This is a genomic window from Endozoicomonas sp. Z74 (genome assembly GCF_057680865.1).
Genome location: NZ_JBLYZI010000009.1, coordinates 1 through 57,671, shown reverse-complemented (window position 1 = coordinate 57,671; position 57,671 = coordinate 1). Strand labels below are relative to the sequence as shown.

The following is a 57,671-nucleotide window of genomic DNA, read 5'->3' as shown; positions in this document are numbered from 1 at the left end:
ATCTGTCCAATACCTGCGATCACACCGGCACAGGGAACGGTTTCGTTATAGACCTCTTCAGCAGCGAACTGGCCGATCTCCAGAAAAGGGGAGCCCGGATCCAGCAGCATGGCAATGCGATCCCGGGGGAGCAGTTTTCCTTTGTCCGTATGTTTTTGCCGGGCCTTTTGTGAGCCTCCGGACTTTATTCGTTCGGATCGTTTGTTCAGCCGGTCGACCAGAGCTTTCATCTTACGCCGATTGTCGTTGAACTCCGGGCTGTCTACCGATACCTGCGTGGTAAGTGCAACCATGTTCAGTCTCCTAGGGCCGGGTTTCCTCAAACAGCTCCCTGCCAATCAACATTCTGCGGATTTCAGAAGTACCGGCACCGATTTCATAGAGTTTGGCGTCCCTGAGCAGGCGACCGGTGGGGTAATCATTGATATAGCCATTGCCCCCCAGGATCTGTATGGCGTCCAGGGCCAGAGCGGTGGCTTTTTCGGCGCAGTAAAGAATCACTCCGGCAGCGTCTTTGCGGGTGGTCTCACCCCGGTCACAGGCGGCAGCTACCGTGTACAGGTAGGCCTTGCAGGCGTTCATCTGGCTGTACATGTCAGCGATTTTTCCCTGAATCAGCTGGAACTCGCCAATGGACTGACCAAACTGCCTGCGGTCGTGAATATAAGGCAGCACCACATCCATGCAGGCCTGCATGATTCCGGTGGGACCTCCGGAGAGAACCACCCGCTCGTAGTCCAGCCCGCTCATCAAAACCCCCACGCCGCCGTTAAGTTCTCCCAGAATGTTCTCTTCAGGAACTTCGCAGTTCTCAAACACCAGCTCACAGGTGTTGGAACCCCGCATCCCCAGTTTGTCCAGCTTCTGGGCCCTGGAAAAGCCGGGGAAGTCCTTTTCCACGATAAAGGCGGTGATGCCCCGGGATTTCTTTTCCGGCTCTGTTTTGGCGTAGATGACATAGGTGCTGGCATCAGGCCCATTGGTAATCCACATTTTGTTGCCGTTGAGAAGGTATCGGTCACCCTTTTTTTCTGCCCGCAGTTTCATGCTCACCACGTCAGAGCCTGCGCCAGGCTCACTCATGGCCAGGGCGCCCACCTGGTGACCGCTGATCAGCTCTGGCAGGTATTTTTCTTTCTGGGCTGTGGTACCCATCCGGTATATCTGGTTGACGCAGAGGTTGGAATGGGCTCCGTAGCTCAGCCCCACTGACGCTGAGGCCCTGCTGATCTCCTCCATGGCAACAACATGGGCCAGATAGCCCATTGATGAGCCACCCAGTGACTCATCAACGGTGATGCCAAGCAGCCCCATATCCCCCATTTTTTTCCACAGATCCATGGGGAAGGCATTGCTCTGGTCAATGTCATGTGCTCTAGGGGCAATCTCTTTCTGGGCAAACTGGCGGGTCTGGTCCCTGAGCATGTTATGGGTTTCGCCAAGGTTAAAATTAAGGCCTGCCTGGAAGTTCATTGGGCGTCCTCTGTTTTTGTTTTTTTCTATTCTGAAAGTACTGTTTTTATTCGGCTCAAGGCCGTTTATGCGCTCAAGGCCGTTTAGTTTTGCAGAGCGGCAATACACCGTTTTCGGGCTTCCTCAAGCTCCTGTTTCATGGCCTGGATATCCTGCAGCTGTTGATCAATGCGCTCGCTGGATTTTTCTATAGTGCTGAGCATGGTCTTCAGCTGTCGCTTGTTTCGGCTTTCAGGATCATAGAGCTCAATCAGCTCTCTTGATTCAGCGAGACTGAAACCCAGTCGTTTTCCCCGGATGATCAGTTTCAGGCGAACATAATCACTTTTGTTATAGATGCGCTTCTGCCCTTTTCTAACGGGGCTCAATAGCCCCAGGTCTTCGTAAAACCGGATAGCTCTGGGAGTAATATTGAACTCCCGGGAGAGTTCTGAAATGGTAAAGGCCTGTTCCGTCATATTCTCCCTCCCTGGCGTTAACAGAAGCCGGTTATCGGCTGAGAATAAAATCAGTATAAGTGACCTTTACGTAAACGTAAACTTGTTGGCAGGCCCTATTCTATTCGCTTCATGGAAAGCGTTTGAGCAGGACCTTCTATTGAAGGCTTCTCTGTTGTGGACTGGAGCGATTTGTATGGGGTTCAGGAGGACCTGGTTTACCGGGGGTAACGGGCAGTTGTTGACTGTGGGTGGCACCAAAATCATCAATGTATTTAATGGTTATGTGGCGGGTGGCTGCCGGGCTGGAAAGGGTCACCTCCGAGTAGGGGGCAAAAGTGCCCAGCCGGTCATGATCATTGAGCTTTTTTTGTTGATCATTGATGACCTCAACGATGGCGAAATAAAAAGGCGTTGTGTTTTTGAACCGGATGTCTTTGCCATCCTGAGTCACCTGAATCTTTTTTTCAGCCTCTTTTCTTTCCGGCAGTTTTTCGGGCCGGTACAACACTTTGATTTTTGTGGTCTGAGCCAGAATAAGCTGGGCAGTCTGGCTGGTCGATTTTGGCGGGATCTCCTGGACGCTGAGGGTATAAAGCAACTCCTGGGTAATGGCCTGTGGAGAATCAGTGGCCATCAGCCGTAAGACGATGCGATTGTCTGCCGCTATTTTGAACACCGATGGTGTGATAGCGATCAGAGGTCCTGGAAGTTCTGCTTCTTTTTCAATCCAGGCCTGACCCGCATACATTGCGGAATGCCGGTTATAGATGGTAATAGGGGCCGCCGGTCTGGATTCGTTGTAGATAATGCGGGTCTGGCTCAGAACAAAGGATGCCCCGACGGGGAAGGACGCTGTGAGCCATACAATGGCTAACCCGGCAATGGAATAAATGGTCATGCTATGCCCCTGGGGTGGTGGAGACAGACGAGGGTTGAGCCTCTCTTATATAGACAAGAACACCATAGGCGGCGAGTACGGGTAGCTATTAATCAGAAGTCTCACATACCATCTGACCCAGATTGATCAGTTTTGATGAGTCGATGTTGAGTGTTCTGATGGCCGGGAAACAGGCCTTTTTCATATAAACCAGCGTATGGCTCTTCTCATTCTCTTTGGCTTTTTTAGAGGTTTTCAGACTAAGCAGAACATAGCCGTCCATCCCCACGTAAAATCCGTTGCCATTTAGTTGAACGATGCTGCCCAGGGGCAGGGGAGTGCCTTGTTTATCCACCAGCCTGACAATCATCTGGACCACATGCTCCAGCCTGAATTCTGCCAGCGTCAGGCTTCCCTTTGAGGGCATCAGCTTGAGTGAGGGGTGATCAACCTGAACGTTAATAGGAAGCTGCTCCTGGTTAAGGGTGACCTGTTGCTGACCATAATCACTTCTTGCGTGAATCACTGTATAGCCAGAGGGCTTAACCGCTTGCCCATTGACGGTGATGCCGGGATGCGGTTCAACCTTGACCAGAGTCCTTGTTTCACTGCTGTTTCCTGTCAGATAGAAATTGTCCAGGGTGGTGATCACTCCACCGGTTATTGAGCCTGTCATACTGGAGCTGTGCTCAGAAGTGTAGCCGGAGCTGGTCAGGTTAAATGATGGAGTATGGTGAGACAAAGAGGCCTGTCCTGTAAGGGTATTATTGCTCCGTCTGGAAAGAGTGGTCTGGAAGCTGGTCTGTGAGTCAATGTTTCCGGCTAAACCTGTCTCCAGCAGGCCGTTACCGCCCTGATGGGCAAACCGTGTGTAAATGTTGTTGGCCCAGTAGGCATCGATTGGCAGGCTGATTCTCAGGGAAAGGCTCTGGTCCACGCTCTGGTTCAAGTGGCTTCTTTCCTGAATCTGCCGGGAAAAACTGATGTTAAAGTGAGCGGGACCCACTTTTCCCGAGTATCCAAGGTACCAGACTTCAGAGTGCACCCCTGGGCACCAGCTACTGGTCTGGCCATAATTCACTGAGAACTGGCTGCTGAACCAGGGGGCTCTGATGCCTGCGCCGATATTCCACCGGAGTTTATCACCGGGCCGGTGCTTTTGATGGTGTCGACTGTTTTCCATAAACTCTTGAAACGAATAGTAGCTCCCTGATGGATCATGAAAAGCATCAGCCCTGAGGTCGAAGTGATTGCTTAATGCATACAGGTATTGGAGCATCAGGCTGTGGCCTGCAACTGAATGCCCGGTGTGATATTGGCTTCGAGAGTGGGAAATGGCAGCGGAAAGTGCGCCTGCTTTTCCGGCAGAGAAGGCTGAGCCGAGGGTAAGTGTGTGGTAGTTTTCAGAAAACGTCGTGGTAAGAAAGGGGGTTCCCAGATTGAAGCCATATCGCAGGTAGCCACTGGCGAAAGTATCACCAAGGTCGTCAAACCGGTAACGGTATCTGCCCAGGCTCAGGTCATAATCCAGGGTTCCCGGCGTCAGCATGCCATTAATACTGGTGTTGTTAAAGTAAAATCGGCTTTGTGTTCCATCCGCTTCATTAATCACTACCTCAAGAATGCCGTTGCCAAGACCGGTGATATCGGATATTTCAAATTCTCCTGCAGCAACCACTTTTGAGGTCAGCAGGCTGTTGCCTGCGTACACTTCAACCAGGGCATTGGTTTTAGCAAAGCCATGGATAACCGGAGAATAATCGCGCTGGTATTTATTTAACAGGTATTTTTGTCTTCTGAGAGAGATGCCCGAGAATGGAAAATCATCCACCATGGGGTTGAGGGTGTGATAATCACCAAAGTAAACTTCACTGTTCAGGCTGTACACTGGGAAATAGGCCCAAAGTGTCTGCAGCTCAAAGCGGTGACTGGGTTGCCAGGACTGCCGGCTTCGTATTTTCAGGCGGTCGAGATTAACGCCTGCTGTTGAGAAACCGGAAATGCTGTCTTTGGAAGCGCTATGGCGACTGTAATGAACGCCCGATAGCGTATAGTTGAACAGAAGGTGGTTTAAGCCTTCGTCGAAGCTCCTGGTTTTCTGACTGCTTTCATGGGAAGGTGCCAGGTGAATGGTTTCAACCCAGAGTGTGATTGTGGACCGGCTGTGGTTCAGCTCAGGAGTGATAAATTGATGATCGTTCCTTCTACTGGCAATACAAGGGTCAAAGTTTCTTGAAGCCTTGGTAAAGCAGTGCTGAAGTGTCTGTTCCAGCTCGTTGCTGAGGCAGAGTTTTCCTGACTGAACCCGGTACAGGTGTTCTCCCAGAAAACGATCATTCAGCCAGCTTTTCAATAGGTAAGATTCACCCTCAATTAAGTTGAACTCATTCAGGGAGGAGAGTATTTCTTTCAGCTTTTCTTTATTGGTCGTATTTTGGATAACACCAAGTTCAAAATCATCTGATGCGGAAAGTGCTGAGGTTATGCCCACCACTATGAATATTGGAATCCATTGTAAAGAAAAATAGAGGGGCATAGAGGTATTTTGATTTTTCAGATTTTCTCTCGCGCTATTGCCTACTGATAAAAAACTTCAAAGGGAACAATAAAGCGAAAATGACCGTGTTTTGTTACGTTGTGTGCTTTTGAGTCAATAATGGCTTCGTAATTGATTTGTTGAAATCCTGATTTCAATGTTTCATCTTCAGGTGTGTCAAACACAATAGGTCGTCCATTTCGTTGAATGGCTAATGTCAGGTTTGTTTTGTCAGAAAATAGTGTGGTCTGGTTTCTTTTATGATGATTTCGACTGAAAAAAGTAATCGATGCCCTTGAGTTTTCTGTATTACATTCCATATCCAGAGAAAAAGGGCGGGTGTTAGGAAGCTCAAAAACAGAAATAGTACCAAAGCTTATCTGTTTGAAACGGGTAATTAAGTGACAGGTGGTTGCAGAAGCCTCTATTGAAAATAGCTGGTTGACTTGATGTGCCGTTGAGGTTTTTATCAGAGTGTTGTTTATTAGAGTCGCTATTTTCACAGGTACGGGATCCGGGAAAGAGATCAACTGTTTTCCCGATTTGCTATTTCCATACTGGGTGATTTCCAGCTGCTGCCCTGAATAGGTGCCAACACGCTGTAGGCACGGTGCTTCTGGTCTGCAGTCTAAATTGAATTCACCGATTTTCAGCGCGTTTTTGTCCTGGCCAATCGTTTGGGGAGGGCCTCGAAAAGCAAAATTGGAAGAGTTTGTCTTCCATAAATTATTTCCAAGGTAATGGCGCCCGCTGTCAATATAGATAATAATGGATACCGGACGTATTTCCCTATTAAAGTGGCATTCATATTCCAAGTTAGGGTTGATAAGGCCAATAACGGTTCCATCTGGGGTATAGTTACCGGTCGAGATGGTCTTATGATAGCGAAGTTCAAGGTTATATATGTTGCACTCGTGGGCTGCTGAGTACTTTCCAAGCGCTGGAGAAAGAAGTATAAGAATTTTTAGTCGATGTATCATACTTCGTCCTGATATTTTCAGGGTGCTTTTGGCCATAAAAAGAGGTTATCTATTTATAATAAATGCTGTAATTGGCAACTATCCTGAAATCTCCGGCATTAACTGTGCTCTCGGTTGCAACTAAACTGGATTTAATCTTTATCTTGTTGCCATCCAGATTAGTGGGCCATACTTTTACAGCACTAGTTCCAATTATACTTGTCCCATCTGAGAGCGTAAGGTTGACGCCAACGTTTGTTGCGCTGGAATGGTCTATTAGAGTATTGGCGAAAGACGTATGTTTTGTACCACTTATGCTGATTGAGGGAGTGTGGTTGGTGCTGTCAATGCAGCTGCACACCAAACGTATTTCTTGTTCTGTATCAGCAATCTTTTCTCCTGGTACAATCGGTTTCTCCTCAGTAGAAGATGGGATGGGAATATCAGGGTAGGATATGGTTGCTACTTCTCCCGTTATTACTTTTCCTCCAACTTCTACAGAAAAGTCGCAGGTAGGCGCAAGGACTTTACCGGAAAACACAAGTTCTCCCGAATGGGTATCGTCAGGTGCGTCGTGGATGTCTGAAATTGCATATAATTCTGCTGCTCCAATGCCAAGGGCTGTAGCGATAATAACAACAATCAGTTTATTAACAGTTAATCTAATCGGTTTCATTTTAATCGCCTCCAGCAGTAAACAGAAGCCGTATTGTTTATCTGCTCTTTCAATTGCTCAGGAGAGGATACAGATGAAAATACTGGAACTGGCACGAAACAAATTCAATCTTGCTCCTTAGAACACCTCCTTCCACCGCTGGCTAATGAGAGGTTGAGCTTGTACTTAGGGGTAGTTTTTTTTGTAATCGCTTCTCTCTCCCTAATCTGAATTGATACAAGAGATTATATACCCTGAAGTGGAGTCAGGTGTTTTTTTTTGCGGGCATGTTTAACCTGTATATGGCATAAAGTCGCTATAAAAGGCTATCAATCCATCGTCTTGTAATATGTGGTTTCAGGGGGAGTTTACAAAAGTGACTTTCTAGGGCTGGGAAGGGCAGGTGGTCAGGCCTGCCCTGTTCCGCAAAAGGCTACTTGAGGTTGATGGTCAGGTTAGGCAGGTCACTGTGTTGAAAGGCTTCTTCATCGTAGTTCCAGCGGGAAGTGACGGTTTTGGTTTCAGTGTAGAAGCGGACTGCCTGTTTCCCGTAGGCATGCAGGTCTCCCATAAACGAGCCTTTCCAACCGGTGAAGGAGAAGAACGGCAGGGGCACTGGGATAGGAATATTGATACCCACCTGTCCCACTTCTATTTCCCGTTGATATTTCCGGGCTGCGGCACCGGAGCCGGTGAAAATAGAGGTGCCATTGCCATAGGGGCTGGCATTAATCAGCTCAATGGCTTCTGCAAGAGTGTCGACGGTGATGCAGCACAGCACCGGGCCGAAAATTTCTTCCTGGTAGATGGCCATATCCGTGGTGACGTCGGTGAACAGGGTTGGACCGACCCAGTTGCCATCGGGTAACCCTTCTACGGTGCAGTCACTGCCGTCCAGAAGACAGGTGGCGCCTTCTTCCTTGCCCCTGGAGATCAGGCCAAGGATCCGCTCTTTGGCAGGTGCCGAAATAACGGGACCATAACCGGCTTTCGGATCATCCCAGGCACCGGGGTTCACTCCTTCAAGCTGATCTTTCAGCTCATTGATCCACTGTTTGCTCTCACCCACAAAGACAGCGACGCTGATGGCCATGCAGCGTTGACCTGCGGCGCCCACAGAAGCTCCGACGAGGCCATTCAGTACCCGGTCTTTATCGGCATCCGGCATGATCACCATGTGGTTCTTGGCTCCTGCCATGCACTGGGCCCGTTTCATGTTTTCTGTGGCGGTTTTGTAGATGTATTTGCCCACAGGAACCGAGCCAACAAACGACACAGCTTTGGTGTCCGGATGATTCAGCAGATAGTCCACCTGCTCTTTACCACCATGAACAATCTGCAGAACCCCTTTGGGAGCACCGGCTTCAACAAACAGTTCGATCAGGCGCATAACGGTGAGTGGCACCTGTTCAGAAGGCTTGAGAATGAAGGTATTACCCGCGGCAATGGCCAATGGGTACATCCACAGGGGAATCATGGCCGGGAAGTTGAAGGGGCTGATACCCACACAGACCCCAAGCGGCTGGGTATAGCTGTAGGTGTCAATATTGTTGGCAACATTCTCGACGGTTTCCCCCATCATGGAGGACGGGATGTTGGCAGCCTGTTCCACCACCTCTATGCCACGCCATACATCGCCCTTGGCATCTGCAAAGGTTTTGCCTGTATCCCGGGAAACCAGCTCTCCCAGAGCATCATGGTGCTCTTTCAGCAGGGCGGTGTAGCGCATCATCAGGCGGGCTCTGTCAGAAACCGGGACATTGCGCCATGTCTTGAAAGCGGCCTTGGCACTTTCTACGGCTTTTTCCATCTCCGCTTCTGTGGTGAATGGCAGCTCGGCAAGCAGTTCCTGGCTGGCCGGGTTGGTTACCGGGATGGATTGGGAGCCGGCACTCTCAATGAACTCACCGTCAATGAACAGAGGAATTTTCTTTGGCATTGGACTACCTGTCTTTTGTTGTTTTTTTGTGCGTTGTTCTTTGCGTTTTTCTTTTGCTGCTACTGGTCAGGTGGACGCCCGTATGCTAGCACAGCAATGCTAAAGGTTTCGAGCAACGATCTGCACCCCACCTCGACTTCTTATACCCGTTTTTCCGGGCGGAATTACAGAAAATTAATGAGAGGTTACTATTGTTCAGCCAAAGATGTTGTTCGACTGTTGTTTGGTGGTTGTAAATAACGAAAATATGTGTAAGTCAGTGGTTATTCCTGTCTTGCGGTTTTTCCTGAGTGACCAGCCCCAGTGAAAGCATCAGCTGCTTTCCTGTCAATGAGTCACTGAGGGTGTTGGTCCCAAGAGCAACTCGTGTGACAGCCGTGTGCATGGCTGCTCCCATGAGCATGAGAGAAGTCAGTTCAGGTACCACTGTAGAAGGAATCCGGTTCTGGGCCTGGTATTCTGCCAGCTTTTTGGTAAGAAGTTGCCTTGGTTTGAAAAAGCCGCTGGCCTGGTCATTGGAAAAACGAAGGGAGTTGCCTGTCAGGGAGGGGGCTGTGATGGGGAGGACTTTCTCAAAATAGGCGACGGCGGAAGTGAAAATGGACAGCAGCCACTGATCGAAAGGAGCATTATTGTCAGAAATCCTGTCAACCAGGATTCCCTGTTCCGGGATGGCCTCGCTGATCAGGGCCTGGAGCAGGCCTGCCTTGTCGCCAAAATTATTGAAAAGACTGGCCTCGGTAACGCCTGCCTGAGTGGCAACAGCCCGGGTAGTCAGGCCCAGAGCGCCGTCTTTTTCCAGCAGAACCCTGGCGGCTTCCAGTATCCGGTTCCGTACTCGGGGTCTTCCCATCCGGGTGGTTTTCCTTATGCCTTGTTATTTCGCCAGAAGTCTGTTGTTAGAGACTTCTGGTGGCGGTTGATAATGTCACTAAAGTGCGCCCTTCTCAAGAGAGGTTGCGGACTGGTTGTGCTGGGCACTTAACCGGTTTTCAACTTCGTCCCAGACGGCAATGATCCCTTTCAGCGTGCCTATATAGGCTGTTCCATCGCCTCCAATGGTAATGGGCGCCCAGTTGTTGTCAAACTCCATACCCGATCCAGTACGAATTTTAAACCGGGTTTTCCCGGTACGGGCATCCAGTGCCATCAGAAACCAGGCAACGTCTTCTGTATCAGGCTGTTGCTCAAAAGTGTAGAAATACACCAGCCCATTGTCAGCGGACAGCTTGGGAACCACGGAAGGGGCTTTTTCATCAGAAGTCCAGACGATATCGCACCCCGACTCATCCTGGCGAATATCAATACGGCTGATGCCTCCTGTCACCTGGCCCCAGTGTTTCTGTTCAATGGCATTGTGGTAGCCATGGTTATTTTCAATGATGATGGAACGTCCCCAACCCACCATGGAGTTGTCTGTTGCTGAGGCACCCCTGGCAAACAGTGGGACAGAGCAGATCAGACGGTTGCCGTTAAAGGTGGGTTCGCGCCGGTATACCAGAAGGTTTATACGTTCATCGGCGTTATCGGTGACGGTCAGGTAACGCTTTCCCAGCAGCGTGGGCGTTGTGCCTGAGCCCTGGTTGATTGAGCCGACTTTCTTTTTCGAGCCACGGTCGTAAGATTCACGCCAGAGCACTCTGGGGGTGCCGTCTTTATCAGCGGCCATGGCATAAGTGGCATGGTCAGAGACGATATAGGCCGCCTGGTTATCCATGGCAAGGCCATTCTGGATCTCCTCGCCTTCAATATGCAGGCTGCGGACAGTGTCATTTGCGGGGTTCAGGGTTCCAACCCGGCCAAAACGGGTGACCCACCAGATCAGCCCTGAATGGTCAGGCAGTACTGCTGTAATCGGATCACACTCCCCTTGCGGGAACCAGTTGTTCCAGTTCATACAGTCATTGGGGGCTACTTCTCTCAGATCCCATTGGCGATCTAGATAGAACTCCCACTCATTGTCGTTATTCTTGCGATGGGCCAGACGGATAATCCGCTGTTGGCTGTCGGCCAGAACAACACGATCCTTGTTGTCCAGATAGTAGTAAGCGCCTCCGGAAGTGTCAGTCATGATAATGGAGGGATCGAGTTTGATCAGAGCCTGAAAGGTGGTAGGGCGATTAGGCAGTTTGTATCTGGCCAGAAGTTCCAGGGAGCGTGGTTGCAACAGGTGCATTTCGAATCCGGCCAGTGAGGCGCAGAGAGCGACCAGGCGGCCTTCGGTGGTGAACGTTACCGTGGAGCACATCCCTCCCGGCATTTTTGATCCGTTTCTGCTCAGGATTTTGGGGGTTACTCCCATGGGACCCGCTTCCTGGTGGACATCTGAGTTATACCCACCGCCATGGGTTGCACTTTTCCCTGGCGCTGCCATGAATGGGTGATTCTCTAACGAAATGGCCAGTGGGCGAGCTGTTGCTGGCTGGCCAATAAAGGCCGGGATGTTCAGTGCACCGCTTTTGAGAGGCTCCGGCTCCATTGAAGGGGTGCATCCAGTGAGCAAAAGGATGGCTGACATTTTCAATAACAGGAGGATGATAAGGCGTGGCATGAAAGCTCCCTGAGAACGCTTGTTGTTTTATTTATAGCGCTACTATAAATAAAAGGTGCCTCTATGCCAAGCGTGGTTTTTTCAGAGGCTGTCAGGGTTACCCGTTTGCCACTGCTCACAGGCTTCCAGGGCCAGTAACGCCGTTTTTCTCTCCTGCCCCCAGCGGTATTGTCCGAATTCACCGCTTTCACGGATCACCCGGTGGCAGGGGATAAGTACTGCGATCTGATTTCTGGCAATGGCACTGCCCGCGGCTCTTGAGGCTTTTGGCTGTCCGGCCAGTCTTGCCAGGTCTCCGTAGGAAGCCACCGCTCCTGCAGGAATGGTGAGCAGTGCTTCCCATACCTTTACTTGGAAGTTGGTGCCTTTCAGCAGCAGGTTCAGGGGTTGAGTAGAAGGTGTCAACTGTGTCAAATGCCGGGCCAGAGGCTGAATATGGGCATCGCTTCTGAACAGTTGTGCCAGGGGCCACTCCTGATGCAGGTAGCGTTCTGCTTTCACTTCCTCACCGGCTTGAATAAAGTGAAGGTGGCAGATGCCTCTTTCCGTGGTGGCAGCGATCATTCTGCCTAGAGGGGTCTCTGCAAAACCGTATTGAATTTCAAGCCCCTTTCCCTGCTGTTTGATTTCTCCGGGTGTCATTGCTTCGCAGCAGACCATCAGGTCGTGCAGTCTTCCGGGGCTGGACAGCCCTGCAGAAAGGGCTGCATCCAGGACGCTTCTGGACTGGGTAAGCCACTTTTTAGCATGCTCTTTGGTCAGCACCTGCATAAAACGTTTGGGCGTAATACCTGCCCACTGGGCAAACAGGCGCTGGGTATGGAACGGGCTCAGGTGAAGGTGTTGTGACAGTTGCTCAAGGGAGGGTTGAGCTTTCTGATGATCCTGCAGGTAGCGGATGGCCCTGGCTACGGTTTCATAGTGCTGCTGATGGTCTGGCATCGCTGTTGTTTACCCGGAAGATTGGTATGGCTGTCATTATTCTGTGGTTGCCAGATGGATATTTCCACCCGGTTCTTGCTTTTGCCGCTGCTCCATCACGGCAACTCCCACTGGTCAGGGAAATGGGGGGATTTAGAATAACGGCCTTTTTCAGAAACTGTTTTGGGAGTCAGTGGGTGGAATGTCGTCTGGGTTGTGGAGCTTGCTGCATTGCTCCTTCTATTTCAACACCTATTCCGGGCATGCCTGAGGGTAAAGCGGCAGGAGTCCGCTGTGTTCAACTGGATGATGATAACCTTTGCCGACTTTTTGGCCACTCATCACGGCCAGAGGTTTGTGAGCGTTTTAAACCGGACAGCGCGATATGTGGTGATACTGACGGTCTGGCCATGATCCATTTGAAGGAGCTGGAATTGCTGACGGGGCCTTCAAGAAGGCTTTGATCCATTGCCTTAAGGCTAAGTCATGTTATAAAGCCTGGTCGCCGAGTCTGGGGTATGGGTCTTTATCTGAGCTGACCTCAGAATCTTTATTGCGGAGAATAATCAGTTTTTTGATTATGTGGGCTTCTTGCTCATTTCCCTGCCCATGGGAGGGGTCTGAATTTTCCGGGTTTTCTGTCAATAAGGATTCAGTTCTGATGGCGGTAAAATAGCTCCTGCTTATAGAAGGGTTTATGAGACTGTCAAATGCCCCGTTGGCTGTACCCAGAATGATGACTTCATGGATATGGTCGTGGCTGAGGCCTGCTTCATGGGTATCGTTATAGTGTGCTGGTGGTAGAGATATTGCGTGTTCTTGCTCTTCTGTTGTCCAGACTGGGGATGAATAACTCCATGGTCTGAATGAAGAACCACCGGGTTCAGCAAGGTTGATGGTTACTAAGGCTGTCAGTTCTTGTTGGTGTTGGGCTGTGGCCAGGAGGGGAAGGACTGGTGCATTCTGAGCTTCTTCACAAAGTCCTTCTTGAGTGTGGTTAGGCCTGATGCAGTTCATCTCATGTGCCGAGGCGGCCAAGAAAAAGAAAATGGCTGGTATGAAGAGAAGGTTGTGCAGTTTCAATGGCTATTTGCTCACTCAACAAAATGATTCGTGAATTATAGACATTTCAGTTGAATCAACCGCCTGGATTGGGAAGAAATAAGGAAAAGCCCCTTTTGACGTCGAGGCTATAACGTTTATGGGGTTTAAACTGAATAGGTGTTTGCAGCCGCTTTCACGGCTTCACCGGGTTTAAATGAGTGCCCCTGATTCAACAGGGCGGATTCCAGTGCTGACAGGCAGTTAAGGACATTGCTTTTACTGGCTCCGTAACCCATCAGGCCAATACGCCAGACCTTCCCGGCAAATTCTCCCAGACCGGCTCCGATTTCCAGGTTGTAGTCCGCCAGAAGCTGATTGCGCACGGCAGCATCGTCAACGCCTTCCGGTACGATAACCGTGTTCAGTTGAGTCAGCCGTTCTGACTCTGGTACCAGCATTTCCAGTCCCATGGCCCCAAGGCCTGCGACCAGCGCCTTATGGTGCTGCTGGTGGCGTTGCCAGCTGTTTTCAAGACCTTCTTCCTGAAGCAGGCAAAGGGATTCGTGCAGGGCATACAGCTGGTTGACAGGGGCGGTATGGTGGTAAGCCCTTTTGCCTTCCCCTCCCCAATAGCCCATGACCAGATTCATATCCAGAAACCAGCTTTTAACCGGTGTTGTCCTGGCTTTTATCTTTTCAATGGCGGCTTCGCTGAAACTGACGGGAGACAACCCCGGTACACAGGACAGACATTTCTGTGAGCCGGAGTAAACGGCATCAATGCCCCATTCATCTAGACGCAGCTCTGAACCAGCCAGTGAGGTTACGGTGTCCACCAGGGTAAGACAGTCGTATTTTCTGGCCAGTTCGCACAGGGTTCTGGCATCTGAACGGGCTCCGGTTGAGGTTTCGGCATGGACAAATGCCAGTATCCGGGCATCAGGGTGACGCTTTAATGCCGACTCTACGGCTTCGGGGTCCACTGCCCGTCCCCAGGCCGACTCAACAAGGATGGCTGTCCCTCCCAGACGCTCGACATTTTGTTGCATCCGCCCGCCAAACACGCCGTTGATGCAGACAATGACTTTGTCTCCCTCTTCGACCAGGTTTGTGAAACAGGCTTCCATGCCCGCAGAGCCAGGGGCAGAAACGGGCAGGGTGAGTCGGTTGCCGGTTTGGAAAGCGTATTGAAGCAGCGTCTTGAGTTCATCCATCATTCTTATGAACTCAGGATCCAGGTGACCAATGGTTGGGCGTGCCAGAGCTTCAGAGATCCTGGGATGAACGTCGGAAGGACCCGGTCCCATCAGGCTTCTTTTTGGAGGGTGAAAGGGTGTAATCGTCATGTTGTACCGTCTTTTTTATCATCGTTGACTGGGCTCTGGCTCCTGATCCTGAATGATGGCCTGCCATCAGGTGGAAGCAAACCCTCTGAAGGAGAGCCCGGGAACATCGGGAAAAGGGGGATGACCATGGCTGTTGACCTTTGTCAAAACAATGCAAAGGTTTTCAAGAGCCGATACCATTTCACAGAAAAATGGTTAAAACAGCAACTGTTTCGTGATTGAAGGGGGAGCTGGCTTCTGGCATCCAAACCACTATGCGCGGAAAATGCCGCTCAAAGCGTACCCTGAAAATAGCGGTATTTTCAGGGTAAAAGAATGCCCGTCAGAAAGAGGGTTATCCGGCGCTTTTTAATTCCACTTCCGGCAGGGGGTATTCATCTACGATGACTTTACCGGAGGATGGCATGATCTCCGCCTTGCCTTTAACGACGGTTTTACCGTCCTGATTAACGACATTGGTTGAAACCGTTGCCCGTTTGCGTTTCTCGTTGATATCCAGCACTTCCAGCTCAACCGTTACGGTGTCGCCCACTTTCACCGGGCGCATGAATTTCAGTTCCTGGCCCAGGTAGATGCCTCCGGGACCAGGCAGTCGGGTGGCCAGTGCGCAGGAGATTAATGATGCCGTCCACATTCCATGAGCAATGCGACCTTCAAACTGGGTGGTAGCGGCAAATGCTTCATCCAGGTGTACAGGATTAGTGTCACCGGATACCTTGGCAAACAGCAGAAGGTCTTCTTCAGTCAACGTTCGGGAGAGGCTGTCCTTTGCGCCAACGGTCAGCTCTTCAAAAGGGATGTTTTCCAGTTTACGCATAATGCATTGCTCAGTTGTTGGAAAAGAGTTGTTGGAGATGAAAGTCCATTAGGGGCTGCATCAGGCAGAGGCAGCCAGGGCTGTAGCTGCTGACGGCCTTAGCCTGCCTGAGTGCTTCCGGGCTAAGAGTGTATATGATTTTCCAGCCACTGTATCAGCTGCTCAAACACTTGCTTACGATTTGTTTCATTAAATAACTCATGGCGGGCCCCGGGGTAGAGCATCAGGCTGACATCCCGGTTTCCTGAGGCTTTAAGAGCTTCAGTCAGTTTAAGGAGCCCGCGGGGGGCGCTGACCGGGTCTTGATCTCCCCCCATCACCTGTATTGGCAGGTTGTTGTCTATGTGGGAGAGAGCCGTGGGTGAGCAGATCGAGGTCAGTCCCTCAAAAATGTCGGCCCAGAGCCGGTTGGTGCACCGAAAGCCACACAAAGGGTCGTTGGCGTAGGCATCTACTGCTTCAGGGTCTCTGCTCAGCCAGTCAAATTCGGTTCGATTGGGTTTGAACCTTCGGTTATAGCCACCGAAAGTCAGCTCATGAATCAGTGGGCTGGTGCCTGTTTTTCCCTGTCGACGGATTTCGATACTGGCAACCAGCCTGGCCAGGGCCAGTAATGGGCGTGCTACATAGTTCGATCCTGAAAGAATGGCTCCCTTTATAGCAGGCTGGTTTTCCATCAGATAAGCCTGAAGAATGTAGCTGCCCATGCTGTGGCCAAGCAGGAAGCAGGGCATTCCCGGGTTATCGGACAAAACAGAATCCACTGCAGCTTTCTGATCATTGACCACTGTCTTCCACCCGGCCTTGTCAGTGAAGTGGCCTTTGACAGGGCTTTCTCCGTGGCCACGGTGGTCATGGGCATAGACCTTGAACCCTTCAGCGTTAAATTGTCTCGCCAGTTGCTGGTAACGGCCCCCATACTCTGCCATACCATGACTGATGTGGATCACTGCTCTTGCCGGTTTTTCCGGGAACCAGGCATGAAGGGGGATCCTGTGTACAGGGGATGACGGGGTGAGACTTTCGAGGTGAAGGGTCTGGTCGGCGTAAGACATAGCGCTTTTCTGAACACGTTTGTTGATGGTTGATTATTGTGTTGAGCGGGTTGTTCGGTGGACAGTCCGCTGGATAGAGTGGTTGTACGGTATTTTCCGCAAGTCGTCTATCAGCCACGTCGGAAAACTGGTAGTCTGGCAAATTTTTAATGCGATAAAACAGCATCTTACCAGATCTTTCAGTGACGTATTTTCAATACAGGATGCCCGCTGCTTAATAGTTAAGACAGTGAAAGAAAAAGATTTTGCACCATCCTCACCCATGAATAACGGGGAAGCAAAATGTTTTTCACGGCAACTGCCTGTAGCGAAAAATGACTGAGTCTGGATGCATGGCAGCTCACCTCCCAGAGGGTGGTGTATGGCAAGACAAGGTTGAACAGTTTGCTATCCCGTTTTTATTCAATTCAGCTTCATCAAGGATGCAGGAGGCTTGTGTCATGACTACCGGTTTCTGGAAAGACAAGTACCCGGAAGGGATTCCTGCCACCATTGATATGGGGCAGTACCGGTCCATCATTGATGTTCTGGAGTACAGCACCCGCAAGTTTGCCCACCGGCCTGCATTCAGCAATATGGGGCACGAACTCAGTTATGAACGCCTTTATGAACTGAGTGGCCAGTTCTGCAGTTACCTCCAGCACCATACGGATCTTCGTCCTGGTGATCGGATAGCGATCATGCTGCCCAATGTCATGCAGTTTCCGGTGGTGGTGTTTGGGGCCCTGCGTGCCGGCTTGATTGTAGTGAATACTAACCCGCTGTACACCGAACGGGAAATGGAACACCAGTTCAAGGATTCCGGAGCAAAAGGTCTGGTGGTGCTGGCCAATATGGCTCACATGGCTGAAAAGGTCCTGCCCAAGACTGCCATCCGGCATGTGGTGGTCACTGAAGTGGGGGATATGTTTCCAGTGGTCAAGCGGTTGCTGGTGAATGCCGTGGTAAAGCATGTCAAGAAAATGGTTCCCGCTTATACGGTGCCGTCTGCCGTTGGTTTTACCCGGGCCATGAGGCTGGGTGCGCAGCGGCACTGCACGGACATTCGTCGTGAAAATGATGATGTCGCCATTCTCCAGTACACTGGAGGAACGACGGGTGTCGCTAAAGGTGCGATGCTGACCCATCGTAATATTCTCAGCAACATGTTCCAGATCAAGGCGCTGGTGGGAGGTAATCTTCAGGAAGGAAGAGAGCTGCTGATCGCTCCTTTGCCACTATACCATATTTTTGCCTTCACAGTGCATTGCATGGTGGCGGTGCTGCTGGGGGAGCACAATATGCTGATCACCAACCCCCGGGACATGAAGTCGTTTATCCGGGACTTAACCGGTAAGCCGTTCAGCATGTTTATCGGCCTGAATACGTTGTTTGTGGGGCTGATGAAGCAGGAGGCGTTTCGCCGGCTGGACTTTTCCTATCTCAAAAACACCATATCCGGTGGCATGGCATTGCAGCTGGATACGGCGGAGCGCTGGGAAAACCTCACCGGAAGTCGTATCTGTGAAGGCTATGGCATGACCGAAACCTCTCCGGTGGTGACCATTAACCCACTGGATAAGATCAAACTGGGCACGATCGGGTTGCCGGTGCCTTCCTGTGAACTCAAGGTGGTTGACGGGGAAGATAACGATCTGCCCATTGGTGAAACCGGTGAGCTGTGTATCAAAGGCCCACAGGTTATGAAAGGGTACTGGCAGAGTGAGCAGGCCACAGAAGAGGCGATGCTGGACGGCTGGTTGAGAACTGGAGATATAGCCCGCATTGATGACGAAGGATATGTGACCATTGTCGACCGTAAGAAAGACATGGTCTGTATCTCAGGCTTTAATGTATACCCCAATGAGCTGGAAGAAGTGCTGGCCACTCACCCCGATGTGTTGCAGTGTGCGGTGATTGGCGTACCTGATAAGCGCACGGGAGAGGCGATCAAAGTATTTGTAGTGCCCGGTAATCCGGATCTGACCCGGGAGGAAGTGATCCGGTTTTTCCGGCAGAACCTGACAGCCTACAAAGTACCGAAGCTGGTAGAGTTTCGGGAAGAGTTGCCCACCACGAATGTCGGGAAAATCCTCCGTCGGAAATTACGAGAGGAAGAGCTGAAAAAGCAGGAGCCATGATTCATGGCTCCTGGCCAGGGTGCGTTGCCGTGTGAACCTATTGGCACTGGAAGGTCATGGTATAGGTGTAGCCCTTGCCGAGGGCGCTGTCTGTTACCTGTCCACCTGCTGCAGCTACCCCGCCGGCTTGCCGAGTACTGTCATGGTCGCTGAATACCCAGGTAGCGCTGCCAATTCCTTTCATGATTTTGGAGGCGGTTTTGGCGGTGTTGTAATTGGCTTCGCTCATGTTGCCCTGGTATTTGTGATCTTCACTGATGATGTACGCGGTTTGCTTGCTTTCAGCGCAAAAGTGATCTGCCTGGGCTTTGGCATCCCGATAGCCGGACGATTTGTCCTCAGTGCCAATGGCAATAGAATGAATGCCAGAGCTGCTGGGTCTGACATCTTTATGGTGTGGTCCTGAGCAGGCTGCAAGTAAGGTTATAGTGGGTATTATAATCCGTTTTTTCATAAGCCCTCCGCTGGCGTTATTGTTCCCGGTTCTTGTTTGAGTTTTTGGGTATTGGTTTTAAATATAGAGTAAGTATTTCTTTTGTATGACTTACTTTTTAGCCGGGGACTGTCCTTGCTCATTTATTCGTTGCCAGGTAGGTGCCCGCGGCAATCATTATACCACCGGCTCCCAGGTTCAGCTTCCTCTGGGCGCTTGGTGTTTTCAAAATTTTCCCCAAACGACCGGCTCCTATTGCAGTTATTATCAGCCCCGACATTAAGGCGACAATGCTTAATGCTTCTGCCAAAGCGATATCCCGGGCATTGAGAAGCGTTAAATCCATAAATGTTGGTAAAAACGAAATGTAAAACAGGATGACTTTGGGATTCGAGGCGGAGATCAGAAAGCCCTGGATGAAGCCAGTCAAGTGAGACGGGGCTTTCGACATGCAGTCATGCTCTTTTGTCCCCGCCGCTTCTGGTAATGCCTTGATCATCTTGTAGCCGAGATAGATCAGATAAATTGCACCGGTGTATCGAATCACGACAAACAGAGCTGCCCAGTTTGCGGCAATTGCAGCCAGGCCTAAACAGGCCAGCAGCAGATAGATCGCATCACTGGCGACCATTCCTGCGGACAGGGGGATGCAAGGCCTTACTCCTGACACCATTGCACGTGCAACGATCGCAAATATACCGGGCCCCGGTGTTACGCTGAATATCAGCATCGCTATAAAAAAAGTAGCCGCACTTTCAATGGACATGGCTGAGCCTCAAGTTATATGCGTTACTGAAAAGTAACAATAATGGGCTAAAACGCAATCGAAAACCGGCACGCCTGGTGGTTTGTAGTGGCTTTTCTGCTGGATGAAACAGCTCAAAAAATGGCAGGAAGGCTGCAGGCACCCCCTGATCCTCCGCTTCCGGGGTGGTGGTTATTTTTATTTCTCTTTTGGATGGGCAGAGAGGGGAGGAAGAATATTTTTTCTTTTTTTGGGGCATGGCGGCTGGCGGTGAGTATGATGAGCCTGCCCTCCTGTTGAAATTCAATGCGTTCGATGAGTCCAGACTCATTGAGCTGATAGTTGATTCTAGTAGACTGAGGGTGACTTCCCGTTTGCACGATTCTTCTACGTTCTGGTTGATAGGTCAGGCTGTGATGATAATTCAACCTATTGTCAACTCTATTGGTGCTGCTCTGAATAGAGGGCCTTTTGTTTGAGCATGTTATGCAATCAATGGTGCCACTAAAGGGGAGGTGCATTTCAAACTTTCGGGTTTTTCCATGCCCTCTTCTAACAAGGTCCGTTGCAGTTTTCCGGAAACGATCGCCAAACATCACCATTCGTTCAGGCACTGCCCCTTCCAGTTCATCTTCATCAAATGAAGTGGGGTCGAACCACCATTGATAATCTCCCGCCTGTATATCCATTCTGACATATTGGGGAGGGTCGTCTGTTTCCTCAAGCGTGAAGGTAACGGAGTGGGTAGTTGTGTCACCCTCCTGTTCATTGACTAAAGATAATAGTTCTACAACCCTTCTAATGTAAGTTTCAATCGGAAGTGCTGCGTGGTGGGCTCGATGATCAATACGTTCTGGCGTAATGGATATGACGGTGCTGTTGCCCTGATTTTCCAGCTGCAGTGTGCCAAATGAAAATCCGTCACGGCTTTTGATAGTGTATAACGGGGCAAAATGAACCTGGATGAAGTCCGAACCGGGCATTCCTGCAAAGGTTAATTCTGAAAGCAGGAGCAGCGTCAGAAGGGGAGATTTTGTTCGATACCAATATAAGAAAAGCATGGATAAATGTTCGCCTTTTGTTCATATCCTGAATTCCAGGATCCCATTCTAGTCAACTCAGGGTATAATGCCCGGTTTTGCCACCAGCGTCTGAGTTGATCGAACGGGAGTATCTGAGTGCCTGGTCCTACTGACAGAAACCTGCGTCAGACCATTAATGAATGCATGATTCGTGACCGCTACAGTTTGCGGGGCCAGCTGCGCAGGCTTCGGCGTGATGATGACGCCGGGCTGGAGAAACTCCAGAGCAGAATGGATCGTTCACTGGAGCAGGTCAGCAAACGTCAGTCGGCCATGCCGACGATTCGGTATGACCAGGCTCTGCCTGTGGTGGATCGAAAGGAGGATATTGAGCGCGCCATCCGGGAGCACCAGGTGGTGGTGATTGCCGGGGAGACCGGTTCCGGTAAAACCACCCAGCTGCCGAAAATCTGCCTGGAAGCGGGAAGAGGGGTTTATGGGGCGATCGCCCATACCCAGCCCAGAAGGCTGGCCGCCCGTTCCGTGGCAAGCCGGATTGCTGAAGAGCTGCAGGTTTCCCTTGGGGAACAGGTGGGATACCAGGTGCGGTTCAAGGATCACTCCAATGAGACAACCCTGGTCAAGTTGATGACCGATGGTATTTTGCTGGCGGAAATCCAGCACGACCGGTTTCTCAACCGCTATGACACCCTGATCATCGATGAGGCTCACGAGCGCAGCCTGAATATCGATTTCCTGCTGGGGTATATCAAGCTGATCCTCCCCAGAAGGCCTGACCTGAAAGTGATCATCACTTCCGCCACCATTGATGTGGAGCGTTTTTCCCGACATTTTAATAATGCTCCGGTGATTGAGGTCTCAGGGCGGACTTATCCCGTGGAAACCCTTTACCGCCCTCTGGAGGCCCTGGAGCTGGAAGGCCGGGATGCGGATCAACGACTGCAGCAGGGTATTCTGTCGGCCCTGGAGGAAATTGAAAGCCTTGAGCGTTCCGGCAAAGGTCAGCGGCTGGGGGATGTGCTGGTGTTTCTCAGCGGTGAGCGGGAGATTCGCGAAACCCATAAATTTCTCAGGGATGCCCGACTGAATCACACTGAAGTCCTGCCCCTTTATGCCCGGCTGTCGGCGGCGGAGCAGAACCGGATTTTTCAGGGGCATTCGGGGCGGCGGGTGATACTCTCCACCAACGTGGCGGAAACTTCTTTGACCGTACCCGGCATTCGTTATGTCATCGATCCGGGCACCGCCAGAATCAGCCGATACAGTGTGCGTTCAAAGGTTCAGCGATTACCTGTAGAGCCAGTATCCCAGGCCTCAGCCAACCAGCGCAAGGGGCGTTGTGGCCGGGTGTCCGAAGGTATCTGCCTGCGGCTCTATTCAGAAGAAGACTTTCTGGCACGTCCTGAGTTTACCGATGCGGAGATTCTCCGAACCAATCTGGCGGCGGTTATTCTGCAGATGTTGAGAATGGGGCTGGGGGATATCGCTGCGTTTCCTTTTGTGGACCCACCCGACGGCAAGGCCATTAATGACGGCTTTAAACTGCTGCAGGAGCTTGGGGCGGTTTCAGGGGATCGCCGGATCACTCCTGTAGGCCGTCAGCTGGGGCAGATGCCAGTGGATCCCAGGCTGGGCCGGATGCTGGTGGAAGCCAGTAAAAACGGTGCTCTGAACGAAGTGTTAATCATTGTCAGCGCCCTGGCCACCCAGGACCCCAGGGAGCGACCCCAGGAGAAACAGCAGGCGGCGGATCAGCGTCATCGGGAGTTTTACCATGATGACTCCGACTTTATGACCTTTGTGAACCTCTGGGAAGCCTATGAGCAGCAGCGGCAGGATTTATCCCAGAACCAGCTGCGGAAATACTGCAAGCAGCAGTTTCTGTCCTTTATGCGGATGCGGGAGTGGCGTGACCTGCACCGTCAACTGGCGCTCTCCTGTAAAGATCTGAGTTTCCGGGTCAATGAGTCGCCGGCCAGTTATGGCGATATCCACAAATCCCTGCTCTCTGGCCTGTTGTCACAACTGGGCGGCAAGGATGATGAAGCGGATTATATGGGAGCGAGAAACCGCCGCTTCTATCTGTTTCCAGCCTCCACCCTCTATAAGCGCAAGCCCAAGTGGGTGATGACGGCGGAACTGGTAGAAACCTCCCGGCTGTTCGCCCGCACCAATGCCAGGCTGGAGCCTCAGTGGATCGAGCCGCTGGCCTCCCACCTGGTGAAGCGGAACTATTTTGAGCCCCACTGGGAGAAAAAACGGGCCCAGGTAGTGGCCTATGAGCAGGTGACCCTGTATGGCCTGATTATTGTCGGGCGTCGCCGGGTTCATTATGGCCCCATCGATCCAGTGGTAGCCCGGGAAATCTTTATCCGGGAAGCGCAGGTGGAAGGGCATTTTGAGTCCAGAGGGGCGTTCCAGAAGCATAACCTGGCGCTGATCAGTGAAGTGGACGAACTGGAAGCCAAGTCCCGCCGAAGGGATATTCTGGTCGACCCGGAAACCCTCTACGCCTTTTATGATGAGTTGATTCCAGCGGATATCTGTAATGGCGCCGGGTTTGAAAAGTGGCGCAAGGGGGCTGAGCATAAACAGCCGAAGCTGCTTTATCTGACCAAAGCCTACCTGATGAAACACGACGCAGGGCAGGTCACCGTTAACCGGTACCCGGATCGTTTCCGCTGGGAAGGTCTGGAGCTGCCGCTGAGTTACCACTTTGAGCCGGGTGTTGAAGATGATGGGGTCACCTTGACGTTGCCGGTGGAGGCCCTGAGGCTATTGCCCCGATACCGCCTTGAGTGGCTGGTGCCCGGCATGCTGTTTGACAAATGTGTGGCTCTGGTCAGGGCGTTGCCAAAGGCGGTTCGAAAGAACTTTGTGCCGGTGCCGGACTTCGTTACCGGAGCCCTTGATTCCATTTCCGCCTGCGATGAGCCCCTGACCGAGATGCTGGGACGGCAGCTTACCCGTATGTCCGGTGTCCGGATTCTGGATGAGCACTGGAGTGTCGACAGCCTTGAGCCTCATTTATTAATGAATTTCAGGGTGGTGGATGACCAGGGCAAAATCCTTGGCCAGGGGCGGAACCTGAACCGGCTTCGTCAGCAGTTTGCAGACATGGCCCAGGACAGTATCCGGAAGTTGTCCAAAAGCCACCTAGAACAGGAAGGCCTGCTGGACTGGAGTTGTGGCGAGCTGCCGGAAGAGATTACCCGGAAGGCGGGTGGGTTGGTGCTGAAATCCTATCCCGCCCTGGTGGATCAGAAAACCGCAGTTGCTGTTCAGTTGTTTGAAAGCCGGGCCATGGCGGATGCTGAAAACCGCCAGGGTCTGACCCGTTTACTGAGGATCAAGCTCTCTAACCAGTTGAAGTTTGCCCTGGGTAAAATGCCGCTGCTTAAAGAAACCAAGCTGCTGGCCACCAACCTGGTGAATCATAAACAGCTGGAGGATGATCTGCAGAATTTGCTGGTTGCCAGCGTTTTTCTTTCCGGTGAGGAAGCATTTCCCCGCAACCGGGAAGCGTTTGAGGCCCTGATAGAGGCCCATAAAGGTGCCATTGTGCCCTGTGCGGAAAAGCTGGATCCGCTGTTGAATGATATTTTCCGCAGCGCCCAGGCGGTCAGCCGTCAGTTGAAAGGAAAAATAAGTTTTGATCGTGCACTGGCTCTGGCCGATATAAAACAGCATCTGGCACGTCTGCTGACTGACGGGTTTATGGCCGGGGCGACCCTGGAATGGCTGAGTCACTACCCCAGGTATCTGAGAGCCATTGAGCTCCGTCTGGAAAAACTGCCGGCTCAGGTCAACCGGGATCGTGCCTGGACAGAAGAGCTGACGGTGCTCCAGCAGAAGTATCAGAAGCGACTGGACGTCCATCATCAGCATAAGCTGGTGGACCCTAATCTACGTCTGTTCTGCTGGATGATTGAAGAGTACCGGGTCTCCCTGTTTGCCCAGCAGCTGGGGACTCGTTTCCCGGTTTCAGATAAAAGGCTGCGCAAGCTCTGGGGTGAAGTGGAGGATGTGTAGAGCCTGACCGAGAATAGGCTGCCCTGCTGCGAAGGCAGCTAATTGATCTAAAAATGTGGTTTCGCTTGTTAAATAGCGTGCTATTCGCCTCGCAAAACCGCATTTTTATCTTCAATTTTCCGCCTTTCTCGCGACGGGCGCTATTCTCGGTCAGGCTCCTGGGAGCCTGTTGCACTGATTGTATTAACCCAGAAGCAGGTTGCCTGGGAGCATCGAAAAGAAGGGGCATCATTATTCATTTCTGGCAGGGAGGCCGGGTCATGACACATCTTTTCCTATTGAGCAGGCCGTTGGCTGTTTTTCTTTGCAGGGCGTCAGTGGTTGTTGTGCTGGCAACTGCTGTTACTTCAGGGTCCGCAGAGGCCTTCGAGTGGGAGGGCTATGTCCAGGATGGCCGACCCTATGCCTACCCGGACCATTATGACAATCAAGACGAAGACGAGAATGAATCGACTGAAGATGAAGATGAGACAGATAGCGGTAGTGACGATGATGAAGGTGAGCGATGGGGGAATGATGGAGAAGAAAACGCACCTTTTTTTTCTGATGACTGACAGTCGTCAGTCATGATTATTTTGTTTTTTTCTTCTTCGTTTTGAGTGAATCAGAGTTGGAATGGGAGCTGAAATCTCTTGTCTGTCAGTAAACTATTCAGGTCTAAATAGCACCCTGTTATGTTTATTCGAAATAAAAATCAAACAAAAATTTGACGTTATGGCTTTTTAGATCTTAACTGAATTAAAGAGAGGTAATTTAATTACAAATATTTGTATCTTTGCTGTATTGATTGATTGGATGACAAGGATCGTCGTCTTATGGAAACAGCTGAACAGGTACTCATTATTGAGGACGCTCAACAGCGTCGACACGACCTCAGTACCATTCTCCAGTTCATGGGGTATCGTACTGTTGCCATTGGTGCAGCCTACTGGGAAGATGCTGTCAGCTCCCAGGTTCCCGAGGAGTTCTGCGCTCTCTTTCTTGGTGATTTTCTTCAGGCGGAAAGCTCCCTTCAGGGGATGTTGTCCCGGATTCAAAGCTGGTGCGGTGGTGTGCCAGTGGTTCGAATTTCCGAGCAGTTGCCTGATAACCTGCCCACATCCCTGAGCCGGCAGATCATTGCCCGGGTTGACTGGCCCTGTAGTAAGCCGCAACTGCTGTCCAGCCTGCATTATGGTCAGGTGTATCGGGAGCAATGGAAGCAGGCTCACCAGACCGGCTACCACCAGCAGGTGCAGCTGTTTCGTGGGCTGGTGGGTAAGAGCGAGCGAATTCGCAAGGTGCGCTCGTCCATGGCCCAGGTGGCGGACCGGGATGTCAATGTTCTGATTACCGGTGAGTCGGGTACTGGAAAAGAGGTAGTAGCCAGAAACCTGCATGAACACTCTCACCGGCGGGATGCGCCTTTTGTCCCTGTTAACTGTGGGGCCATTCCAACCGATCTTCTGGAAAGTGAGTTGTTTGGCCACGAGAAAGGCTCGTTTACCGGTGCGGTGGCCACCCGCAAAGGCCGGTTTGAACTGGCGGAAGGGGGTACCCTGTTTCTGGATGAAATCGGTGATATGCCACTGCACATGCAGGTTAAATTGTTGAGAGTTCTGCAGGAGAGAACCTTCGAAAGGGTGGGTGGTTCTGAGCCGATTGCAGTGAATGTCCGTATTATTGCAGCGACCCACAAGAACCTTGAGTCCATGATTGCGGAAGGCAGTTTTCGGGAAGATCTCTACTACCGGCTGAATGTTTTTCCTATCGAAATGCCCTCGCTCAAGGAGCGTCCGGAAGATATTCCCCTGATGATCAATGAATTGACGCACAGTATGGAAAAGCAGGGCCGTGGTTCAATTCGTCTGAGTTCTGCGGCTATCCTTTCGCTCTGCCGTCATGACTGGCCTGGCAATGTCCGGGAGATGGCCAACCTGCTTGAACGACTGGCCATTATGTTTCCTTATGGTGTCATTGGGGTGCAGGATCTGCCACAGAATTTCTGTCATATGGATATGATCGGTGAGGAAGACGATGGCGTCGCCGATCTTTTTCCAGACAGTATTCAGCCAGCAGGCAGTACTCATGCAGATGATCTGGCGGTGCTGCCTGTGGGAGGGTTGAACCTGAAAGATTACCTTACCCGCCTGGAGAAAAGCCTGATTCAGCAGGCGCTGAGTGACTGTAACAGTGTTGTCGCCAGAGCCGCGGATAAACTTCAGATTCGGCGCACGACGCTGGTTGAAAAGATGAGAAAGTATGGCTTGCAGCGCTATGAGGATTCTGTAAAAAGCGGTTAACCTCTGAGCTGGACCACTTTTCCGGGCTATCAGATGCCTATAGTGATAAAAAAACAGGCTATGAATATTTCATAGCCTGTTTTTTTATCACTTCAGAAATGGTTTCTTTTCCGTAAGAAGGTGAGTGGTTCTTCATAAGGCTTTTTTATTTCTATTGTTTCTCTTTTTCTGGTTGATTGGATAGTTGGCTAACAACCTCTGTTTGATGTTTTTGTTGTTGAAACTTTGCTTATTTATTTTTAAGCAGGCGTTTTCCAGTCGGCAAAGATGGTTTTTTCTTTATCAAAAGTTGAAATAATTAATTTTGAATCCATTTTGATGTCGGGATAACGTCACAGTATTGTGACGCTGTCAAATAATTAGCTTTTGGATTGTTCAAAAAAGTGTTCAAGAAAAAACGGGCGCAACCGAAAATAAATTTATGTCAAAAAAACAGCGTGTCAAAAATAACTTCGAAATAATAAAATTCATTTAAAACATGCGGTTATCAGTTTTCAGGGCTGCTGTGTCAAACAGCTGTCATGTCAATAGCCTGTCAAAACCGTGTTTTTTGAATGAAAACAAAGTTGGCACGTTCATTGATGTATATTCCTTGTCGTTTTTCGACGTGACATTAAAAGCAATGGAACCTTCAACGTGAACGCTATGGATGCAAACACTAAACGAGTGATCGCAGTTGCCGGTTGTAAGGGTGGTGTGGGAAAGACTGTTGTAGCCGTTAATCTTGCACTGGCGCTGGCCAAGCTGGGTCAGCGGGTCATGTTGATGGATGGAAACCTGGCGGTACCCGATGTTGGCATTACTCTCGGGCTGGAAAAGCCCCTTGATATAGGAGATGTGTCGTCAGGTTTGCAGTATGTGGACAAGGGGTCACAAGAGCATTCTGACGATAACAGTCAGGATGGTGTGGTTCTTGAGGGGCCATCCGGCATCAAGGTGTATGCCCCGGCCAGTCAGGATCAATGGAGAGAGTGTATCCAGATCAATGATGCGGTTCAGTTGATTGCCAAAATGGATGCCCTGGCTCCGAGTCTGGACACCTTGATTGTGGATACTGCCCCGGGCCTTGCCCCAGATAATGTCACGTTGATTCAGGCTGCTACGGAAGTGTTGATTATCGTCAACCAGGAAGTGGTTTCTCTGATGGATACGGTTAAGCAGATACGTCTTCTGTATCGTGTATTCAATGTCCATCAGTTTTATATAGTGGTTAATGCCGCCAGCAGCCGACGTTGTGGTTCAAAGCAGTTTGAAAAACTGCAGAATCACCTGAACGACGAAAAACAGATAGTCCTCAGCTATCTGGGTTCTATTCCATTTGATAAAGCCGTTAATGAAGCCCTTGCCATGCAGTCTGCATTGTTGACTGTGAATCCAGAGTGCAGGGCATCCAGGGCTTTCCATCGTCTGGGGCATCAGATAGCCAGTATTCCGGTGCCGGAGCCTAGAGGACGCATTGAATTCTTTTTGCCAACAAGAATCAGGGAGAGGGTTAAGTCATGACCGCAGCCGCACAGGAAGTGCAAGAAAAAGCGCCACAGGAACAGAAGGCGCAGAAGAAATCACCTGCCAGAGAAGAGCTGGTGGTTACGCATCGCTCACTGGTCAAGAGGATTGCCAACCATCTGGCAGCCAGAATGCCGGCCAGTGTTCAGATTGATGATCTGGTGCAGTCCGGAATGATCGGTTTGCTCGAAGCGGCATCAAAATACGATGCCTCCAAAGGGGCCAGCTTCGAAACATTTGCCGGGATTCGTATTCGTGGTGCGATGCTGGATGAAATCCGGAAAGGTGACTGGGGCCCCCGTTCTGTGTATCGCAACAGTCGTCGTATAACCGAGGCGGTACAGGTGGTAGAGGCAAAGCTCGGGCGGGATGCACGGGACTCCGAAGTGGCAAAGGAGCTGAATGTAAAGATTGATGAGTATTACACCATACTCAGCGATCTTCGTGGTTGCCGGTTGTTCAGCTATGAAGAGCTGTTTGACAGTGAAGAATCAAGAATGCAGGCGCGTTCTGGAGATCAGGGGCCATCCGCCGATATCCAGGAAGAGAAGTTCAAGACTGCGCTGATAGAGGCAATCGATAAGCTTCCTGAAAGAGAGAAGCTGGTATTGATGCTGTATTACGATGAAGAAATGAATCTGAAGGAAATTGGCAAGGTTCTAGGGGTCAGTGAGTCCCGGGTCAGCCAGATTCATTCCCAGGCGGCTCTGAGACTGAGGTCAAGGTTGCAACACTGGCTGAGCTAAGATTTTCAGCCAGCGCCTCTTTTTTCATAACGATTTAGTCTAAACCTGATTCAGGAATAAGCTTCTCCATTATATCCGTGGGGCGTTTTTGGGTGTTGTTACGGGAATAAGTGCCTGTTATATGCTGCATTGCTTTGAATGGAGTTTTTTTTGCTCCGTATTGTTCCAAGTAGGCAGGTCCTGGCTCCATATACTTCTTTATACAGATGTTTAATAACGGACCTGTTTAATATGAAATGGATTTCTTACATGGCGGCAATGGTTGTTGCCGTTTTTCCTCCCTTGTTATTTGCCCAGGATGAAGCCCCAACTCAAATAAATGGTGTGGTCACCATTAATACTTATCAGGCCAAGAGGCTCCATGATATCGGCGCTCTGTTCATTGATGTAAGGTCCCATCGGCAGTGGCAATACGGCCATGTGGATGGTTCACATAATCTGGATCTTCGAGGCGGTTTCAGACAGCTGTTCTCCCCAGGTGTTCTGGATAAGGAAACTCCAATCGTTATCTATGGCAACAGTACCTACCATATGCGCGGAGCTATAGGCAGCTATCTGGCAGCCCTCTGGGGCTACCAGAGAGTATTTTTCCTCCGTGATGGCTACTACTCATGGTTGGCTCTGGATTTCCCCGTAACACTGAAGTCGGATAAGGCAAATTCAGCTTCTGCACCGATTTCAGCCAACTGATCCCGGGCTTCCCTGTCTTGAGTAGTGCCGACTATTTTATAACCACCCGTTTGTGGGCTATTCCAGTGTGGCATTCGATGCAGCTTTTGCCCTCCTCTGCCATGGCCTGGTGGTTGAGGCGGGCACGCTGAGTTTGTTTTGCCAGATCAAAATTATCGCCGGTATGGCAATGCCGACAGGCTTCTGAGTCATCCGCCATCATATGATCCCAGACTTTCTGTGCCAGTCGGGGTCTGTGGCTTTCAAAGTTTTCTTTGGTGATCCTTCCGGTCAGCATATAGTAGATATCCGCAGTAGCCGCTATTTTAACCTTCATTTTGTCAATGAATTTATGGGGAACATGGCATTGCGCGCAGGTTGCCTTTATATCGTTCTCATTAATGTAATGGGATGAGGCTTTGTATTCCTGAACAATGGTGTCCATTTTCAAGTGACAACTGAAACAGAAGGTATTGGTATTGGAAGCGACCATCGCTCCCTGAAAGCCACCCCCAGCCAGAATGAGCAGGAATATCCCAATGGGGATGCCCAGGAACAGAGGTGCTTTTAACCAGTTCCATATACGCCTGAGCCGCGGCAACTTCTCTGTCATTGGCTGTTACCCTCCGAACCCAGGCAATCACGGTTAAACGCACCCGTTGATATTTATTTGGGTTTGTCTGCCTTCTCATTGAGATAGCGCGCCTTGAACTCTGTCTGGGCCTTCTTCCTGGCCTGTTTGACAGACTCTGGCTCCATGCCGGTAAACCAGGCGTGTTCAGGCCGATTGAGAATTTCATCAAGCACTTTCCTGGATCGTTCTGCGGCGGCCTTCTTGTTGGCATGCTCGGCTTTTTCAACTATTTCCAGGTATTCAGGTATCAGTTCAACATAAAACTTCTCTGCTACCTCGAACATGCCGTGCCACTGAACGTAGTCCGGTGCCTGCATGGCCGCACCATGGCGTGCACGCCGACCTTCATGGTGCCAGAGGCGGAACCATGTCCATTCGATTTTTTCATCAAACGGGGTTTCGGTGATCAGTCCCTCTTTACTGAGTTGACCCATAAGGGCTTTTCCTGGGCGGGCAAACTTCTCATTATAAAGCGTAACCAGTGCATCAAACTGGGTGTAGAAGCTGTCGACCATGGGTTTGGCGTGACAGGCCTCACAGACATTCTGCATGTCTTTACGGCGATCCTGCCAGCTTTTTGTAGGTTTGCCGAGGGCAAGGTCTTTGGCATCTATTTTTTCAGAGATGGCAGGGCGAAGGTTCCATGAAATTCGGTCTCCCACATCGTGGGTGACCGGAAGCTCACGGGTGGCGGACATGTGGCAGCTGCTGCAGGTTGGGGCTGTGTGATAGTCCTCACCCGCTATCCACTTGGAGTATTCCATCTTCAGGCGGTCAGCATGGGCATGAAAATCAATGCCATGTCTGGACTCTTCGTAGATTTCTTTCTGTGGATGGTCAGGCCCAAGGTGACAATGTCCGCAGGCCTCGGGGCGGCGGGCTTGAGTGATGCTGAATTCGTGCCGGTGGTGGCAGGCAGCGCAGGTTCCTGTTGAGCCGTCAGGATTGATTCTCCCTATTCCGGTGTTGGGCCAGGTCGCCGGGTCAAGGTCGCCGTTCTTCAGTACTTTCACCTCAGAGCCATGGCACTGCCAGCAACCAGACACCGCCGCAGGGGATTCGCCCCCGAGGGTGAGCTTCGTGCTCTCAGGGTTTTTCCTGGCGCTTTCTCCCTTGCTGGATGTACCTTCAATGACTTCTGCCAGCATATTGTCCAGAGAGCCAATGATCTTGCCTGCGCTGGCATGGTGGCTTCTCATGAACTCCTCTGCTTCTTTTGAGTGACACTTACCGCAATCTTTTGGTGACACGATAACGGATATGTTAAAGCCTTTATGTTTGATGGCGTCCTTGTCAGAGGCATTGGCCCCATGGCACTCGAAACAGCCAACGTTGGCCCCATAGTGTTTGGACATCCCCCATTGGGCATAAATTGAGGGGTGTTCTTCCTTATGACATGCAGCGCAGGCCTGACTTTCCGGGCTCAGTTGAGGGTAGGGTTTTAATATCAGAGCTTTGGGGGCTGCATGGGACTCAAGCGTCCCTGAAAAGAGGTATTCCATCACTACCCATCCGGAGAAGACAGTGCCTGCCAGCAGTAGAAAACTGCAGATAACCGTGAAAGGGCTGAAAAAACGCCGACTGTTGCTTGCAGGGTGGGAAGGACTTTCTTTGCCTGATAAAGGTTTGCGTGATGAAGATGCCATGGGGATGAGGTCAAGGTTAAGTACAGAATGTACAACACCGCCTTCTCACCCCAGGTTCCTGATTCTCTAGCCCCAGAGGGCTTGAGTCGTAACACGGTTTTGAGGAACCTGTATCCGGGTTGAATGGCAGTATTGCGCTTATACGGTCAGCACTTGTATATTCCGCGACTGAAGCTTAACTCCAGGGTTGATGTGGTGTTGTCGATCACCGCTTGATACTGAGCAATTCCAGCCCCCATGTTTTATGGGGCGAACTCAAGCGGTAAAGTTGATGAGTAACCGTCATTAGCCCCACCGTATAAAGCTATTGAGGGCGGTGGGCACACTGGTTCATCACTCAAACTAATAAGTCTTGCGTCGTCAAGGTTAGAAAAGATATTCATTTTTGCAAGTTTTGTAAGAACTAAAAATACGACCTTTGCAGTCTTTTTTCTGCATGGGTATATGAGTGATGTTGTATAGTGGTGCAGCCTCCTGGGGAGGCATGAAGGGGGCTATAAAGGAATCGATGAGCCATGTTGTCGATGGTTGCCTTTGTGTCTCAAGTCAGTAATCTTGTGTTTTGTTTCTAATTTGATGACGGGTCCATCCATTGTTAGAGGTTATTCAACTTGAGTGTGAGCGGGATGACAGACGGCTGTTTACGAATCTATCCTTTACCCTTTCTCCAGGGGAGTTGCTGCAGATAGAGGGGAGGAACGGAGCGGGCAAGACCACGCTTTTGAGAATTCTTGCAGGCCTTTCCTCTGCCTGGACTGGACGGATTCTCTGGCAGGGTAAACCGATGGCTAAGGTCTATGCAGACTTTCGCCTTGCCTGCTATTTTCTGGGACACCGGCCGGGCCTCAAGCTTGAACTGACTCCCCTGGAAAACCTCTCCTGGCGGTTGCAGCTGGCGAACAGCCCTGCGGGTCATACCGCTCTGTATGATGCTTTGGAAAAAGTGGGGCTTTCCGGGTATGAGCAGGTCCCATGCAGTCACCTTTCCGCTGGTCAGTTGCGCAGGGTTGCCCTGGCAGGGCTGTTGGCCAGTCGCGCGACGCTCTGGATTCTGGATGAACCCTTTACCGCCATTGATGTGGATGGGGTCAGCTGGCTGGAATCCCTGCTCAGCGATCATGGGGACCAGGGAGGAATGGTTCTGGTCACCAGCCATCAGCCTCTGAAGGACCCCCGTGGTCATCTGCGAAAACTCAAGCTGGAATCTTTTTCAGGAGCGTCTTTGTCAGGAGAGAGTGGAGCAGGAGGGTGTTCATGAGTGCAGTGAACCCAGGCTCAATGAATGGTCTTTCTGCCTGCATGGCATTGATCCGTCGGGATTTGACCCTTGCTTTTCGCTCTCCGGGTCAAACCGTAAACCCCATGGCTTTTTTCCTGATGGTGGCCTCGTTGTTTCCCCTGGGGATTACCCCGGACCGGGAGACACTTGCGGTTCTGTCCGGCGGGATTTTGTGGATCGGAGCGCTGCTTTCGGTTTTGCTATCACTGGATTCGCTGTTCAGGAGTGATCAGGAGGATGGCGCTCTTGACCAGCTGTTGCTCTCCCCTCATCCCTTACCACTATTGGTATTGGCCAAAGTGTTTTGTCACTGGCTCACTACCGGGCTGTGTCTGACCCTGATGGCACCGGTGCTGGCTTTGATGTTACATATGCCCGAACAGGCGTATCCTGCTCTTTTGATCAGCCTGCTACTGGGTACACCGGTGCTCAGCCTTGCAGGGGCGATCGGTGCGGCGCTCACCGTTAAGATTCAGCGCGGAGGGGTACTGTTAACGTTGCTCTCCCTTCCTCTTTATATCCCGGTGTTGATATTTGCCACCGGGGCGGTGAATGCGGCAGCTAATCAGTTGCCTTACACCGGGCATATTCTTTGGCTTGCGGTTTTCCTGGTGCTTGGGATCTGTCTTGCCCCGATTGCGATCGCAGGAGCCTTGAGGGTGATCAATGAAGGTTGAAGTTGTTCAAATAAAGAGTGTGGTGACGATGATTTCAGCCAGTGGTGGTCTTGAAAAACACCCTCAATTTCTGCATTGTGTGCACGTTTTGATTGATCAGAGCCCGATGAGTTGTCGCGGTGTTGTTTATGGCCAGGGAAACGCGGCCTCAGGAAGTAGAACAAGATGATGAACTGGACGCTGTTTCACAAACTGGGCTCACCAAAGTGGTTTTATGACATCAGTAGCAAGTGGGTGAGCTGGCTTCTGGTTTCTTCTCTGTTGCTGATGGTGGTTGCTCTGACCTGGGGGCTGGCTTTTACCCCTCCGGATTATTTGCAGGGTAACAGCTACCGGATTATTTTTATCCACGTACCGTCCTCTTTTCTGGCTCAGGCCATCTATATGATGATGGCGGTGGCGGGAGCTATCACCCTGATTTGGAAAATCAAGCTGGCTGATATGGGGCTGGCGGTGATGGCGCCCATAGGCGCTTCTTTTTGTATTCTCTCTCTGGTGACCGGGGCTATCTGGGGCCAGCCCACCTGGGGTACCTGGTGGGTGTGGGATGCCCGCCTGACCTCCATGTTGATCCTGCTGTTTCTTTATATCGGGGTTATCTCCCTCCGGGGAGCGATACGAAGCAGTGATGTGGCTGCTAAAGCCTGCGCCATCCTGGCTCTGGTGGGCGTGGTGAATATCCCCATTATCAAATTCTCTGTGAACTGGTGGAACACTCTGCACCAGGGAGCCACGCTCAAGCTCACTGAAAAACCGTCCATGGCTCCGGAAATGCTCTGGCCATTGCTGTTGTCGATTCTTGGATTTTACCTGTTTTTTACTCTGGTCATGGTATTACGGTTGCGTGTGGAAATTCTGAATCGTGAATGCCGAACCCGCTGGGTGCGTGAGCTGCTTATGGCAAAGAGGTCATCATGAGAGGTGCCATGAAGAACTGTCCACAGAGTGTTTGGCCGCATTGCCGCCTGCAAGAGGGTCTCTATGTATTTTGATGGCTGGACCGGCTTTTTGGAAATGGGTGGCCATGGGTTCTATGTCTGGAGTGCCTATGGAGTCGCCTTTCTGGTGATTGCTTATAACCTGCTGGCCCCCATCCGGGCCAGGCGGCAGGTACGTGAACGGGTGCAGAGGCAGGAGCGTCTGGAGAAGGCCGGTAATAACCGGCGTCAGGACAGGGGTGTCATTGAGTCAACACTGAACAGCCTTGAGCCAGTAGAAAGCACTGAACCTTTTGAAAGCCAGGGTGTGATGAACTGCCGTGAGCAGGAAAGCGGCCACGAGCCGAAAAGGAGGGGTAGGCAATGAATGCAGTCCGCAAGCAGAGGTTGATTCTGGTGTTGCTGCTGGTGGCAGGCGTCGGTGTGGCGGTGGCCCTGACGTTGTTGGCCCTGAAACAGAATATCAATCACTATTTTTCGCCTACCCAGATGGCCGCTGGGGAGGCACCGGTAGGTCAGAAGATTCGGGGGGGAGGCCTGGTGGTTCCAGGTTCGGTCAAACGGGATCCTGACAGCCTGAAAGTAAGCTTTAAAATCAGTGATGGCCAGAGTGAAGTCAAAGTAGAATACACAGGTATTCTGCCAGACCTGTTTGTTGAGGGGTCCGGTGTTGTGGCACTCGGGCAGCTTCGAAAGGATGGTGTGTTTGAAGCTTCGGAAGTGCTGGCCAAGCATGATGAAAACTACATGCCCCCGGAAGTTCAGAAAGCCATTGATCAAGCACATCCGGGAATGTCCAAAGAGAAAGAGGCTTCCCAGGATAAGCGGCAATGTCCGGATAAGCCCAAAGACAGGGCTTGTCCTCAGCAGGAAAAAAGTCCCGGGAAAGATCCTAAGTCAGAGGAGAAACCATAATGGTTGCTGAAGCTGGGCTGCTGGCGCTGGTGCTGGGCCTTTGCCTGAGTCTTCTGCTGAGTGTATTGCCGCTGGCGGGAAGCTATAACGGCAATCTTCGCTGGATGAATCAGGCCCGTTCTCTGTCCTATGGGTTGTTTGCCCTGGTCAGCTTTGCCTTTATCTGTCTTGTCTGGTCCTTTGTCACCGATGACTTTTCGGTGGATTATGTGGCACGACATTCAAACAGTTTGTTGCCCATGGAGTATAAAGTCAGTGCTACCTGGGGAGGGCATGAAGGCTCACTGCTGCTCTGGGTGCTGATTCTCACAGGCTGGATGGCCATGGTGGCGCTGAAGAGCCACCGGCTGCCTCCGGAGTTGTCAGCCCGGGTATTGTCGGTGATGGGAATGATCAGTGTCGGCTTTTTGCTGTTCACGCTGATGACTTCAAACCCCTTTACCCGGATATTGCCTTTTCCCCCTGAGGATGGAGCAGATCTTAACCCGTTACTTCAGGACTTCGGTTTGATCGTGCACCCGCCCATGCTCTATATGGGCTATGTGGGATTTGCCGTGGCCTTTGCTTTTGCCATTGCCGCTCTTTTGGGGGGGCAGCTGGACAGTGCCTGGGCCCGATGGGCTCGCCCCTGGACGACAGTGGCCTGGGTCTTTCTGACGTTGGGTATTGCCCTTGGCAGTTGGTGGGCTTACTACGAACTGGGCTGGGGAGGCTGGTGGTTCTGGGATCCAGTGGAGAATGCCTCGTTGATGCCCTGGCTGGTAGGCACGGCACTGATTCATTCACTGGCGGCAACCGAAAAGAGGGGGCTGTTCAAGAGCTGGACACTGCTGCTGGCTATTTTTACTTTCTCTCTCAGCCTGTTGGGGACTTTCCTGGTTCGCTCAGGCGTATTGACGTCCGTTCATGCGTTTGCCAATGACCCGGAGCGGGGCGTCTTTATCCTTATTTACCTGATGGTGGTTGTGGGCGCTTCGCTGACCCTATTTGCCCTCAAAGCCCCTGAGGTTCGTAGCACCATTCGTTTTTCCATCGTCTCCCGGGAGACGCTCTTGCTGGTCAACAATATTCTGTTGACGGCCAGTGCCGCCACAGTGCTGTTGGGAACCCTGTTCCCGCTGTTACTGGAGTCCCTGGATATGGGCATGATCTCCGTAGGTCCTCCTTACTTCAACGCCCTGTTTGTGCCCATGGCGATGTTGCTGGCCTTTGCTCTCGGGTTTGGTGTTTTGCTCAACTGGAAAACCGGTTCGGTGCGCTGGGCCGTTCAGCAGACGCGCTGGATTTTTCTGGTTAGCCTGTTAGCGGGCCTGGCTTTCAGCCTGTTCTACAGTGATAACTTCCTGGTCAGTGAGTTGCTGGCCATGTCCCTGGTGGCCTGGATCCTGCTCACCATGGCCAGGGACATAATGAACAAAACTCGCAACACCGGTTTGCTCTCTGGTCTTGGGCGACTGAAGCCCGCTTATTACGGCATGCATCTGGCGCATCTGGGGCTGGCGGTTTCCATTATCGGGATTGCCATCACCAGTGGTTACAGCAGCCAGCGTGACCTGCGGATGGCGCCAGGCGACCGGGTCACCGTGGGTGACTATGAGTTTCGCTTTGACGGTGTGCGCTTTGAGCAGGGGCCGAACTACGCTTCTGACTACGGTTCAATGACGGTGTACCGTGATGGTCGACAAGTGGCCGTATTGCACCCGGAAAAAAGGGTGTATAAGGCTCAGGGGATGCCCATGACCGAAGCAGCCATTGATCCTGGTGTCACACGGGATCTCTATGTGGCTCTGGGCGAACGTCTGGATGATGAGGGCAGCTGGGCATTAAGGATCCACATCAAGCCCTTTGTGCGCTGGATCTGGCTGGGTTCCATTTTCATGGGGCTGGGAGGGCTGCTGGCGATCTCTGACCGGCGTTACCGGTTAAAGATCCGCCGCAAGCTTGGATCTTCAGCTGCAGACGCTTCTGATCGCTCTGATCTTGATGGTGATGTTAAGGGAGTGGTCAGCCCATGAGTGAATCAATGAGCCCTCAGCCGGTGAAGAGCCCGCAGCCGGAAGCGGTGAAAAGCCTTCAGCCAAAGAAGAGTCGGTGGAAACTGTTTTTGCCGCTGGTCATTTTTCTTGGCCTGTGTCTGATGTTTTATATCGCCCTGTTCCGGGATCGGGGTGAGCTGCCTTCGGCTCTGCTGGATAATCCATTTCCGTCGTTTAATTTGCCAACGGTCAAGAATCCGGATCGGTTTATCAGTCGTAAAGACTTGATCGGTGAGGTCGCGCTGGTCAATGTCTGGGCCACCTGGTGCCCAGCCTGCAGGGTTGAACATCCCTACCTGGTGGAGCTGTCAAATCGGGGGGTGCCCATTTACGGGGTGAACTCCAAGGATGATCAGGCTGAAGCGCAGCAGTGGCTCAGGAAACTTCAGGACCCTTATCGGTTCAGCATTAATGATCAGAAGGGAACCCTGGGGATAGACCTCGGGGTATACGGGGCTCCGGAAACCTACCTCATTGATGAGCAGGGGGTTATCCGCTACCGGCATGTGGGGATTGTGAATGCCAGTGTCTGGAAGAATGACCTCAGGCCCAGATATGAAGCCCTGAAACGCGCTGCCGAAAAGACGAGAGCCAGTGCTGGAGAGGGCGGGCAATGATGCAGATATCAAAGTTAGTGCGGCTGGTGCCAGCACTCTTTTTCAGTTTATTGATGACCAATGCCCTGGCGGCGATTGATTCCTATGAATTTGATTCGCCGGAACAGGAACAGCGTTTTTATGAGCTGACCAATGAACTGCGCTGCCCCAAGTGTCAGAACCAGTCCATAGCGGATTCCAATGCACCTATCGCCCATGACCTGCGCCGTGAAGTGCACCGGTTGCTGGTTGAAGGGGTAGAAGACGAGGGGGTGATTGATTTCATGTTGTCCCGCTATGGGGAGTTTGTTCTTTATACTCCCCGGTTTGAGGCCAAGACTCTGGTGCTCTGGCTGGGGCCGCTGTTTTTGTTGCTGATCGGCCTGGTGGTGCTGGTGGTGGTTGTGCGCAATCACAGAATGGCCTCTGGTGTGGAGCATGACAACGTCACTGAGGAGCAGCGGCAGGCGCTTGAACAGGCCTTGAAGGGCAAGGCTGCTGATGAGGGTTCGCCGGGTGTTGAATCGCAGGGTAAGACGCAATGATTGAATTCTGGATAATAGCGCTATTGCTGGTTGCCTTTGCGGTGATGGTGGCTATCTGGCCTTTGGTAAAAGGCAAGGTCGATGCGCCCGGAGAAGGCATTTCTGATGAGGGTGCCAATGTTGCTCATTTTCGTGACCAGCAGTCTGAGTTGGAACGTCAGGTTGAGCTGGGTTCACTGAGCAGTGACGAAGGGGAGCGCCTGAGTCAGGAGCTTGAGAAAAAGCTGGTGGAAGAGCTGGGGCAGTCGTCGGCTCAGCCTGGGCGCTACTCCAGAACCCGAAGTGCCGCTCTTGCTCTGGTGGTGGCGCTGGTGATTCCGGTGATGGCTGTTCCCCTTTACTTCAAGCTGGGTGCCCAGACCGAGATGGAAGTGGTGGATGCCATGATGCGCAGTGACCTTCAGCCCGGGGAAGTTCAATCCCTGCTGGAGCGCTGGGTAGCTCGGCGGCCGGACAATAACCAGGCCCTGTTTATGCTGGGTGGTCACTATATGCGTACCGGACAGATGGATAAAGCCGTGGCCACTTATCGGGATCTGGTCAAAATCAGTAATGGCCATCCCCAGGTGGTGGCGGAACTGGCTCAGGTGCTTTTTCTGAAAGAACAGAATCAGGTGACCGGGGAAGTTCGCAGGCTTTATCAGAACGCCCTGGATCAGGACCCTCAGAACACCACTGCACTAGGGCTCAAGGGTATTGATGCCTTTGCTCAGGAAGATTATTCCGGTGCTATTACGGCCTGGCAGCAGGCGCTGAATCATGAGGCCGATCCATCCGCAAGGCAGTCTCTCAGCACAGGAATCACCAAGGCTCGGAACCTTCTTGGGCAGCCGGTGGCTCAGATTCGGGTCATGGTGGACCTGGCCCCTGAGTTGGCAAAACTGCCCAGGGATGCCCGGGTGATCGTTTTTGCCAGACCGGCTGGTAATGGCGTGCAGCCACCGGTGGCTGCGGTTCCATTGAAGGTGGGGGACCTGCCCCGGGAGGTGGTTCTTGATGACTCCAGTGCCATGATGATGGGAGGGGAGCCCTTGTCCTCCATTGAAACGCTGGATATTACAGCCCGTATCAGTCTTTCCGGCGATGTGATGTCGGCGGATTATCAGGTTAAGGCACCGGGTATCAAGACCACCGGCAATGAGGTGGTCAGGCTGGTGTTCACTCCCGCTGGCTGAACCAATCCAGCCGTCTTTTGTCTTAATCATTAACCTTCTTCCAGAAAGTCGTTTTTTTCATTACGGAAAAGACGACTTTTCTGTGTGCTGTGTTAATGTGTAAGATCTAGTCAGGAAGCTTTGGCTTGTTGTGTAAGGGGATTGCTTTGCATAAAGCCATTTTCTGTCAATGGATCGATTCGCTGTGACAAGGAACCGGAGCCCCGGGTAAGACCCTCATGTTTATGAGCGGTTTGCCGGTGCGGTTGCTGATATGGCAGCTTTAATATCAGGACAGTACCCGAACCGGCCGCAGGCTGGCAGGTGGCCCCGAAAGTGAAGAGCTAAAGGAAACGATGCGCCTAAAATCCATCAAACTGGCCGGATTCAAATCGTTCGTGGACCCGACAACGGTTCACTTTCCCTCCAACATGTGCGGTGTGGTCGGACCCAACGGGTGTGGCAAGTCCAACATCATTGATGCGGTTCGCTGGGTCATGGGGGAGTCCTCTGCAAAACATTTGCGCGGGGAGTCCATGACCGATGTTATTTTCAAGGGCTCTAACAGCCGCAAGCCTGCCAACCAGGCCTCCGTTGAGCTGATCTTTGATAATAATGAAGGCCGGGTCACCGGCGAGTACGCCGCCTACAGTGAGATTTCGGTCAAAAGAACCGTTAACTCCGATGCCAAAAACACCTACTTTCTGAACGGCAGCAAATGCCGTCGCCGGGATATTATGGACATCTTTCTGGGCACCGGTCTTGGCCCCAGAAGTTACGCCATTATCAGTCAGGGCATTATTTCCAACCTGATTGAATCCAAGCCGGAAGAGTTGCGGGTGTTCATCGAAGAAGCAGCGGGGATTTCCAAATATAAGGAGCGTCGCCGGGAGACCGAGAACCGGATCCGACGGACCAATGAAAACCTTGAGCGACTGACGGACCTGAGGGAAGAGCTGGGCCGTCAGCTCGGCCATTTGCATCGTCAGGCCCAGGCCGCGGAAAAGTATAAAGAATATAAAGCGGAAGAACGCTTGAAAAAGGCCCAGCTGCAGGCCCTGAAATGGCAGGCTATTGATACCGGGGCCCAGTCCCAGGAACAGGCCATTAACGAATTTGAGGTTCAGCTGGAGGCGGCCGTCAGCCAGCAGCGCTCTGCGGATGCGGCCATGGAAGATGATCGGGTCAAGCAGATGGAATTGAGCGATCACTTCCATGAAACCCAGTCCCGTTACTACAACACCGGCAATGAAGTGACCCGGATAGAGCAGACCCTGCAGCACCGGGAAGAGCGTGCAAAAGAACTGAACAATGACCTGGCCCAGGTGGAGCAGGGCTGGCAGGAGGCACGGGAGCAGCTGGCCGAAGATCAGGAGCAGCTGGAAGCCTTCCAGGAAGAATTGATTGAGCTGGAGCCGGAACTGGCCATGCTTCAGGAGCAGGAAGAAGGCTCCGGTGAAAGCCTGGCCCGGGCCGAGGAGGCCATGCAGCGCTGGCAACAGGAGTGGGATCATTTCAACCAGCGATCCCATGAGCCCAAGCGGACGGCCGAAGTGGAGCAGTCCAGAATCACCCACGCTGAACAGGTTATGGAGCGCTTGCTTGCCCGGGAGGGCCGGCTTAAAGAAGAGTCTGCAGCCCTGGGAGGAGGGGAAGACCAGGAAGAGATGGAGCTCTTGTCAGAAAAACTGACGGAGCTGGAGCTCACGGCAGAAACCGTTGAACTGCGGACGGAAGAGTGTCTGGAAGCGCTTGATTTGGAACGTGAAAGCGTTCAGACCCTGACCGGAGAGCTGGAAAAGAATCGCGACGATCTGAGCATGGTGCGTGGGCGACATGCATCCCTGGAAGCCCTGCACCAGGCGTCTATTAACCAGGACTCGGGAACGCTGGACTGGATTGAGCAGCAACAGCTCAATGGCCAGCCAAGGTTGATGGAGAAGCTGCAGGTGGAGTCCGGCTGGGAACGGTCTGTTGAGACGGTTCTGGGAGACTGCCTGCAGGCGGTCTGCGTGGACAGCCTGGACCCAGTGGCAGGAGCGCTTGACAACCTTGAGCAGGGAGCGCTGGTATTGCTGGAGGCCGGGGTTACTGTTGAACAACAGAATCCACGGGCTGGTCTTGCCCCCTTGTCCCATAAGGTTCAGTCGGGTCAGGAGGCCATTCCTCTGCTGGCCGGTATCTTTGCTGCGGATTCTCTGGAGCAGGCGCTGTCAGCCCGGTCGGGACTTCGGGCCGGGGAGTCTATTGTCACCCGGGAGGGTATCTGGCTCTCGGCAGGATGGCTGAGAGTCAGCCGTGCGGTGGATAGCCATGCTGGGGTGCTGGAACGCCAGAAAGAGATGGAGTCCCTGGCGGAAAAACTGGTGGCTCTTGAACAGGCCAGTGAGCGCCTGAAAGAGGAACTGGCCGGTGCCAGGCATCGTCTGGAGCAGCGTGAGTCCGAACGGGAGCAGCTGCAGAAACAACTCTCTGGAATTAACCGCAGCCAGGGCGAAGTCCGGGCCGACCTGGGGGCTCGAAAGGTCAGGCTGGAACAGTTTTCTGAACGACGCCGCCGCCTTGAGCAGGAGTTGCAGGAAGTCCGGGAGCAGTATCAGCTGGAGCAGGAAGTGGTGGGTGAATCCCGGATGCGACTTCAGGAAGCTCTGGACCATATGGAACAGGATATTGGTCTGCGGGAGACTCTGCAGGAGCAGCGGGAACAACATCAGAGCCAGCTGGAAGAGGTTCGCCACAAAGCCCGGTTTGATAAGGAAAGAGCCCATCAACTGGCCCTTCGCCAGCAATCCATTAATACCCAGGTCAGCTCCATTAAGGCGGCCATTGAGCGTCTCAGCCAGCAGAACACCAAGCTCCGTGAGCGCCGTGAATTTCTGCGAGAGTCCCTGTCGGAATCCAGCTCCCCTGAAGGGGATTTGCAGGAACAGCTGGAAGAAATGCTGGGTCGCAGGCTCGAAGAAGAGGAAGCCATGCAGCAGGCCCGGATGGCGCTTGAGGAAGTGGAGCAGCGCATACGGGAAGGGGAAAAGATCCGTCACAGTGCTGAGCAGCAGGCCCAGAAAGTCCGTGGCCAGCTGGAAAAACTGAAAATGGACTGGCAGGGGATGCAGGTCCGTCGTACAACGCTGGCAGAGCAGTTGCGGGATGATCAGTTTGACCTGAACACCGTGCTGGAAAACTTGCCGGAAGACGCTTCGGAACAACTGTGGGAGCAGGATCTGGAAAAAATAGCGGCCCGGATTGAACGACTCGGGGCCATTAACCTTGCGGCCATCGAGGAGTATGAAACCCAGTCGGAACGCAAACAGTATCTGGATGCCCAGAATGAGGATCTGGAATCGGCCCTGGAAACGCTGGAAAATGCGATTCGCAAGATAGACCGGGAGACCCGCCAGCGTTTCAAAGTGACCTTTGATAAGGTCAATTCCGGTCTGCAGGAACTCTTTCCAAGGGTGTTCGGCGGAGGACGTGCCTATCTGGAGTTGACTGGTGAAGATCTGCTGGACACCGGTGTCGCCATTATGGCCCAGCCTCCTGGCAAGAAAAACAGCACGATCCACCTGCTTTCAGGGGGAGAAAAAGCGCTGACCGCCATTGCCCTGGTATTTGCCATTTTCCAGCTGAACCCTTCCCCCTTCTGTATGCTGGATGAGGTGGATGCCCCTCTGGATGATGCCAATGTGGGGCGTTATGCCAAAATGGTGTCTGAAATGAGTGAGAAAGTTCAGTTTGTCTACATCACCCATAACAAGATTGCCATGCAGGCGGCCAGTCAGCTGATTGGTGTGACCATGCATGAGCCCGGTGTTTCCCGTCCGGTGTCGGTGGATATTGAGCAGGCAGCGGCCATGGCCGAGTTGTGATCCAGGCAGATGTGTCAGTTATTGTTGTTGCAAAAGTCCATGGCTGCCAGTATGAAAAGGCGCCAGGCTTTGGTATTGCCAGAGCTCTGGGGTATTCTATGGTTCGTTTAAAAAATTCCGGATTGGCTATGAAGGGATTGCTATTAAAAGGAATAGTGCCCTGATAGCCAGTCAATATTGGCCGTAAGGCAGCCGCTCTTTTGAAGAGCATGAAAACACTGCACTTTCAAGACTTTCAAGGTAAACTACTGGCTCATTACAGCGGGTATTCACTGCTATTGATAACTGATTACGCAGATGATGAAAGCAGGGCATCGGGTCACAGGCAGAAAGCTTCGGCCGGGTGTCGTTTAAGAGTTTACGGGACAGCATGGAAATGAGTTTGACACAATGGCTGATCGTCGGCGGAATACTGCTCATTGTTGGCATTATAGCGGATGGCTTCAGAAGAATGCGGGTGGCCAGGAAGCGGTCAACTGAGCTGAGCTTTGGGCTGGAAGAAGTCCGGGGTTATGATGATGAGTTTTCCAGTGAATTGCCCAATGGTGGTGCCCGTTCGACCCGAATGGGTGAGGCCGGCCATAAAAGAACTCACAAAGATGCTCCCCGGGAAAGGGTTGAACCGGGTTTCTCATCAAGCCCGTTTGATGACTCCATGGACCAGGAGGGACTGTATAGCGGACACCATTATCCCGATGGTGAAGAGGCTTATCATGAGCCTCCGACCCTTGAAACCGAGGTTGTACCTCAGGGACCGGCGGTTGTTGAACCTGAGGCAGAGCCCCTTGAGGTTCGTGACCAGGGAGCGCTGGATCTGGATGAGCCGGTGCCGGTTCTGATGAATCTGGAAGAGCCCTTAGCCGATAGAGAGCCTTCAGCGGAAAGAGAACCGCCTGTCGTTAAAGAACCGGTTTTTGATCCAGAGCCTGTTTCTGCAGTCAATGAACCCTCTCTTCCAGAGGAAACCAGGCATACCGGGGCACCCTCCTTTAAGGCTGAGAGCCTGCAGGAATCCATTAACGACTCCGGTTTTTCGAACATTTACCCAGAGGCTGCTATTCGGCCGGGAAAAAGTGCTCCTTCAAGACAGAGGGCTGCAGCGCGTGGTCAGGCTCGTAATAAAGAGCATCATGAGTCGGCTGGGCATGCTGCTCATAGAGCAGCGAGGACTGAGGGTGCGGTCAACCGGGAAAAGACTCGTGCTCCCAGAGCCGAAAAGCTGAGTGAGCGGCCACCAGCAGCTGAGGTGATTGTGATCAACGTTCTGGCCCGTGGTGGCGGCTCCTTTGATGGGGCGCAGCTGATGCAGTCACTGCTGGCTTCAGGTATGCGTTATGGTGATATGTCCATCTTCCATCGTTATGCCAATGCCGATGGTACGGGCAGTATCCTGTTCAGTATGGCCAACGGGGTGAAACCGGGGACCTTTGATCTTGACAGCCTTGAGACCACTGAGACCCCCGCATTGAGTTTCTTCCTGGGTCTGCCTGGACCGGAAAAGCCAGTGCAGGCGTTTACCATGATGGAAGAAACGGCCAGGAGGCTGGCACTGGATCTGGGTGGCGAGCTGAAAGACGAGCATTTCAGTGTGATGACCCAGCAGACCCTTGAGCACTGTCGTCAACGTATTCGTGAATATGAACGGAAGCAGCTGGCCAACAAGCCTCTGGTTTGACCGTGCTTTTTTATGCATAGACTTTTATGGGCTATCGACATTTTCGTTGTTACAGACATTTGATGCAAATGGGCTCCCTTCAGGGAGCCTATTTTTAAACAGTGGCGTAACCCTTTTTCCAGACCCGTTTTTTTCAAGGTTTTCACACAGTCTGCGGGTTACTCTCCAGGCTGAAAATCCAAAGTGAACTATGACCGTATCCTCTTCAGATATTCCCTCCATTGAACAGGCGCAGCAGGAGATCCTGCAATTACGCGAGCAGCTTGAATACCATAATCATCGCTATTATGTGATGGATGACCCGGAAGTGCCGGACGGTGAATATGATCGTCTGTTCCACCGGCTGAAGGAGCTTGAAACCGCCTATCCAGACCAGGTGATGTCATCTTCTCCTACCCAGCGGGTGGGTGCCAGCCCCCTGAAGGCGTTTGGCCAGGTACGTCATGAAATGCCTATGCTGTCACTGGATAACGCTTTTGATCCTGAAGATCAGTCCGAGTTTAACCGGCGGGTGACCGAAAGGCTTGGAATTGCTGGAGAGGTTGAGTATGCCTGCGAGCCCAAGCTGGACGGCATTGCGGTCAGCCTGCTTTATGAGGAGGGGCTGCTGGTTCGTGGCGCCACCCGGGGGGACGGTACAACGGGTGAAGACATTACCCAGAATATCAGAACCATTGCTTCTATCCCCCTTAAATTACGGGGAGAGGGCTGGCCCCGGCGATTGGAAGTCCGTGGTGAAATTTATATGCCCAAGGCGGGTTTTGAGCAGCTGAATAAGCGGGCCAGGGCAAGAGAGGAGAAGCCTTTCGTTAACCCCAGGAATGCGGCAGCGGGCAGTCTCCGTCAGCTTGATCCCCGGATTACCAATAAACGTCCATTGACCATGTACTGCTACAGTGCAGGTGTGGTTGAGGGAGGGAGCCTTCCGGAAAAACACAGCGAGATTCTTGAGCGGTTCGCCCGGTGGGGGTTGCGGATTAATCCTGAACTGAGAGTGGTTGCCGGGGTTGCAGGTTGTGAAGATTATTATCAGACAATGTCTGACAGAAGGGAGTCCCTGCCCTATGAAATTGATGGCATTGTCTACAAAGTGAATCGGATTGCTGATCAGCAGTCCCTGGGTTTTGTCGCCAGAGCTCCCCGCTGGGCCATTGCCCGGAAATTTCCCGCCCAGGAAGCGGTGACGGTGCTGAAGGATGTGGAATTTCAGGTGGGGCGCACCGGCGCCATTACCCCGGTTGCCCGCCTTGAGCCGGTTTTTGTGGGTGGTGTTACGGTCAGTAACGCCACCCTGCATAATATGGATGAAATCCAGCGTCTGGATATCCGGGTGGGTGACAGTGTGGTGATTCTCCGGGCTGGCGATGTTATTCCCAAAGTAGATCGCGTTATTCACTCCCGCAGGCAGGAAGGTGCAGCTGAAATCACTCCTCCTGACTGTTGCCCTGTATGTCAGTCTGAAGTGGAGAGAGATGAGGGCGAGGCTGCCCTGCGTTGCACCGGTGGATTGTTTTGTTCCGCCCAGCGCAAGCAGGCCATCAAGCATTTTGCCTCCCGCAAGGCGATGGATATTGATGGCCTTGGGGATAAGCTGGTGGATCAGCTGGTGGACCGCCATCTGATCAAAACGGCAGTGGATCTGTTTTCCCTCTCTCCCTACCGGCTGGCAGGGCTTGACCGGATGGGGCCAAAGTCCGCGGATAATCTGATTCGTGCCCTTGACCTCTGCCGGGAGACAACCTTGCCCCGCTTTATTTATGCCCTAGGGATTCGTGAGGTGGGAGAAGCAACGGCCCAGAGTCTCGCCAGTCATTACCCGGATCTGGAGCAGCTGATGTCGGCCAATGTTGATGATCTTCAGCAGGTGGATGATGTGGGGCCGGTGGTGGCGGCTCATATTGAGGCGTTTTTCCGTCAGGAGCATAACCGGGAGGTGATTGAGGGTTTGCTGGCCAAAGGCATTCACTGGCCATCAGCGTCTACCGCGGAAGATGCTGACGAGCAGCCCCTGGCTGGAGAAACCTGGGTTCTGACCGGAACGCTGCACACCATGACCCGGGATGAGGGTAAGGCATTTCTGCAGAAACAGGGTGCCAAAGTCACCGGTTCTGTTTCCGCCAAAACCTCAGCGCTGTTGGCAGGGGAAAAGGCCGGTTCCAAGCTGGCCAAGGCGGAAAAACTGGGGGTTCGTGTGGTGACCGAAGATGAATTTGCCCGGATGATGGAAGAGTGGGGTGAGTGACTGCTTTTTTCGGGCTTTTTCAGGGCTCTTTTTGGTAAAGAGGGGGAGGTGTTGCAGTGGAATCATTAAAACGGTGTTCAGTGGGACGGTTGGCTGTCTTGCTGGTGTTATCGATGATCCTGGCAGGGTGTGCCAGCACCCGTCCCCCGTCGCAACCCCATAATCTTTGCAGTGTCTTCAAGGAAAAAGGCAGCTGGTATAAGGACGCCAAAAAGGCCAATAAACGATGGGGAACGCCCATTCAGGTGATGATGGCCATTATGTATCAGGAATCCACCTACCGGCACGATGCCCAGCCACCCCGTCCCTGGTTTCTGTTTATTCCTCTGCCCAGAAATTCATCCGCCTATGGCTACGCCCAGGCTCAGGATGCTACCTGGGATCAGTATGTAAAAGAGGCGGGCGGGTTTTTCTCCAGCCGGACCGATTTTGGGGACGCCATTGATTTTATTGGCTGGTATACCCACAAATCCCGAAAGCTCAACGGTACTTCTCTCTGGGCTGCGGATCAGCTTTACCTGAACTATCACGAAGGTTGGTATGGCTATCGCCGGGGAACCCACAAGAAAAAGAAATGGCTGTTGAAAACCGCCAGTACGGTGAAACGTCGTGCCAGTGATTATGGGGAGCAGTTGCGGCGATGCCGACTCTGAGCCACTGATCACAGTCTGAAAAAACGGGAAGTCCCGCCGATAAAGTTGACAGTTAACCACTGAACAAGAGTGTGTACTGTGCTTCAGAATCTTTATCTAAGCCGCTATTGCCAATGGCTGGGCTTCCTGACTCTTTGCATTTCCGGATTTACCTGGTGGCTGGATTTGTCCGGAATTGTGCCTGCCTGCATTTTCTGCAGAACTGAACGGACCGCCATGGGCTTGATTGGCATAATGATGATACTGCCACATTGCCGCTACCTGACGGTGCTGCTCACCTGTTGTTTTGCGGCGGTTGGGTTGCACACCGTATCGGCACATCTTTTCCTGCAGCTGAAGCAAATGACCTTTACCTGGCTGTATACCGGACTGGCAACCTCAGCCCTGCTGATCATCTCAGCACAATTGATCGTGATTGTTGAGCGGGCGTGGATCAGGAGCCGAAAGTTGGGTGGAGATCAGGAAACCTGTCGCGTTTGACAATGCACAGTGCTATTGAATCACCCAGCGTTTCCCCTCACCCCAGCTCTCTCCCTCTGGGGCAGGGGGTGGCGATTTCGAGTCAGTACATCAATCCTTAATACCTTTTCCGGTCACTGGTCAGTTGGGTGGGGATAGTCTAACTGGGCTACATACCAGATTCCCACCAGTGTGGGAACTTGATCTCTTGGTTGAAGCCCGTTCATGAACTGGGAAATATCTTCGGAAAGAGAAGTGAAATCAGGGGGAGTATTTTGATGGCTGGGGACAGTAAAACAAAGAGTTGGGAAGGGGGCTTTGTTATCGGCCACAAACACTATGTTGAGGTCGGTCCCGTTGCTGGAGGCAATGAAGAACTGATATTTCACATCTCCCTGGAAAAAGATCAGATACATTTGATGATTGATAAAGGCGCTGGACAGAATCTGGCTTATGGCATCACTCTGATCGCCAATACAGGAGGCGATCAATTCGTTATTGGCATGCAGGCTTAGTTGGCAAGCTTGAGCAAATACGGCGACAGTATTTATGAAACGGTCAGTGTCCTTAGTTTGTGTGCAGATTTTTAGGACATTGGGCATTTGGTCCGTTCCGGGGTCTTTGCATTTAGCCAGGAACTGAATCAGTTGTCTTGTCGTATTTGATGGGGTATTGAGCCCCAGAGAATAATAACTGAACAGGCTGGGTTGTGCATTTAACCTGAGCAGGTGGTTGAAAAATGTGCCGACGCGGCCTGAATGCCAACTAAATAGCCATGCTATACCGAATTGAAGGCAAGATCTTGTCCAGTTTAGGGCGTTCCAGATGCTAAGAGTGCGACTGTTTTCAACGGCTTGATGAAACAAAAAGCTGCTGAGTTGAGAATTGATCTGTGGGTTGTTGACCACGTTGCTGAGGTTTTCATACTCTGAAAAATGAATATTTCCAGAGTCGTTCATGCGGCCTGTTGACCGGGCAAATTCTTCTATAAGTGCTACTGACTCCTCCTGGGTATACCCGTTGGTAACGGGATGATTGATGCGTGATAACGCATGGTATAAATCGGTGGTTGAAACGGTAACGGGATAGCAGATGACGGAAGTTTCCGGGAGGGTTTCCGGTGAAAAATCAAAGATCCAGTGATAACCGTGAAGACTTGATTTGAGGTGGGTGGAAGCATCATAACGGCCCTTTTCCTGTGGTAAGGATTTTTCAGGACTGGCTTTATAGGCGGTCAGAGGTTTCTCACCACAATTCAGCAGGGGCATCAACGGCAAGTAGAGAGGCTGTTTATCATCGCTATCCAGAAGGTCGGTTGGGGTGGATGCTTTCTGTTTTATCGGCTCAGGTATCAAAACAAAGGCCAGGAAAAACAGCGCGTCCTGGGCCACAGCATAGGAACCGTCTGTGGTTTCCCATGACAATGCTGAGCAGGTCAGGGTGATGGAGAGAAAGAGAGTAATGCAATGAACTTTCATTTTGGATTCCTGGTCCAGGCCCCGGTAACTATAGATTGCATCAATAGGGGGATTGGACCGCGGTGTTATCCAAAGGTTCTCTGCCTGGGGCTCAACCCTTTACAGAAGCTCGTTCAGCTGCCGGGTCAGGCTTGCATTATTCTTCGTTTACAGCACAGGTCGCCTTTTCTTTTGGAAGAATGTTGGGCGTCTGGCTCTCCTGGTCAAACACCAGCACCATCTCACCGGACTTCAGGGCTGCCATAACCCGATTCACACGGTCAGGCAGGCTCTGGTCAAAGCCATTATCGGTACCGTCCCGGCTGACAAATTCTTCAATCAGGTTGTTAAGGGTCTCTGGCTCTATCAGGGTATAGGGAATGATCATCGCTCTTGCCGCTGTTTTTCTGATGCTATGGGTTTGTGTTTCATTCAGAGTGACTTGATGGCGTCCGTGGGTTGGTTTTTATTTCCAGTGGCTCAAGTCCTGTCACCAGAAAATGCTCTCCAGTGGAATGCCAGACCACATTGATATCCCATAAGGCGGTTCCATGTCGTCTGTCTGTAGTGTCACGCAAGTAGGCTGGCCTGGGGTCCTGTCCCAGCACCTGGCGGATCAGCTCAATCAGCTTTCTACCGGTTTTGCCTTCATATCTCAGGCATTGCTCCAGGGCCTGTTCCGTGAATTGAACGTCCGCAATTTCCACCGGCAGGGGGGCAAACCCACCCTTTGCTTCGGGCAGGGCGTCGGCATAGGGCAGGTAAGGCTTGATATCAATCACCGGAGTCCCATCAAGCAGGTCTGCAGCCCCCAGTTTCAGGATCAGGCGACCGTTGCCAGACTCAATGCCTTTCAGTTCAACCACGGACATTCCAAGAGGGTTGGGGCGATGGGTTGAGCGGGTGGCAAACACCCCCATTCTCTGGCGTCCCCCCAGGCGGGGTGGTCGGATAGTGGCCCGCCAGCCTTCGTCCATGGTCTGGTGAAACACAAAGTGAATCCAGATATGGGAGAAACCCTCCAGCCCCCGGACCAGGTTTTCCTGATTGTAGGGAGGCATCAGCTCAAGGCTGGCTTCAGCGGCCGTAACGATACCCGGTTGGCGGGGGATTCCAAATTTCTGGCGATAGCAGGAGTGGATAATGCCCACCGGCTCGATCTGGAATGACTGGGGTGTATGGGATGCGGTGTCTTGTTTCACGATGGGCTGGCTGGTCTCAATGGCCTGATAAAATACAGGCCATTGAACCACAAAGGGCATGGAGCGCACAAAGAAAAGCGGCCCTCACCCAAACCCTCTCCCAGAGGGAGAGGGTTTTAAAAGCTGGCATCGCCAAACCCCCTCTCCCTTTGGGAGAGTGCGGGGGTGAGGGTTACCGGATGATTAACTATGCAGCTGTCGACAGTTTTTCTACTGCAGAGGCCATTCTTTTCACCGCTTCTTCCAGCAGGGAACGGCTGCAGCCGAAGTTCAGCCGCAGATAATCAGCATCCCCGAATTGTTTTCCCGGAGACAGTCCCACGCCTGCTTGTTCAAAGAATGCGTGGGGATCGTCCAGCCCAAGCTCACTGACATTAATCCAGGCCAGATACGTGGCCTGGAGAGGCTCCATGGACAGGCCGGGGATGTTGTTGATGGCCTTGAGCAGGTAGTCGTGGTTGCCGCGCAGGTAGTCCAACAGTGCCTGGCGCCAGGGTTCACCATGACGGTAGGCGGCCCTGGCAGCGGTATAGCCAATCAGCATGTTGTCCGGGTCTGGCACAATCCCTTTACGAACCCGGTTGAACCGGTGTCGAACGGTACCGTCAGGAATAATGGCAAAAGCGCAGCCAAAACCGGCCAGGTTAAAGGTCTTTGAGGGGGACATCAGGGTGATGGAATGATCCCGGGAAAAGTCGCTGATAGAAGCGTAGGGAATGTGCTCCGCCTCCCGGTCCAGAATCAGGTCACAATGGACTTCATCGGAACAGACTATCAAGTCATGTTTCTTGCAGAGCAGCTCCAGCTGCTCCAGCTCAGTCCGGGTTAACACCCGGCCGTTGGGGTTCTGGGGGTTACACAACATCAACAGGCGTGTGTCGGGAGTGATCTGCTTTTCAAGAGTGTCCAGGTCCAGTACCCACTCTCCATTTTCCAGGGTCCATTCAACACCGGTCAGTTCACGGCCACCCAGTTTTGGCGCCATCAGAAACGGGTAATACACGGGGATCGGGGAGATAACCGTTTCCCCCGGGCCTGCGTAAGCCCTGACGGAGATATTCAGGGCAGACACCAGGCCTGGCAGCCATACCAGCCATTCCGGTTCGATTTCCCATTGATAAAGGTTCCGGCAGCGCTCAACCACCAGCTGTTCCAGCTCCTGATCGGCCACTGTATAACCAAACACCCCATGATCGATGCGGTGATGAAGGGCTTCCAGTATCTCGGGGGCTGATTGAAAGTCCATGTCGGCCACCCACAGGGGGATGACGTCTTTATGGAATCGGTCCCACTTGAGGCTGGCGGTATCGGTTCGATCGACGATTTTATCGAAATCTACGTTGTCGAAATTGATGGTCACTGCGTTGTCCTGTCCGACGGCTGCTTATTCTGTCAATGGCTTCCAGCACTGATTGTCCACTTGATTGGCGGTGCTTTCAACGTCGGGGTGCTTGATTCACCCCACGGAACGGCAATATTTTGCCCCGGCCGTCAGTCTCTCTTGCGCTTCTCTGGAAAATCAGCGGTTTATGAACAATGCTCAGAAGGTTTTTCTATTTGAGTGGTTGATCGGTTAATGATGAAAGGATTTCCCCTGGCTATCTCTGCGGGTGCCCTCTGGGGGATGTTGCTGGTTGTGCCCCAGTGGCTGTCGGACTTTTCAGTAGCGGATATTACGTTTGCCCGCTATGCCGGTGTTGGCGGGGTGGCGTTGCTGCTATTGCTGTTGAGAAAGCATTCACTTCGTCGCCTGGACTGGCCGGTTGCCCGGCGCTTTCTGGGGATCGCCCTGTTTGGCAATCTTCTGTTTTATCTGGCCCTGGTGGCCTCGATGCCTTTTCTGGGTCCCGTTCCTGCCTGTTTGCTGACGGGAGTGTTGATGTTGCTGGTATTCCCTGCTCATACACCGGAAAAAACAGTGCTTCCCGCTTTTCTGGGGATCGGTTCGGTGGTTCTTGCGGTTTCGGCCAGTGCCGCACAGTTGCCCGAGGCCCATCAGAACGACCTTTTTCCGGGGATTCTGCTGTTATTGGTGGCCACCTTCAGCCGCGTGGTTTATAGCCGCCTTCAATCATCGCTGATGCTTGCGCAACCGGGGCTGGGGTATTCCGACTTCCTGCTGGTGACCGGACTGATGGTCATGCCGGTTTTGCTGCTGATGCTTCCCTTGCTGGTACTCCATAATGAAGTGTTTGGCCTGTTCCAGGGAAGCCACTCGAAAGATCGCTGGCAAACCTTCTGGTGGGTCGCCGGTGTTTCCGGTGTGCTCTTTACCTTGGCTCCCCGGTTAATATGGCGAATCGCCGCCCGGAATATCGGCTCCGCGGATTTATCGGTGCAGGCTTTCTGGGCAGTTGCTTTCGGACTTTTGTTCAATTATCTGCTGGCAGGTCGCCTGCCACAGGGGCAGGAAATACCGGCTCTGGTGTGCTTTGGACTGGCGGTTATCGTTTACTGGCGACATAAAGTCGCCGTGGAAACGTTACGGGCATGATCGTCAGCCCAATTTTTCCAGGATTTTGGGATAATTGTTCATAATGGCCTGGCGGTTGCCCCGGAAAACGATGTCGCTCTGTTTCTGTCCTAACTGATAATCGTACATGGGGTCGTAATAATTCGTGAGCAGTTCACGGATCAGTTCAGAATAACCATTGATGTCACCATTACTTTTCTGTTGGCCAATGGCACTTTGCAGAAGATCCGATAACCGCTGGTAGCGCTCGCCGCCCAGTCTGCGGCGGATACGGAAAAGGCTGCTGGTCAACCCTTCTTCAAACTGTTCAAAGCCTGCCTGATCACCAAAGGCCGCGGTAAAATCGGCGAGATTATCGGTGACGTACTCCTGAAGGCCGATGTTCACCCGCTCTTCCATGGACTCTTCCAGTAATACCAGGGGGGATCTTTGCATTTTGTCCCGAAGGCTCTGGGGCAGACTGCAGCGGCCGATCAGTTTGCTTTCATCTTCCAACAGTACCGGAACCCCGGGTTTGAGGTGACGGTGTTTCAGCAGGGCAATGGCCAGCCGGTTCTCAAAGTCGATCTGGCTGGGTTGCCCGCCATAGCGTCGGCCAAAGCTGGAACCCCGGTGATTGGCCAGGCCCTCCAGATCAATGCTGTCACTGATCCGGTGAATCAGCCGGGTTTTTCCGGTACCGGTTTTGCCACTGAGGATCACCAGTGAGCAGGCCTCTATGGACTTTTCCAGTTCATCAATCAGGAAACGGCGCAGGGCTTTGTAGCCCCCCTTCACCAGAGGGTAAGGGAAGCCGGATTCCGTCAGCCATTCCTGGGTGATATGGGAGCGCTGCCCGCCGCGAAAACAGAAGAGATAGCCCTCAGGGTGCTGTTTGATAAAATCCTGCCACCCTGCCAGTCGCTGCTTTCTGACCTCCCGGGTGGCCAGCTGGTAACCCAGTTCAACGGCGGCATCGTGCCCCCGTTTTTTATAGCAGGTACCGATCATCTCCCGCTGCTGGTTGTCCAGAATGGGCAGGTTGACCGCCTGATCGAAGCTGCCTTTGGTGTATTCGATGGGCGCGCGAACATCCATTAAAGGAGTGTCGTTCAGGAAAATCGATAGAAAGTCTTCTGTGTTCGCTCGTTTCATCGTTGGGTCAAAGGTCATCAGGATCTGCAGTGGCTGGGCAAACGGTTAGTAAGAAGGGGCATAGTTTGGTGCTGATCCGGTGAGGATGCAAGCCCGGTTTACACTGTTACTGAACTGACAATGGCGTATTTGGTATGAGGTAGATGGTCGTCTGTGATTCAAGTTTTTTTGTTGATTATGAACTGCCTGATTCTTTTTCCAGCAAATAAGGAAAGTTCTTTTTTTGATGCATAGGTTGGTCTCTGGCGTTTGCTTTATTTTGTTCTAGAATTCACGATTCTAAATAGATTAAAGGAAAATGGAAGTGAAAAAAATACATTCTGTTGTTTCTACGTTTGCTGTGCTCTTTTTATGTTGTTCAGCTGAGTTATACGCTTCGCCAAGTGAAAATGAAGGTGGTGATGAAGATAAAAGAAAACTGTTAACTATGCTTGAACTTCAAGAAGTTGATCAGAGGCGTGGTGAAGATCAGAATGATGTTCTGCAATTGCTTTCTCCTCTCCTTCTAAGGACTGATGATGAAGAATCAATGGTTGGGCTTTATGAGCGACTTGTTATTGCAGTAGAGGGTGATACAGATCATGAAGAAGTAGGTGAAAATAGATATTCAAATGAAATGACTCAGTTACGAGGTATTCGTAATTTTATGAGGTATGATTTGATGGGGTCAAGGAGTGCTCAAGACGCAGTCTACAGAATAGTGGATTTAATTCAAGGTGCTGATAGAGTAACCCAAAGAGGCAGGTTACCTATATTACGACATCGGTTCCCTCAAGAAACAGATGGTGACGATGAGGAAGAATATAGTAATAATGGAATAGCTAGAGATCAAAGAAGAGGTCTGTTTGAAAACGACCTGGTTTATTCATGTCTAAGTGATGTTGTTTTTTACCCCTGTAATTCTGATCGTCAACTTCTGGTAGCTTGCTCACTTGTTTCACTCGCTGCCATTCAAAGGCAACCAGTTTATCTTGTTACTAGGATTTATGATGCTGGTTCAACAGCTGCTCCGACCTGGGGGATTGTTCAGATAAGTAGAGAAACAGATAATAATGTATCGGTTAGAAGCTATACCTTGTTTGAACTTTCTGACGAAACATCCAGGGCAAGCCTGAGAGAACGTATGCAAGAAAATGCCTCTGCTCTAGTGCTATTTGACCATACCACGAATCGTTATTCTCCGTTACAAATAAGAACTGAAACAATGGCTTCTGAGGGTGCGCAAGCAATGGCCAGTCCTGTCGGTGCCTATAGTTTGTTGTTGCCTCGTGTCATTAATATCCCTATAGCTCTTGGTCTTCCTGGTAGTGGTTCTTCTCCACTGGACATAATTGGTTCTATGCTAGAGCAGGCGAATAAGGCGAGTGAAGAATTATTGACTGTCGTTGCGAGTAAGAACAAGAAATTCCGAGATAAGGAAAAGGAGCTTCGGGATAAGGAAAATGAGTTTCGAAATAAGGAAAGTTACCTAAAGGATAAGGTAGAGGGGTTAAAAATTAAGTTGGAGGTGCTGGAAGAAATAAAATCTAAATATTCTCAAGAAAATACTGATATGAAACTCGACCATGACGAGTTAAAGGATGAGTATGACGAGTTAAAGGATGAGTATGACGAGTTAAAGGATGAGTATGACGAGTTAACTGAGAGGCAGAATGTACTATCTGCTGAGCATGATGGTCTGCAAACAAAAATTAATAGATTGGAATCAGAATATAATAGTTTGAAAAATTCCTGGTCGGTGAAAAGAAATCCAGCTTTCGTGTTTGCGTTTGGGGCCAGGGCAAAAACATGATCAAGAATCAATCAGCCCAAGCACTTTCATCATATAGTCTTCATCCCAGCCACAGGTTTTACGTTTGTTCTTGATACCAGCCTTCACTGAAGTATCAAGCTTGAGAAGG

49 protein-coding genes (1 of these 49 running past the window's edge) are annotated in these 57,671 nt (G+C 51.8%); 24 read left to right on the top strand and 25 right to left on the bottom strand.

Annotated elements, in window-relative coordinates; genetic code table 11:
* From ACNRUY_RS04385 to ACNRUY_RS04335, 11 genes are all read right to left on the bottom strand, one after another.
* Nucleotides 1-293, bottom strand: the 5' end (the start) of a protein-coding gene (locus ACNRUY_RS04385) for a carboxyl transferase domain-containing protein (RefSeq protein WP_488110428.1). It extends 1,315 nt beyond the left edge of the window; 293 of the gene's 1,608 nt are visible here — the first part of the coding sequence; it begins with the start codon at nucleotides 291-293; its stop codon lies beyond the left edge, outside the window.
* Between the two features lie 10 nt (nucleotides 294-303).
* Entirely contained in the window at nucleotides 304-1,473 is a 1,170-nt protein-coding gene (locus ACNRUY_RS04380) for an isovaleryl-CoA dehydrogenase (protein WP_488110427.1), read from the bottom strand.
* Between the two features lie 83 nt (nucleotides 1,474-1,556).
* On the bottom strand, nucleotides 1,557-1,931 hold the full coding sequence (locus ACNRUY_RS04375) for a MerR family transcriptional regulator (protein WP_488110426.1): 375 nt from the start codon (nucleotides 1,929-1,931) through the stop codon (nucleotides 1,557-1,559).
* Nucleotides 1,932-2,067: 136 nt separating this feature from the next.
* Nucleotides 2,068-2,811 (bottom strand): fimbria/pilus periplasmic chaperone, encoded by a 744-nt coding sequence (locus ACNRUY_RS04370; RefSeq protein ID WP_488110425.1) that lies wholly within the window; start codon nucleotides 2,809-2,811, stop codon nucleotides 2,068-2,070.
* An 88-nt stretch (nucleotides 2,812-2,899) separates the two neighbouring features.
* Nucleotides 2,900-5,284: a fimbria/pilus outer membrane usher protein gene (locus ACNRUY_RS04365; RefSeq protein WP_488110424.1), complete on the bottom strand. Its 2,385-nt coding sequence runs from the start codon at nucleotides 5,282-5,284 to the stop codon at nucleotides 2,900-2,902.
* 83 nt (nucleotides 5,285-5,367) lie between these two features.
* Nucleotides 5,368-6,306 (bottom strand): hypothetical protein, encoded by a 939-nt coding sequence (locus ACNRUY_RS04360; RefSeq protein ID WP_488110423.1) that lies wholly within the window; start codon nucleotides 6,304-6,306, stop codon nucleotides 5,368-5,370.
* Between the two features lie 49 nt (nucleotides 6,307-6,355).
* Nucleotides 6,356-6,961: a fimbrial protein gene (locus ACNRUY_RS04355; protein WP_488110422.1), complete on the bottom strand. Its 606-nt coding sequence runs from the start codon at nucleotides 6,959-6,961 to the stop codon at nucleotides 6,356-6,358.
* Nucleotides 6,962-7,373: 412 nt separating this feature from the next.
* Nucleotides 7,374-8,879 (bottom strand): CoA-acylating methylmalonate-semialdehyde dehydrogenase, encoded by a 1,506-nt coding sequence (locus ACNRUY_RS04350; RefSeq protein ID WP_488110421.1) that lies wholly within the window; start codon nucleotides 8,877-8,879, stop codon nucleotides 7,374-7,376.
* A gap of 256 nt (nucleotides 8,880-9,135) precedes the next feature.
* Nucleotides 9,136-9,732 carry a TetR/AcrR family transcriptional regulator gene (locus ACNRUY_RS04345; protein WP_488110420.1) on the bottom strand — a complete coding sequence of 199 codons (597 nt, stop codon included), beginning with the start codon at nucleotides 9,730-9,732 and terminating at the stop codon, nucleotides 9,136-9,138.
* 78 nt (nucleotides 9,733-9,810) lie between these two features.
* On the bottom strand, nucleotides 9,811-11,430 hold the full coding sequence (locus ACNRUY_RS04340) for a hypothetical protein (protein WP_488110419.1): 1,620 nt from the start codon (nucleotides 11,428-11,430) through the stop codon (nucleotides 9,811-9,813).
* Between the two features lie 81 nt (nucleotides 11,431-11,511).
* The gene (locus ACNRUY_RS04335) at nucleotides 11,512-12,372 is read right to left on the bottom strand and encodes a bifunctional transcriptional activator/DNA repair enzyme AdaA (RefSeq protein ID WP_488110418.1); all 861 of its coding nucleotides are present in this window, start codon (nucleotides 12,370-12,372) and stop codon (nucleotides 11,512-11,514) included.
* 26 nt (nucleotides 12,373-12,398) lie between these two features.
* On the opposite strand from ACNRUY_RS04335, the gene ACNRUY_RS04330 reads away from it, so the two are divergent.
* Nucleotides 12,399-12,815: a YkgJ family cysteine cluster protein gene (locus ACNRUY_RS04330; RefSeq protein WP_488110417.1), complete on the top strand. Its 417-nt coding sequence runs from the start codon at nucleotides 12,399-12,401 to the stop codon at nucleotides 12,813-12,815.
* A 25-nt stretch (nucleotides 12,816-12,840) separates the two neighbouring features.
* Here the strand turns inward: ACNRUY_RS04330 and ACNRUY_RS04325 are convergent, their stop codons facing one another.
* The 4 genes from ACNRUY_RS04325 to ACNRUY_RS04310 form a co-directional block, all read right to left on the bottom strand.
* Nucleotides 12,841-13,434 carry a hypothetical protein gene (locus ACNRUY_RS04325; protein ID WP_488110416.1) on the bottom strand — a complete coding sequence of 198 codons (594 nt, stop codon included), beginning with the start codon at nucleotides 13,432-13,434 and terminating at the stop codon, nucleotides 12,841-12,843.
* Between the two features lie 125 nt (nucleotides 13,435-13,559).
* Nucleotides 13,560-14,741, bottom strand: coding sequence for a pyridoxal-phosphate-dependent aminotransferase family protein (locus tag ACNRUY_RS04320; protein ID WP_488110415.1), 1,182 nt, complete (start codon nucleotides 14,739-14,741; stop codon nucleotides 13,560-13,562).
* Nucleotides 14,742-15,075: 334 nt separating this feature from the next.
* A complete protein-coding gene (locus tag ACNRUY_RS04315; protein ID WP_488110414.1) occupies nucleotides 15,076-15,558 on the bottom strand; it encodes a MaoC family dehydratase in 483 nt (160 codons plus the stop codon).
* A gap of 122 nt (nucleotides 15,559-15,680) precedes the next feature.
* On the bottom strand, nucleotides 15,681-16,613 hold the full coding sequence (locus ACNRUY_RS04310; protein WP_488110413.1) for a lysophospholipase: 933 nt from the start codon (nucleotides 16,611-16,613) through the stop codon (nucleotides 15,681-15,683).
* 440 nt (nucleotides 16,614-17,053) lie between these two features.
* Between ACNRUY_RS04310 and ACNRUY_RS04305 the strand changes: the two genes are divergently transcribed.
* Nucleotides 17,054-18,733, top strand: coding sequence for an AMP-binding protein (locus ACNRUY_RS04305; protein WP_488110412.1), 1,680 nt, complete (start codon nucleotides 17,054-17,056; stop codon nucleotides 18,731-18,733).
* A 37-nt stretch (nucleotides 18,734-18,770) separates the two neighbouring features.
* Here ACNRUY_RS04305 and ACNRUY_RS04300 read toward each other — a convergent pair whose 3' ends face one another.
* From ACNRUY_RS04300 to ACNRUY_RS04290, 3 genes are all read right to left on the bottom strand, one after another.
* On the bottom strand, nucleotides 18,771-19,187 hold the full coding sequence (locus ACNRUY_RS04300; RefSeq protein WP_488110411.1) for a hypothetical protein: 417 nt from the start codon (nucleotides 19,185-19,187) through the stop codon (nucleotides 18,771-18,773).
* Nucleotides 19,188-19,305: 118 nt separating this feature from the next.
* On the bottom strand, nucleotides 19,306-19,932 hold the full coding sequence (locus tag ACNRUY_RS04295; RefSeq protein ID WP_488110410.1) for a LysE family translocator: 627 nt from the start codon (nucleotides 19,930-19,932) through the stop codon (nucleotides 19,306-19,308).
* A 113-nt stretch (nucleotides 19,933-20,045) separates the two neighbouring features.
* On the bottom strand, nucleotides 20,046-20,972 hold the full coding sequence (locus ACNRUY_RS04290) for a hypothetical protein (RefSeq protein WP_488110409.1): 927 nt from the start codon (nucleotides 20,970-20,972) through the stop codon (nucleotides 20,046-20,048).
* Between the two features lie 165 nt (nucleotides 20,973-21,137).
* On the opposite strand from ACNRUY_RS04290, the gene hrpA reads away from it, so the two are divergent.
* From hrpA to ACNRUY_RS04260, 6 genes are all read left to right on the top strand, one after another.
* A complete protein-coding gene (gene hrpA / locus ACNRUY_RS04285; protein ID WP_488110468.1) occupies nucleotides 21,138-24,986 on the top strand; it encodes an ATP-dependent RNA helicase HrpA in 3,849 nt (1,282 codons plus the stop codon).
* Nucleotides 24,987-25,246: 260 nt separating this feature from the next.
* Nucleotides 25,247-25,540 (top strand): hypothetical protein, encoded by a 294-nt coding sequence (locus ACNRUY_RS04280; protein ID WP_488110408.1) that lies wholly within the window; start codon nucleotides 25,247-25,249, stop codon nucleotides 25,538-25,540.
* Between the two features lie 261 nt (nucleotides 25,541-25,801).
* A complete protein-coding gene (locus ACNRUY_RS04275; protein ID WP_488110407.1) occupies nucleotides 25,802-27,268 on the top strand; it encodes a sigma-54 dependent transcriptional regulator in 1,467 nt (488 codons plus the stop codon).
* Between the two features lie 645 nt (nucleotides 27,269-27,913).
* On the top strand, nucleotides 27,914-28,771 hold the full coding sequence (locus tag ACNRUY_RS04270) for a MinD/ParA family ATP-binding protein (protein ID WP_488110467.1): 858 nt from the start codon (nucleotides 27,914-27,916) through the stop codon (nucleotides 28,769-28,771).
* Nucleotides 28,768-29,520, top strand: a complete 753-nt coding sequence (locus tag ACNRUY_RS04265; RefSeq protein WP_488110406.1) for an RNA polymerase sigma factor FliA — start codon at nucleotides 28,768-28,770, stop codon at nucleotides 29,518-29,520. Before ACNRUY_RS04270 ends, ACNRUY_RS04265 begins: the two co-directional genes overlap by 4 nt.
* Nucleotides 29,521-29,769: 249 nt before the next feature.
* Complete coding sequence (locus tag ACNRUY_RS04260) at nucleotides 29,770-30,210, top strand: rhodanese-like domain-containing protein (protein ID WP_488110405.1); 441 nt, start codon at nucleotides 29,770-29,772, stop codon at nucleotides 30,208-30,210.
* A gap of 31 nt (nucleotides 30,211-30,241) precedes the next feature.
* On the opposite strand, the gene ACNRUY_RS04255 is transcribed toward ACNRUY_RS04260, so the two are convergent.
* Entirely contained in the window at nucleotides 30,242-30,802 is a 561-nt protein-coding gene (locus tag ACNRUY_RS04255; RefSeq protein ID WP_488110404.1) for a NapC/NirT family cytochrome c, read from the bottom strand.
* Nucleotides 30,803-30,855: 53 nt separating this feature from the next.
* Nucleotides 30,856-32,469 (bottom strand): multiheme c-type cytochrome, encoded by a 1,614-nt coding sequence (locus ACNRUY_RS04250; protein ID WP_488110403.1) that lies wholly within the window; start codon nucleotides 32,467-32,469, stop codon nucleotides 30,856-30,858.
* Nucleotides 32,470-33,061: 592 nt separating this feature from the next.
* Between ACNRUY_RS04250 and ccmA the strand changes: the two genes are divergently transcribed.
* From ccmA to ACNRUY_RS04180, 14 genes are all read left to right on the top strand, one after another.
* Nucleotides 33,062-33,727, top strand: coding sequence for a cytochrome c biogenesis heme-transporting ATPase CcmA (gene ccmA, locus ACNRUY_RS04245; RefSeq protein ID WP_488110402.1), 666 nt, complete (start codon nucleotides 33,062-33,064; stop codon nucleotides 33,725-33,727).
* Nucleotides 33,724-34,425, top strand: coding sequence for a heme exporter protein CcmB (gene ccmB / locus ACNRUY_RS04240; protein WP_488110401.1), 702 nt, complete (start codon nucleotides 33,724-33,726; stop codon nucleotides 34,423-34,425). Before ccmA ends, ccmB begins: the two co-directional genes overlap by 4 nt.
* 168 nt (nucleotides 34,426-34,593) lie before the next feature.
* The gene (locus ACNRUY_RS04235; RefSeq protein WP_488110466.1) at nucleotides 34,594-35,343 is read left to right on the top strand and encodes a heme ABC transporter permease; all 750 of its coding nucleotides are present in this window, start codon (nucleotides 34,594-34,596) and stop codon (nucleotides 35,341-35,343) included.
* Between the two features lie 27 nt (nucleotides 35,344-35,370).
* A complete protein-coding gene (ccmD, locus tag ACNRUY_RS04230) occupies nucleotides 35,371-35,730 on the top strand; it encodes a heme exporter protein CcmD (RefSeq protein WP_488110400.1) in 360 nt (119 codons plus the stop codon).
* On the top strand, nucleotides 35,727-36,278 hold the full coding sequence (ccmE, locus tag ACNRUY_RS04225; RefSeq protein WP_488110399.1) for a cytochrome c maturation protein CcmE: 552 nt from the start codon (nucleotides 35,727-35,729) through the stop codon (nucleotides 36,276-36,278). Before ccmD ends, ccmE begins: the two co-directional genes overlap by 4 nt.
* A complete protein-coding gene (locus tag ACNRUY_RS04220; protein WP_488110398.1) occupies nucleotides 36,278-38,293 on the top strand; it encodes a heme lyase CcmF/NrfE family subunit in 2,016 nt (671 codons plus the stop codon). Before ccmE ends, ACNRUY_RS04220 begins: the two co-directional genes overlap by 1 nt.
* A complete protein-coding gene (locus tag ACNRUY_RS04215) occupies nucleotides 38,290-38,931 on the top strand; it encodes a DsbE family thiol:disulfide interchange protein (protein ID WP_488110397.1) in 642 nt (213 codons plus the stop codon). The genes ACNRUY_RS04220 and ACNRUY_RS04215 overlap by 4 nt, the downstream gene beginning before the upstream one ends.
* Nucleotides 38,928-39,455, top strand: a complete 528-nt coding sequence (locus ACNRUY_RS04210; protein ID WP_488110396.1) for a cytochrome c-type biogenesis protein — start codon at nucleotides 38,928-38,930, stop codon at nucleotides 39,453-39,455. Before ACNRUY_RS04215 ends, ACNRUY_RS04210 begins: the two co-directional genes overlap by 4 nt.
* Nucleotides 39,452-40,630: a c-type cytochrome biogenesis protein CcmI gene (ccmI, locus tag ACNRUY_RS04205; protein WP_488110395.1), complete on the top strand. Its 1,179-nt coding sequence runs from the start codon at nucleotides 39,452-39,454 to the stop codon at nucleotides 40,628-40,630. Before ACNRUY_RS04210 ends, ccmI begins: the two co-directional genes overlap by 4 nt.
* Nucleotides 40,631-40,965: 335 nt before the next feature.
* On the top strand, nucleotides 40,966-44,475 hold the full coding sequence (gene smc, locus ACNRUY_RS04200; RefSeq protein ID WP_488110394.1) for a chromosome segregation protein SMC: 3,510 nt from the start codon (nucleotides 40,966-40,968) through the stop codon (nucleotides 44,473-44,475).
* Between the two features lie 376 nt (nucleotides 44,476-44,851).
* Complete coding sequence (zipA, locus tag ACNRUY_RS04195) at nucleotides 44,852-46,150, top strand: cell division protein ZipA (protein ID WP_488110393.1); 1,299 nt, start codon at nucleotides 44,852-44,854, stop codon at nucleotides 46,148-46,150.
* Between the two features lie 190 nt (nucleotides 46,151-46,340).
* A complete protein-coding gene (ligA, locus tag ACNRUY_RS04190; RefSeq protein WP_488110392.1) occupies nucleotides 46,341-48,392 on the top strand; it encodes an NAD-dependent DNA ligase LigA in 2,052 nt (683 codons plus the stop codon).
* A 56-nt stretch (nucleotides 48,393-48,448) separates the two neighbouring features.
* Complete coding sequence (locus ACNRUY_RS04185) at nucleotides 48,449-49,045, top strand: transglycosylase SLT domain-containing protein (RefSeq protein WP_488110391.1); 597 nt, start codon at nucleotides 48,449-48,451, stop codon at nucleotides 49,043-49,045.
* Nucleotides 49,046-49,123: 78 nt separating this feature from the next.
* Nucleotides 49,124-49,525, top strand: a complete 402-nt coding sequence (locus ACNRUY_RS04180) for a hypothetical protein (RefSeq protein WP_488110390.1) — start codon at nucleotides 49,124-49,126, stop codon at nucleotides 49,523-49,525.
* A 113-nt stretch (nucleotides 49,526-49,638) separates the two neighbouring features.
* On the opposite strand, the gene ACNRUY_RS04175 is transcribed toward ACNRUY_RS04180, so the two are convergent.
* The 4 genes from ACNRUY_RS04175 to ACNRUY_RS04160 form a co-directional block, all read right to left on the bottom strand.
* Nucleotides 49,639-50,895, bottom strand: coding sequence for a hypothetical protein (locus tag ACNRUY_RS04175; RefSeq protein WP_488110389.1), 1,257 nt, complete (start codon nucleotides 50,893-50,895; stop codon nucleotides 49,639-49,641).
* Between the two features lie 223 nt (nucleotides 50,896-51,118).
* Complete coding sequence (locus ACNRUY_RS04170; RefSeq protein ID WP_488110388.1) at nucleotides 51,119-51,349, bottom strand: YheU family protein; 231 nt, start codon at nucleotides 51,347-51,349, stop codon at nucleotides 51,119-51,121.
* A 40-nt stretch (nucleotides 51,350-51,389) separates the two neighbouring features.
* Nucleotides 51,390-52,223 carry a tRNA (N6-threonylcarbamoyladenosine(37)-N6)-methyltransferase TrmO gene (gene tsaA / locus ACNRUY_RS04165; protein WP_488110465.1) on the bottom strand — a complete coding sequence of 278 codons (834 nt, stop codon included), beginning with the start codon at nucleotides 52,221-52,223 and terminating at the stop codon, nucleotides 51,390-51,392.
* A gap of 127 nt (nucleotides 52,224-52,350) precedes the next feature.
* The gene (locus ACNRUY_RS04160) at nucleotides 52,351-53,523 is read right to left on the bottom strand and encodes a MalY/PatB family protein (protein ID WP_488110387.1); all 1,173 of its coding nucleotides are present in this window, start codon (nucleotides 53,521-53,523) and stop codon (nucleotides 52,351-52,353) included.
* 216 nt (nucleotides 53,524-53,739) lie between these two features.
* On the opposite strand from ACNRUY_RS04160, the gene ACNRUY_RS04155 reads away from it, so the two are divergent.
* Nucleotides 53,740-54,657, top strand: a complete 918-nt coding sequence (locus tag ACNRUY_RS04155; RefSeq protein WP_488110386.1) for a hypothetical protein — start codon at nucleotides 53,740-53,742, stop codon at nucleotides 54,655-54,657.
* Nucleotides 54,658-54,660: 3 nt separating this feature from the next.
* Here ACNRUY_RS04155 and mnmH read toward each other — a convergent pair whose 3' ends face one another.
* Nucleotides 54,661-55,788: a tRNA 2-selenouridine(34) synthase MnmH gene (mnmH, locus tag ACNRUY_RS04150; protein WP_488110385.1), complete on the bottom strand. Its 1,128-nt coding sequence runs from the start codon at nucleotides 55,786-55,788 to the stop codon at nucleotides 54,661-54,663.
* A 286-nt stretch (nucleotides 55,789-56,074) separates the two neighbouring features.
* On the opposite strand from mnmH, the gene ACNRUY_RS04145 reads away from it, so the two are divergent.
* Nucleotides 56,075-57,562, top strand: a complete 1,488-nt coding sequence (locus ACNRUY_RS04145) for a hypothetical protein (protein ID WP_488110384.1) — start codon at nucleotides 56,075-56,077, stop codon at nucleotides 57,560-57,562.
* Nucleotides 57,563-57,671 lie beyond the last annotated feature (109 nt).

Excerpts from the sequence above, each read along its gene's own strand:
- ccmI (WP_488110395.1), top strand. The coding sequence starts at position 39,452 with ATGATTGAATTCTGGATAATAGCGCTATTGCTGGTTGCCTTTGCGGTG.
- ligA (WP_488110392.1), top strand. The coding sequence starts at position 46,341 with ATGACCGTATCCTCTTCAGATATTCCCTCCATTGAACAGGCGCAGCAG.
- ACNRUY_RS04375 (WP_488110426.1), bottom strand. The coding sequence starts at position 1,931 with ATGACGGAACAGGCCTTTACCATTTCAGAACTCTCCCGGGAGTTCAAT.
- ccmB (WP_488110401.1), top strand. The coding sequence starts at position 33,724 with ATGAGTGCAGTGAACCCAGGCTCAATGAATGGTCTTTCTGCCTGCATG.
- ACNRUY_RS04350 (WP_488110421.1), bottom strand. The coding sequence starts at position 8,879 with ATGCCAAAGAAAATTCCTCTGTTCATTGACGGTGAGTTCATTGAGAGT.
- ACNRUY_RS04235 (WP_488110466.1), top strand. The coding sequence starts at position 34,594 with ATGAACTGGACGCTGTTTCACAAACTGGGCTCACCAAAGTGGTTTTAT.
- zipA (WP_488110393.1), top strand. The coding sequence starts at position 44,852 with ATGAGTTTGACACAATGGCTGATCGTCGGCGGAATACTGCTCATTGTT.
- ACNRUY_RS04380 (WP_488110427.1), bottom strand. The coding sequence starts at position 1,473 with ATGAACTTCCAGGCAGGCCTTAATTTTAACCTTGGCGAAACCCATAAC.
- ACNRUY_RS04215 (WP_488110397.1), top strand. The coding sequence starts at position 38,290 with ATGAGTGAATCAATGAGCCCTCAGCCGGTGAAGAGCCCGCAGCCGGAA.
- ACNRUY_RS04280 (WP_488110408.1), top strand. The coding sequence starts at position 25,247 with ATGACACATCTTTTCCTATTGAGCAGGCCGTTGGCTGTTTTTCTTTGC.
- ACNRUY_RS04360 (WP_488110423.1), bottom strand. The coding sequence starts at position 6,306 with ATGATACATCGACTAAAAATTCTTATACTTCTTTCTCCAGCGCTTGGA.
- ACNRUY_RS04320 (WP_488110415.1), bottom strand. The coding sequence starts at position 14,741 with ATGACGATTACACCCTTTCACCCTCCAAAAAGAAGCCTGATGGGACCG.
- ACNRUY_RS04275 (WP_488110407.1), top strand. The coding sequence starts at position 25,802 with ATGGAAACAGCTGAACAGGTACTCATTATTGAGGACGCTCAACAGCGT.
- ACNRUY_RS04155 (WP_488110386.1), top strand. The coding sequence starts at position 53,740 with ATGATGAAAGGATTTCCCCTGGCTATCTCTGCGGGTGCCCTCTGGGGG.
- ACNRUY_RS04250 (WP_488110403.1), bottom strand. The coding sequence starts at position 32,469 with ATGGCATCTTCATCACGCAAACCTTTATCAGGCAAAGAAAGTCCTTCC.
- ACNRUY_RS04355 (WP_488110422.1), bottom strand. The coding sequence starts at position 6,961 with ATGAAACCGATTAGATTAACTGTTAATAAACTGATTGTTGTTATTATC.
- ACNRUY_RS04300 (WP_488110411.1), bottom strand. The coding sequence starts at position 19,187 with ATGAAAAAACGGATTATAATACCCACTATAACCTTACTTGCAGCCTGC.
- tsaA (WP_488110465.1), bottom strand. The coding sequence starts at position 52,223 with ATGCCCTTTGTGGTTCAATGGCCTGTATTTTATCAGGCCATTGAGACC.
- ccmE (WP_488110399.1), top strand. The coding sequence starts at position 35,727 with ATGAATGCAGTCCGCAAGCAGAGGTTGATTCTGGTGTTGCTGCTGGTG.
- ACNRUY_RS04330 (WP_488110417.1), top strand. The coding sequence starts at position 12,399 with ATGGCTGTCATTATTCTGTGGTTGCCAGATGGATATTTCCACCCGGTT.
- ACNRUY_RS04170 (WP_488110388.1), bottom strand. The coding sequence starts at position 51,349 with ATGATCATTCCCTATACCCTGATAGAGCCAGAGACCCTTAACAACCTG.
- ACNRUY_RS04270 (WP_488110467.1), top strand. The coding sequence starts at position 27,914 with ATGGATGCAAACACTAAACGAGTGATCGCAGTTGCCGGTTGTAAGGGT.
- ACNRUY_RS04260 (WP_488110405.1), top strand. The coding sequence starts at position 29,770 with ATGGCGGCAATGGTTGTTGCCGTTTTTCCTCCCTTGTTATTTGCCCAG.
- ACNRUY_RS04265 (WP_488110406.1), top strand. The coding sequence starts at position 28,768 with ATGACCGCAGCCGCACAGGAAGTGCAAGAAAAAGCGCCACAGGAACAG.
- ACNRUY_RS04370 (WP_488110425.1), bottom strand. The coding sequence starts at position 2,811 with ATGACCATTTATTCCATTGCCGGGTTAGCCATTGTATGGCTCACAGCG.
- ACNRUY_RS04255 (WP_488110404.1), bottom strand. The coding sequence starts at position 30,802 with ATGACAGAGAAGTTGCCGCGGCTCAGGCGTATATGGAACTGGTTAAAA.
- smc (WP_488110394.1), top strand. The coding sequence starts at position 40,966 with ATGCGCCTAAAATCCATCAAACTGGCCGGATTCAAATCGTTCGTGGAC.
- ACNRUY_RS04340 (WP_488110419.1), bottom strand. The coding sequence starts at position 11,430 with ATGCCACGCCTTATCATCCTCCTGTTATTGAAAATGTCAGCCATCCTT.
- ACNRUY_RS04210 (WP_488110396.1), top strand. The coding sequence starts at position 38,928 with ATGATGCAGATATCAAAGTTAGTGCGGCTGGTGCCAGCACTCTTTTTC.
- hrpA (WP_488110468.1), top strand. The coding sequence starts at position 21,138 with ATGATTCGTGACCGCTACAGTTTGCGGGGCCAGCTGCGCAGGCTTCGG.
- ACNRUY_RS04305 (WP_488110412.1), top strand. The coding sequence starts at position 17,054 with ATGACTACCGGTTTCTGGAAAGACAAGTACCCGGAAGGGATTCCTGCC.
- ACNRUY_RS04220 (WP_488110398.1), top strand. The coding sequence starts at position 36,278 with ATGGTTGCTGAAGCTGGGCTGCTGGCGCTGGTGCTGGGCCTTTGCCTG.
- ACNRUY_RS04290 (WP_488110409.1), bottom strand. The coding sequence starts at position 20,972 with ATGCTTTTCTTATATTGGTATCGAACAAAATCTCCCCTTCTGACGCTG.
- mnmH (WP_488110385.1), bottom strand. The coding sequence starts at position 55,788 with ATGACCTTTGACCCAACGATGAAACGAGCGAACACAGAAGACTTTCTA.
- ACNRUY_RS04335 (WP_488110418.1), bottom strand. The coding sequence starts at position 12,372 with ATGCCAGACCATCAGCAGCACTATGAAACCGTAGCCAGGGCCATCCGC.
- ACNRUY_RS04310 (WP_488110413.1), bottom strand. The coding sequence starts at position 16,613 with ATGTCTTACGCCGACCAGACCCTTCACCTCGAAAGTCTCACCCCGTCA.
- ACNRUY_RS04315 (WP_488110414.1), bottom strand. The coding sequence starts at position 15,558 with ATGCGTAAACTGGAAAACATCCCTTTTGAAGAGCTGACCGTTGGCGCA.
- ACNRUY_RS04295 (WP_488110410.1), bottom strand. The coding sequence starts at position 19,932 with ATGTCCATTGAAAGTGCGGCTACTTTTTTTATAGCGATGCTGATATTC.
- ACNRUY_RS04345 (WP_488110420.1), bottom strand. The coding sequence starts at position 9,732 with ATGGGAAGACCCCGAGTACGGAACCGGATACTGGAAGCCGCCAGGGTT.